Consider the following 57,671-nt stretch of genomic DNA (forward strand, 5'->3'; position numbering starts at 1 on the left):
ACGTCGCGAGGCCGCTCGGGTCGCGCTCGCTCCACTTGTAGGCGTCGATCAGGTTGCTCGCGCGGCTTTGCAGCGCACGCGGGGTATCCGCCGGCAGCAGGTTCAGTACACCATCGACCAGTTCCAGATCTACGGCCTGCCCAAGCGATGACAGGTCGGATTCGCGCACGATGCCGAACGCCCCGGCGCTGGTCCAGGTGTAGCTGAAGCGCAGGCCCAGGTCGTGGTTGGTCTCGCAGAACATGATGCGCATGCCCAGCTCGTCCTTGAGCAGGCTGCGCTCCAGACGGTAGCGCCCGCGCTGCTCGAGGTTGAATGGCTCCCACTCACGGGCTGCATCGCCTTCACCGACACGAATCCAGGTGCGGCTGCCGGTGTGCAGGCCGCTGCGGTGCAGGACATCGGAGGTGTTGTAGGGGAACAGCGCCTGCTCTGGGGCGCTGCGCCCGGCTGTGAGGCCGCCATGCGACGAGATGAACAGCCACAGGTCGCTCGCCGACACCATGGTCATGAAGAAGGGCGGCATTTCGTCGTAGCCGCGAATTTCGTAGTAACGCCGACCGTTCAGGGTGACAAAACTGCCGCTTGAGGTACTCATGTTTGCTCTGATTGCCAGAAATGAAGTCGCGAGCCACACAAGCGTTGGCCACCAGCAGCCCTCGCGAGGAAAAGCTCGAAAATGAAAGCGCTTCCATCAGACCAGAGATTAAGCTCCTAGCAAATGATCCGTCTTGCTGAAACGGCGGCATCACACGCAAATCCAGTAATCCTTTGCCACAATGCCGTCAAAGAGTGGTCTGCAAGCGTCGGTGAGGCCCGATGATCGTGAGATGACGACCGACCGGAACGATGCCTACAATACGAAAGCGCTTTCATTTCTGTCTGCTCGCCCTCTGAGTGATGTCGGAAACACGCCCGGCATGATCGATCGGCACCCAACCGGCCAGCGATGCAGGCGCTAACCCCTACTCCTTTGAACAAACAAAGATGCCCCTGCCATCTGGTAACGCAAACCCAAGCATCCAGGCCGCCGACGAACCGTGCTGGCTCGTCGCTGATGATCTGGCCCTCGGCGTCGACATCGCAAAGGGCGGCCGGATCGTGTCGTTCTCCCGCAGCGGACAAGAAGTACTGACCCCTGCATCGGTGCATCCGGAGAATTACGGTTCCACCCTGTGGGACTCGCCTCAGACGACATGGAACTGGCCACCACGCGCGGCGCTCGACAACCAGCCGTATGCCGCCCGTACCGAAGGCGAGACCCTGCTGCTGGAGAGTGGCAACGACCCATGTGGTCTGCAGTTCATCAAACGTTTCCGGCCCAACCCGGCCGCCCGGCGGATCGAGATCGAATACCGCATCGTCAACCGGGGCAACACGCCCATGCACGTTGCCCCCTGGGAAGTCACACGCACACCCGGCGGGTTGAGTTTCTTCCCCTTCCAGTCTGCCCGCGGCCTGCCACCCAACGACCTGCATCCGGCGATCAAACAGGACGGCATCTGCTGGTACCCCTTCGCGCCAGCAGTGCTGGAAAAAGGTCGCAAGTTATTCGAGCTGGGCCGCGAAGGCTGGCTGGCCCATGTCGCCAGCCAATCGCGCATGCTGTTCGTCAAGACCTTTCCCGTGACGCCCTTCGCTTCGCTGGCACCCGGGCAGGGAGCCGTCGAGCTTTGGGGTCATGACGAAGCGCTGTACATCGAGCTGGAGAACCACGGGCCGTATGTAGAACTGGACGTCGGACAAAGCCTGTCGTACCCCGTCTGCTGGTACCTCGAGCCGCTCCCGCCCGGCCTGCGACTGGGCGTAGGCGAACCCGGACTGGTGGCGTTGGCGCGCGCAATCGCGTCACGCTGAAGTAGCCGCGGACGGCGCGCATCGCCATCCCGGCTCAACAACGTGTGCGGAATGGCCAGGCGCTCAAACAGCGAAGCCCTGCCTCTTCAGATAACCGATGCTGCGGCGCGCAGACTCGATCGGGTCGGCCGCCATGTCGTGCTCGACGAAGGCATGGAGAGCGCCCGCCGCTCGGCACAACGGAACCAGCGTCGGCCAACTGATGAGGCCGGCGCCAACGTCTGCAACATCAACGTGAAAAGCCTCGCTTGCCTGGTTGGCAGGCATCGGCAGGTCCCACTGGGGCAGGCGGGTCAGATCCTTCAGGTGTACCGAAGAAATCCGGCCCGCATAGCGCCGCAGAAAACCCCCCGGGGCGGCGCCCGCGGCGACACACCAGCCCACATCCAGCTGCATGCTCACCAGAGCAGGATCAGTCATCGACAACAGGATGTCGCAGGGCCGCTGACGTGTTCCCGGGATACGCCCGAACTCCGCAAGATGGTTGTGAAAGGCGAACGACAAACCCGCCGCCCTGCACACTTCGCCCGCGCGATTCAGGCGCTGCGCGACTTCTTCCCAGTAGCGCCGCTCAAGCGCCCTCCGGGTGTCGATACGAGCGACCACCAGTTGCTGCACACCAAGCCTGTGAGCCTCCTCGACGGTGTCGGCCCATCGCCTGTCCAGCGCATCGAAAGGTACGTGCGCCGACACCGCAGAGAGCCCCGTGTCGCGCAACACTGATTGTATTTGCAGCGCGGAATGACCATGGAACCCTGCGAACTCGACGGCGCGATAGCCCATCCCGGCAACCGTTTCGAGCGTTCGCTCGAAATCGCTCGCCAACTGCGCGCGCAGTGTCCACAGTTGCAGACCGATGATCGGCGAGGGCGCGCTCATCGCCGGATCGGGCGAGCGCACCATCGCCTTGGCCCATCCGCAGCGGCGATGGCTCCGGCGGGGCGAATCAGCACGCGGCCCACTGCGCAGATGCTTGCGCGAACTTGCACGCGGCGCCGCAACGGTAATTACCGCACGAGAACGAAACGACCGACCGACTGCTCAAGCGCCCGCGCCAGCTCGGCCAGCCCTCTTGCCTGGTCAGCGGTCGAAACCACCGTCTGCTCGTTCTGCTCGGCAACCGCGGCGATCTGCGCGACATCCGCACCCACCGCGGCAGAGGAGACATGCTGCGCTTCGGTCGCAGCACGAATGCCGGAAACACCGCTCGCGGCCGCCTCTACCGATGCGGTCGCATCGAAAAGCACCTCCCGAACACCATTCACATACGCGTGACTGCTCGACAGGGCAGCGAGCCCCCGTGCAACCGAGGCATCCACGACGTCCGACTGCGCAGAGAGCGTTTCCGTCATCGCGTTGATCTCTGCGGCGGCCCGGCGTGACTTCTCAGCAAGCTTGCGGACTTCATCGGCGACCACGGCAAAACCACGCCCCTGTTCGCCAGCTCGCGCTGCCTCGATCGCGGCATTGAGCGCAAGCAGGTTGGTCTGTTCGGCAAGCTCACGCACGGTCACCGTCGTCTGGCTGATGGCGTGGGTACTCTCGACGAAAGTCCGGACCGAGTCCGCAATGGCATTCATCGCGGCGTCCGCTGCGGTCACCTCACCCACGAGCGCATCAACCTGACCATTGCCTTCGCGTGTCTTGAGCAACGCCTGGTCCGAAATCTCGCTTACCGATTCCGACGACGCCAGCATCCCTTGCAGCGAGAAGAGCATCTGCGAAACGCGCTCACTTGTGGCCGTCGCAATGCAGTTCTGCGCAGACGATGCCCTCGCGACACTCTCGGTGGAAACCGAAAGCGCGCGTGCCGCCACCGCGACCTGCTCAGCACTGTCTCGCACACAGGACACCGTGCCCGAGAGATTGCCGCGCATGCGTTCCAGCGCGGCCAAGAGGTCACCGGTTTCATCGGTGCCTTTCGTTGCGATCGGGGTGTCCAGCTGGCCGCCGGCAATCCGTTCCGCATGCTGTATGGCATTCCGCAGTGGGGTAACAATCCGGCTCGCCAGCAACGCGGCGCATGCCAACCCCGTCGCGGCGGTCAGCAGGCCCACCACGCCCATCAACAGCCCCGCTCGTCGCGAGACACGGTCAGCTTCCAGGGTCGCGGCAGAAGCGCCCTGCTCGCCCAGCGTGGCGAAACGTGCCAGTGCGGCAGCCGCCAGATCGTAGCGTCGCTGTGCCTCGCCCTTCAGAAGATCTCGGGCCGTTTCCGGGTCGTTCTGCTCGACAAGGACCATGGCCTTTTCATGTTCCGCGACAAACGCCACCCAGTGACCCGCAAAATCATCGAGCGCCTTGCGTTGTTCATCGGTGCGCGCAAATGCACGCGCAGCCTCCTGTCGAAGCGCCATACGCCGGGTAGTGTCGCGCAGGCTCGCCGCAAGGCGCTTGCGCTCCGGTGCGTCGTCCGCGAGCACGTACTGCAGTTCGGCCGCGCGGAACTGGGCCGCGTCGCCTCCCAGCGCGCCGAGTTGCTTCACGCCCGGCAACCAGACGTTTGCGAGTTCCGCGGTGGCCGCATTGACCGTCGCGATCTGTCTGCTTGCAAACACGCCGAGCACAACGAAGCCGACAACCATCATGGCAATCGCGGCCATGATCTTTCCTCTCAGCCTGATGTGCTCGAACCTTGCCAAGCCGACCCCTGGTGAACGCCCCGCAAACACGTGTTCTCTCCTCTCGCGCCGAATGTCGGCATGGTTATCGCCTCCCCCATTCGCATGAAAGGGAGCCTTGCCCTGTATACGGCTTCAGGCACCGCGCGGCACATGATCGAGATTGCTGACTTGCGTGCCGATGATCTTGCGCCGTCGGCCTTCAGGGACATGCCAGCGCATACTCTTTTCTGGGGCGGTGCAGCCGCGCGGACGAAGAGACCAAATGCGAGCAGCCGGTGCGGTTACAACCGCACCGTGCGGCGCAGGCCTTCACCTCGAAACGCGTAGTGCCGAACGTCTGAGCGAACCGACAACAGAGCACCCTGGTGACCAGGTGCAAGTTGAAGCACCCTCCACGCCTATACTTCTGCGCGATTCGGTATGCGCCCCAAACCGGTTGCTTGCATCGGACACAATTGCAGAGAAACAAGGTGAATCGCTCACTGCGCAAACCCCGCATCGGGATATTGATCAACGAGATCGACGGTTTCTTCAATGTCCCGGTGATCGCCGGGTTTCGTGCCAAGGCGGAAGAGCACGGCCTCAAGCTCCTGTTCTTGCCCGTGCGAATCATCGATGCGGAATCCGCCTTCGAGCGCCAGTACAACCAGCTTCTGAACTTCGCCGATACCCCGCACATCGACGGTCTGGTGTCGGTCACATCGTCCTTCATGTCGGCAGGCAGCCATGACGCAACCCTCGCGGCGCTGGCGCGGTGTGCGCATATCCCGATGGTCAGCATCGGGTTGCGATTACCTTGGGCGCCGACGATCGTGCCCGATAACGCTACCGGCTTCCGCGCGCTCATCAACCATCTGATAGCAGACCACGGCTACAACCGGATCGCGTTCATGCGGGGGCGAGAGAGCAACCCGGACGCCATCGCGCGATTTGAGGTATTCCAGGAATGCATGCACGCGGCAGGCTTGGCGATTGACGAGAGCCTCGTTGTCGACGGGCAGTTCGATCACTACCACGGACGCATCGCAATGGAGACCCTGCTTGAGCGCCGCATCCCCTTCGATGCCCTGGTGGCGGCCAACGACGAAATGGCGCTTGCCTCCATGTCCGTGGCCGCAGAACGCGGCTTGCGCATCCCAGAAGACTTGGCCGTCGTCGGGTTTGACGACCTGCTCTCACTTCACCACAGCGGCCCGCCCTTGAGCACCGTGCGCCAGCCGATGCAGGAGCAGGCGGAACTGGCGATAGAGGTTCTGCTGGCCCGTCTGCGAGGCGAAACGGTGAGTGAAACCTACACGGTTCCGACGCGCTTGGTTCTTCGCCAGACATGCGGCTGCCTTGGCGAGCGCAGCGCCCCGGCCGGAACATCGACCCTGGCGGTGTCGCGCGATGGCGAGACTGTCCCGATCGCCGACCTGTTGAACGCAGCCGCAGTGCAGGACGAACAACGATCGGCCTATCGCAACCACCTCGCCCGCCTGAACGCGACGCTCTTTGAAGACGACGCCAAAGCCTTCGAAGATTGCGTCAGTGAAGTCGCGGCGAACTGTCTGACGCAGTACGGCGATTTGAGCCCGTTGCAAGCGCTGCTGTTCGTGATGCACCGACGCCTGTTTGAGGAAGGCACGCTGTCGCGGCAGGAACTGCAACGCTTCGGGGAACGCCTGCAACACGGGCAGATACTGATTTCCAATGCCTATGCGCTCGATCAGGTGCGGATCACCTTCGCCTCGAAATTCTCGGACACCCAGTTCATCGGCCAGTTGCGCGCGCGCGTATCCAGCTTTGAACTCGAACAAACGCTGAATCTGATTGAAGGTGCGATTGCGCGTCTGGGATTGCGCAGTTGCCATGTCGGCCTGTATGACTCGCCAGTGTCATTCGGAGATATCCGCCATAGCGAACCGCCCGCGAGTGCCCACCTGATCTTCTCGGTCGTGGATGGTGCCCGCCAGAACTCGGGCAGCGCCCCATCGTTCCCGGCTACACACCTGGTGCCGGGCGAGTTGTTTCACGGCAGCGATTTCGAGGTGATGGGCCTGTTTCCGGTGTGTCAGCTCAATCACCACTTCGGTTATCTAGCCTTGGACATCACTTCGCCTCCGACCACACGGCTGGAGACCATCATTGAAGAGATATCCGCGACCTTGTGCGGTGCCTTGGTCGCAGCTGAGCTGGCGCGCGCGCGGGACCTGCTGCGCAACGATCTGGAAAACGCCTCGTTGAACAACAGGCGGCTCGCCGATCTTGCCGAACGCGACGAACTGACCGGGCTTTACAATCGCCGCGGTTTCTTCAACCAAGCCCGGTCCGTCATGACTTCAGACGAGGGGCGACCACTCATTGTCTTCTTCGCCGACCTCGACCGATTGAAGTACATCAACGACACCTTCGGCCACAAGGAAGGTGATTTCGCGATCCGCATGGCGGCACAGATTCTGGCCAAGGCATTTCGAACGGGCGACATCGTCAGCCGAATGGGCGGCGACGAGTTCGTCATCCTCGGGGTTGAGTGCCCGACGTTTGCAATGGAAAGAATCCGCAACCGCATCTACAAGATGTTCGACACCTTCAACGCATGCAGTGGCAAGCCCTATCCATTGGGATGCAGCATCGGTTTCTACGAAATACCCGAGAACGCGGCGACGCTGCTGGAAACCGTCATCAGCCAGGCCGACGCTTACCTCTACGAGGAAAAGGCTCGCCGCAAGGCGCTACGGGGCGCCGAAGCAGGCGAAACGCGCACGACAGATCGACGACACCCGCCGCACAGGTGAGTCCAGCGCCACACAAGCCTTCACCCCTGCCGGGCGTCAGCTGCACGAGCCGTGTTTGACCGGGAAGCGAATCTCGAATGCGGTGCCACCACCGGGGTTAGGGAGGCACTCGACGATGCCACCCAAACCCTCGGCGACCAGATTGCTGACGATGGATAAGCCCAAGCCTACATTCCCCGTCATCCGCCGCGTCGTAAAGAACGGGTCGAATACCCGTCCGCGCATATCGGCCGAAATCCCGGCGCCATTGTCTGCAACCCGAATCCGTGCCGTCGACGCGCCGTCCAACAGCTCTGCCGAGATGACGATGCGCGGCTCGGTCTGCATGCCCGGCGGAAAGGCGTGATCCAGCGCGTTCTGAACAAGGTCGGTAACGATTTCCTGAACGACGGAAACGTGTGCGCGCATCCACATGGGACGTACCGCTTCGATCCTGGCGTGGATGAATCTGGCATCCAGTTCGACCTTGAAGAACTGCAGTACCGCAGCAAGTTCCCCCACCAGATCGAATTCAACCCTTTGATCACCATACTGGGTAATGGACACCTTCTTGAAGGTCTCCACCAGTTTCGCGACGCGGTTCAGATTGCGATCAAGATGCTCAAGCGCCTCCTTGCTCGTCGAAAGGAAGTCCAGGACAGCTCTCCGCGTCAATTGACTTGTCTGGTATTTGTCTTCCAAGCCGAGCAGTTCCGAACGTAATACCGAAGCAACGGTCACGCTGACACCGAGCGGTGTGTTGATCTCGTGGGCGACCCCGCGGACCAGCGTGGCAATGGTGCGGGATCGCTCCGCCACGGCGGTTGTGCGACCCCACTCGGCGAGATGCTTGCGGACAGCGCGACCAAGCTCACTCTCCCGCTCGCAAACCAAAGCAAGCGCGGCCTGCAATTGCACCAGCATGCCCTCCTGCCCGGGGTGCAACTCGATGGCCAACAGCCCATGCCAGGTAGAGCGGGACGCTACCGGCAAAACGAGCAATGTCGATTCTTCGAGTAAGTCAAACCATGCATCGGGTGCAATCAACGCGGCATCGAAGGGCGTGGGATCGACACCGGACGCCCTTTGTGGGTACATGGCCGCCGGCGCAAACTGCGTATCGGAGTTCACGCCACCCTCGATCCCCAAGGCGGCCTCGCTCACATCAATCTGCGAGAAACCCGCGTGGCCGGCCTGTGCAGCCAGCCCGACAAGGTTCGGGAACACGGACAGGCAATACTTGCCGACTCCCAACGAAGGAAGATGCTTCGCCATGAATCCGGGCAGCGAAGACAGGCTTGACACTCGCAGCGCATCCAGCACTGCGGACCAATCCGATCCGGGGTGCACCGGCGCAGCCCGATGCGGCGACTTCGATTCGCTGACCGTGCGGTAGAACAGTTCACTGCGTACCGCGTGCAGTTGCTCTGGACGCAAACGCGCAAGCGAACCCATCTGGTCCCCAGCGTCGGCTTCCATTGCGGACCAGATGTCAAAAGCACGGTCCGCCGCATCCTCGCCCGAGCCGATGAGTTCGCTCACCGCATTGGCAAACGACTCGGGCTTGTTCGCCGCGTCAATCAAGCTGCTGCGCAAGGCCGGATCGACTGACCAGGATGTCCGACAGCAGCCGCACGAAGCGCGTATCTGCATCGTGCTCGGCAGCGTCGTCACAGGTGCCGGCTTGCCCCCCCGCCACATGTCTGCAAGCAGGTCAATTGCCGTCTCGGCTTGGGCACGAATGGGCTGCAGGACGGAACTCAGCGGCGGATCGGCGTACCGGTTGCCCGGATCACCGTCGAAGCCGACCACGGCCACATCCTCCGGCACGCGAATGCCCGCCGCACCCAGTACAGCCACGATCTGGGTTGCCATCAAGTCGCTGGCGGCGACCACCGCGTCGAACTTACGCCCTGTCCGCCAAGCCTCCACCAGATGATGCGGCTCATGAACCGAAACGAAGTTCCCGGCGAGCACCAGTTCCGGGTCAGGCTCGATGCCGTGAGCACGCAGGGTCTGTAGCCAGGCTGCATATCGGATCGAACCGTCTTCGGAATTGGATGGACCGCAGATGAACGCCTGGCGGCGATGACCGTGATGAAGGATGAGATGCTCGACCAACTCTCGCATTCCGGTCGCATTGTCCACAAGCACCGACGGCACCCCAGGGAGCGTTTCCGCGATCGACACCATGGGGATCCGGCCAAAGTCTCGCGGGTGCTCAGAGAAGGCGTGGCCGCCATTGAAGTACTTGAGGCCCGGGTTGAGCACCAAGCCGTCGATACGGCGCTCGTCGATCAGGCGAAAAAGCGCGGACTGCACCCTTACAGAAACATAATCACTAACGTCTTGCGGGCCGGTGAATACCATCAGATCGAAGCCCCGGCGTCGGCAGTGCGCAACTGCACAGCGCCAGAGGCGGTTCGTATAGTGGCCTTCCCAACCGAGATGATTGATGAGAAAACCAATGCGCTTGCGTCCAGCCATTTCTTGCCCCACTACAAACCACGCTGATTCAAACTGCGCGCGGGTCGTGCCGGCCGATTCCAGCCCACACGCTTGCCTAGCATCAGCGGCGAAACATCCCCAGGGCATCAGCCAGATGGCGATTTGCGCGTACGAGGCGCATCAGCCGCAACGTTCCTTGGTCGCAAACCAACGCACACATGCGCGCGTAGGCCATGCGCTCAAGCAAATGCGCGTAACGCAAAAGCGCCATTCACGGCAAACCGCATGGCACGCCAAAGCGTTCGGGGTAGAGCCGTTCCGTCCGGATTGCCGGCCCGGCCTGCTGCACCCCTCTCATGCCCCGAAGGAAATGAGCCACCCGCCATGCATGCAAAGCGCACATTGACGGGTGGCTACCAACTGCTCAGATCAATTGAACGAAATCGGGCCGATGTTCAGGCCGTTCGGGTAGTTACCGCTTCCGTCACCACCGGCGGTGTACTGCAGGTTGCTGCCGAGCACCTGGATGTGCACCTCGGCAACGCCAGCGGCCAGCGCCTGTGCAGCGGTGGTGTACGTACATGCCGTCTTCAAGGTGAAACCGCTCAACGGCAAGGTGTAGCTCTGCACACCAATCGCAGAAGGCGCAATCGCGCCCTCGAGCTCAGGCGTACATCCGTTGGCTGCGCCGCCTTTGAGAATCACGGTGAAGGTCGGGTGAGCATTGATGAGTTGGTCGTTGCCCCAGACGGCGACCTTCAGATTGGCGTAGCTCGCCACGTTCGCCACGCCGTTACCGGGCGCCTTGACGAAGGCCCCGAACCCCCAGGGTTTGGCCGCTACGTTGACGCCATAGCCGAAGTAGAAGCTGGGTGTCGCGTCACCGGCAGCCAGGCCGCTCCACCAGTCTTGCGTTGTGACCCCGGTATCGATGTAACGCCCCGCATCGCCGCCTTCGACTGATTTCCATGGTGTCGGTTTGTCGGTGTAGTTGCTCGCATAGACGCCGTTGGCCAGCGTGACCAGGCCGCTGCCGGAACCGCCGCCCGAACCGCCGCCACCCGCTGCGGCGGCGGGATAGTTCAGCTCGTCGAAGTAATACGCCTTGTCTGCGCTCACCGACGCCATGAACGCCGGGAAGATGCTGATCGTGTTGTACGTCTTCGTGAAGTCATACGGCACACCATTGGTGGGCGTGGTGTAGTCGAACGTGAGCGTCTCCCAGGCATTGACCTTGGTCGTCTTGGCCTGGGCCTCCATGCCTCCCGCGCCCGGCCCGGTTTCCACCTTGAGCATGATCGTGTCGCCCGCTGCCGGGGAGTAGACCCGCAAGGTAACCGTCTTGTTCGTCGCGCTGAAGCCGATCGGCGCTACCGACTTGGTGGCTGCATCGGTATAGACCGTTGCCCCCGCCCAGGGTTGTCCCGCTGCGACCTTGACCAGCTTTGCCACCTTGTTGGTGGCATCGACCGGGTCATTTTCCACCGTCGCGGAACCGAGCCCCTCGAATGCGTTGAGACCGACGTTGGCGCCCTCGAAACCAACACAGGGCGCAGCGGTGCACTTGCCGGTGTTGCCGCTTTCCACGGCAACCGGAATGCTGAAATCCTGCGAGACCGCGGCAGCTGCGGTGTTCGCGTTGCTGGCCAGGTCGACGAACTTGCCGGCGGCTACGCCGACGTTGATCGTGCCGGCAGAAGCACTCGCCGGCGTAACGACCAGGGTGGCGGACGTGCCGCTCACGCGGGTGAAGGCGCCGACAGATCCACCGGTGACCACGATATCGTCAGCGGTGAAGCTCGTCCCCACATCTTCGCTGAAGGTGAATGTGAAGGTAACGTCCCCCTTCGCCACCTGTCCCGATGCGCTGCTGCTGATCGTCACCGAAGGTGGGGTCGTATCCTTTGCCGCTGTCGTCACGGCGGGACTATCGCTGCCGCCGCATCCGGTGAGTATCGCTGACAGGGCAAGGCTCAGCGCAGAAAGCGCAAATCGCTTGTGATTCAGGTTCATCGCTTGTCTCCAAACACGCAGTGATGTGGTCTAGTTGTTTTCCGGGTGGTGGTGTCCGGCGACCGCAGGTTTCGCTGCGATCTGTCGGCACCTGAGCGTTTGATTGCCCGGCGGCCATACTAGGTTGGCGACAACATGCGGCTCCATGACCCGGATTGCGCATTTCCGGCAGCGAGTCCGTCGATGCGAGGCGCCCTGCCAGGCAGCCTGCCGTCACCCATACCGCCGCTCGACACCGCGACGCCGCGATGTTGCGAACCACCGGCCGTTCCGCCTGCCCGCGGGACCGCCACAACAGGCCCGCCGATTAGCAATCCGGGTCATGGCTTGCGCCCACCGGCGCCCCTAACCTCAAGCTCAAGTCGCAAATCAATGTGCGGCCACGGCGCAATTGCGCGAGATTGAAGCGAGAAGGAGACAAAGGTGTTTGCGTTCGACCACAAAAGAAGAAGTTTGATTGGCATGCTCGCCGTGACGGCCAGCATGCTGCTGACGGCATGCGGCGGAAACGGCTGGACCGAGACCCCGAGACCACCCGCGCCATGCTGCGCATCGCAACTGCGTCCGCTGAGTGCTGAATTCAGCACGCGCAAGGCGGTGTCGTACTCGGGCTATCGCGGCGCCGACCGTTCGACCGTGCCGAGTTCGGCCGACATCCTGCAAGACCTGCAACTGCTGGTGCAGGGCAATTTCCGCCTGATCCGGCTGTTCGACAGTTCGGACGAGCACGCACTCAAGACCTTGCAGGTCATCAAGGACAACAACCTCGACATCAAGGTGCAGCTGGGCATCTGGATCAGTGGCCCGAAGGCGACGCAGGACGCCGCCAACCAGGCCGAAATCGAGCGCGGCGTTGCGCTTGCCAACACGTACAAGGACATCGTGCTGGGCGTGAGCGTCGGCAACGAGACGATGGTCGACTGGTCAGGCCTGCAGGTGCCGCCCGCCGACATGGCCGCCTACATCTCGGCGGTGCGTGCGCGCATCACACAGCCGGTGACGACCGACGACAACTGGGCTTTCTTCGCCAATGACCAGAAGAAGTACGACACCGACAAGGTGCTGAGCGTCGTCGACTATGTCTCGATGCACACCTATCCGCTCGCCGACACGCCGTGGGGCCTGTGGGACTGGCAACAGGCCAGCGTGCCCGCAGATCAGCGCGCAGCAGCGATGATGGATGCGGCGCTGGCGAAGGCAAAGAAGGACTATGACGCCGTCGCGACCTATGTGGCGAGCAAACAGCCCAGCATGCCGATCGTGATCGGCGAAACCGGCTGGAAGAGTGCAACGACCGGAAACGAAACGCAGCGCGCCCATCCGGTAAACCAGAAGATGTACTTCGACCGCATGGCGACCTGGACAAATGGCCCGAAGGCGATCTTCACCTTCGAGGCGTTCGATGAACCCTGGAAGGGCGGCGACGACGGCTGGGGCTTGTTCGACGTGAATCGCCTCGCCAAGTATGTGATCTACGACCTGTATCCGGCGAACCAGCGCGAGACCGCCAGCTACACCCTGGCAGATGCGGTGCACTTCATCGCGGCCGCTTCCAACCCGCGCATCACGGCAAACACCTACACGCTGTTTGCCGACACGGTGCCCAACGGTGCAGCCGTCCCGGCCGGCCCCAATACACCGCTCACCGTCTGGCAGGCCTGGGACAACCCGGCCACCGCAGTGGGCGCGCTGGTCTCCGCCGGTGCAGCAGAGGGCAGCACCGCGCTTGAGATCACGCCGGTACCGAAGAGCTGGGGCTGGGGCTTCTTCCTGCAACTCTCCAACCCGGACGATCTGACCAACTTCAACTCGGCGACCGGCACGCTCAACTTCAGCATCAAGACGACCTACGCCGGCAAGCTGGAAGTCGGTTTCTTCACTGGCAGCACCACCGCCAACACCGGCGTCGACGTCTATCTCGCGATCGCACCGGGTCAGTACGGCTACGTGAATGATGGCGCCTGGCACACGGTATCGGTGCCGGTCAGCGCTATCGCGGCGAAGGCTGCACCGGCATTTGGCCAGCCGACCAGCGCAACGCTCGACATGACCAAGGTGTCCAATGGCTTCGTGATTGCGGACCGTTACGCGGTGACCGGCAACGCCGGCGGGTCGACCACCAAGGTGCAGGTCGACAACATCTACTGGTCGAAGTAAGCCAACGCAATGTCGCGCAGCGCCTATGCGCGCCGCAGAGTCCCCCGCACCGCACCAGCGGGCGGGGGATTTTCAATCGCTCAGGGGCATGCAAAGCTCGACCGCGACCGAGTCCGCATTCGGCACAACGTGTGGAGCATAGACCTCGACGAAGGGCTCTTCACTCAAACAGTGACCACTGTTCGGCAACCACTCGCCAAGCATCGACAACCAGGCAGCGCCAATACCCGAGGGCGCACCAGAATAGGCAAGGCACGCGTACAGCCCGCCTTCGATACGCTTGCGCGAGACGCGCTCGCCGCGCGGCTCCCAGCCTTCCGGCAGCAGTACGCAGGCATCGTAGCGGCAGCGCGAGGGCGGCGTGATCTGCGGATCATCCAGCGCCATGCCGAAGCGCGCCTGCGTCTCGAGCTTGTGCTCGGTCACCCACGCCAGACATTGCTTCCACGCCGCTTCTGCCGTCTCGCGGTAGTCGCCGACTACACGGAAGTAGGCCACCGTGCGGGCCGGTTCGCAGCGCATGCGCACGTCCAGTCCGGCGCACGGTCGATCTCCGCGCGCACGCCCCTGCACCGGATCCCAATGGCGATAGCCGCCCGCCCGCCAGGCACTCGGGTTCATGCCGAAGTGCTGGGAAAAGGCGCGGGAGAATGCCTCGGCCGACGTAAATCCGCAGTGCTGCGCCACCGTTTGAATCGTCGTGGTGGGGTTGTGAACCAGTTGCCCCCCCGCCTTTTCAAGCCGGCGATGGCGAATGAAGTCCTGCAAGGTCTCGCCCGTCCATGCGCGAAAGATGCGGTGAAAATGGAAAGGCGAAAACGCCGCCACCGACGCCAGCGCTTCGAGGCGCAAGGGCTCGGTTTCGGGCAGGTGGGTGTCGATGAAATCGAGCACGCGGTTCATGCGCTGCGCGAAAGCAGCGGCCTTGTCGCTGCGTTTGTCCTCAATCCTGACCATCGCTGCTCACCCGCATGCCGTCGGGCCACCGGCCCGGTCAGCACCCTTGCGCGAGAAGGCACACTGTGGCCCGCGCGGGCGACTCCCGCTAGACATGTCCATACCATCCTCCTGTAGCGGGGCCGTCGTGCGACCCCTTATTTTTTGGGCGTCTGTGCGCCGATACCTGCTTCTATCTTAGACGACGCGTACTGTCCCGAATGACCAGCTCGAGCGGCCGCACAGCGACCCCCTCGCGCGCAGTTTCCCCGACGAGTTCGATCATGTCGACCGCCGCCGCGCGCCCCAATTCGTAGACCGGCTGGCGAATCGTCGTCAGCCGCGGCTCTTTCGCCACGACATCAACGGCGTCATCAAACCCGACCAGCGAAATGTCGTCAGGCACACGAATGCCGTAACGCTGAAGGGCGATACGCGCGCCCCAGGCGGAAAGATCGTTGCCCGCGAACACGGCGGTGAACGCGGCTGCGCGTTCGAGCAGGGCGTGCATCGCCGCAAGCCCCCCGCCTTTGAGGAAGCCGCCCTGCACCACCAGGTTCGGATCGAAACGCAGACCGGCCTCTTCGAGCGCCACCCGGTAGCCGGCGAGCCGCTCCCGCGCGTCCCACTGATCGGGCGGCCCGGCGATGTGCGCGATGCGCCGGTGCCCCAGCGACAACAGATGATTCACAGCGAGTCGTGCACCGCCAAGGTTGTCCACGCATCGCGACCGCACCCGCTCGCCGCACAGCATGCGCCCGGTCAGCACGATGGGCAGGTGCGCGGAGAGGCGCAGCAGCTGTGCGTCATCCATCATCGAACCGAGCAGTATCACGCCGTCGGCGCGCCTCGCCGCGAGCTGAAGAACCTGTTCCGCTTCCTGACGCGCCGACCACTCGCCGCTGATGCGCAGCGCCGTGTAGCCATGCGCCGCAAGCGCGTCGGCAATACCTGCGGTGAGCGTGCTGCAATAGCTGCTCTCACTCAACTCGGTCAGCACGCCGATGGTCTTCGCTGCGCAAATGCCGGGCGCGCCTTCGCTGGCGGTCGACTCGGCCGAGAGCAACTCACCCGCCTCGCGCACCGCGCGCCTGCGTTCAGCATCATTGCTGCCCGACGCACTGAGCACGCGGGCAACCGTGCCGACCGGCACCCCGGTGCGCGCTGCGATCTCCGCAACGCTTGCGCCGCGAGGTGCCTTGCCCGCGCTGCTCATGGGGCTGGCTGATAGACCCGCACGTATTCGACTTCCATCTGGACCGGGAAGATCTTGTCGTCGACCGGCCCACCTAGCATGCCGCCGATCGCGAGGTTCAGCAGCAGGTACTGGGGCTTGTCGAAGGGCCAGCCGCCATAGCCGCTGCCCGGGTTGGAGAACTGGAAATAGTTCACGTTATCGACGCCGATCACGATGCGATCTTTTGTCCAGTTGAGCTGGTAATTGTGAAACGCCGTGCACGCGTCTGGCACCTGCGTGTTATCGCCACGCTGGGTGCCGTTCATGTGGTTGAACAACTTGGTGTGAATCGTGCCAAGCACCGTCGACGGCGCGCTGCCGACCTGCTCCATGATGTCGATCTCGCCATCGTCGGGCCAGACGCCCCCCGTGCCCAGCATCCAGATCGCCGGCCAGGTACCCAGCCCACAGGGCAGCTTCGCGCGGATCTCGAAGAAGCCGTAGGTCCAGCTCGCCTTGCCGCGTGTAACCAGTCGCGCCGAGGTGTAGTTCTGGCCACCCCAGTCCGAGGCGCTCTTGAGTTGCTCTTTGCGCGCCGCAATGACGAGCTTGCCGTTGCGAACCACTGCGTTCTCGGCGCGGTCGCGGGCGTAATACTGGAGTTCGTTGTTGTACCAGCCGGCCTGGTTGCGATCGGTGTCGTAGTCCCAGCGCGATGCATCCGGGAGTCCGTCGGTATCGAACTCGTCCGCCCATACCAGTTTCCAGCCTTCCGGCACACCGCCGGCAGGCATCGCGGTGTTGCCACGATCGGCGCGCGGCGCCGCCGCGTCACTGCCGCCGCACGCCGCCAGGCCGTAGGCCATTGCCACAATGCAGGCGTAGGTACGCGTGGTGTGATTCATCGTCATGGTTTCTTTCCTGATGTAACGGCCGCCGAACGTGGCGGCACGACAAGTCGCGTGCCATCGCCGAAATTCACCGTACGTGCGCGCGGGCCAGTGTTGTAAGCGAGATAGGTGCGGGTGCCGTCTGCGCGGCGAAACACCGAGTAAAGCGGCGCGTCGGCACCGACACCCAGATCCGGGCGACCATAGGCAGCCAGGCTGCTCATCCAGTGCCAGGTGTGGCTGCGGGTCTCGCCGTCTTCGACTGCGCCGGACGGGTTCCACCGGGCGATCGCGGCATCGGCGTCGCGCAACGCGTGGTAGCCGAGCAGGATGTCCTGCCAGATGTCGCGCGGCGCCTTGCCTCCGCGGGCAAGGAAGCGCGCGAATTCGGCATCCATCGCCTCCAGATTGCGCTGGATGTAGTCCGGATCGGTGCCGAGGTAGAGCGAAGCAGTCGTGAGCGGCAGCAGGTTGATGCCGTGCACCTCGCGCGGATCTTCCGTCCACCAGGTCGTGTGGATGTACTTGTCACCCCACACCATCGCTGCATCGAGATTGCTGTATTCGGGTGCGAACACCTTGTGATGCAGGTCGAACCAGTAATGCTTGAGGGCCTCGACTTCGGTGGTGTAGAGGTAGATGCCGGTGTCGCGGATACGCTTGTTTCCGGTCGCCTCGCCCCACAGGATCATGCCCGCCCAGGCATTGATCGCCTCTGAGGATGACTCCTGATTGTTGCCATCGTAGAACGGCGCACCGCCCGACGCCCAGGAGTGGCCTTCGTAGGGGTCGAAATGGCGCAGCCGCGGGAACATGCGGTTGGCCGGGTCGGTATTGGCGATGTCGGCGATCATCAGCTCGACCATGCCGCCCCACTTTTCTCGCTTGGCCCAATCCGGGTCGCGCAGCGCGATCTGCGCGGCCGCGAAGATCCAGTAGCCGTAGTGGAAGTGGTGGTCGTTGAGCTGGTCGGCTGAACCGTATTCGTCCGGGTAGCCGATCAGTGAGCCAACGCGGGCGTTGTAATGGAAGTAGCGATCGACCTCCTCGCCCGGCGCGAACCAGCGCTGCATGCGCGCCTTGGTCGCGGCCAGGATCGCATCGCGATCGCGGGTACGCCCCATCGCCTCGACAATGCCCATCACCTGCACCGCACGATTGAGACCCTTGCCTTCCCAGTAGGTGCCGCGGCTGCCAAGAAGCTGATCGGGCCCGAACTGCAGATCCTCCGCGAGGAAGGCGTCGAGCTTCGTGCGCGAGGGGCCGTCGGGCAACGCTGGCCAGGCTGGCACGAAGCCGCGATAGCGGTAGCGCGTCTTGAAACTGTTGCCGCTGACGACCTTGAGTTCACCGCGGATCGACGGATAGCTCAAGGGCAACACGGCGGGCAGCAGCGGATTGTCGTGCCACTGGTGCGGGTAGAGCGCGAATACGCTGCCCTTCTCGGTGCCCTCACGCAGAAGTGTGGTGGCTGTGTAGGTGGTCGTCAGCTCACTGCGCTTTTCGTCGTACTGCCAACTCACCTGGGTATCGGTGATGAAGGCAAAGGCATACCGCCGCAGCAGGTTCACCTGCGCCGCGTCGGCCGCCTGCAGCGCCGCAACGCTGAAATAGCCCTTGCCCGGGGGCAGCACCAGTTCGAGCGTTTGCGCATCCACTTCCTGCCACTGCCCGCCGGCCGGCGCATAGAGTGCGAAGGCCCGGTCACCCACTGCCAGGCCAAGCGCGCGACCGTCTTCGGATCGGGAGAACACGCGGTAAGGTTCGCTCGACTTGAAGCGCGCATTGCCCTGTGTGAGTTCGTAGAAGCTATAGGGCGAACCGTGTGCGATGGTGGCGGTGAATCGATCCTTGCCGCTGGCCATCACCACATCGACGGCCCAGTCCGAGAAGCGACCGATACGGGCGTCTGCCGGAACGAATGCAGTGGGCGCGATGCTCAGCGTCGCCTTGTGCGCCGCGACGATATCGTTCTCTTCACGCGATCCGTTGAAGACCGCCGCAGGTCTGGGCACGTCGACCTGGAAACCCGCCGCTACCGGCCGATAGGAAGCCGGCTGCGCGTACAAGGGCTGCGCCCATTTGTCGAACAGCAGCGACGAATACCACTTGTTGGTCGGTGCCGGCCCACCTTCGTAACGCACGGCAGGGAGTTCCCGTTCGCCGCCCGGTGCGAGCGTCGTGCTGTACTGCCCGAGCCCGACCCTGACGGGCTCCGCCGACGCCGCGATGGCCCACACCGCGAGGGCGGTGACGGCGGCCAGTTTGATGCAATTCATTGTTTTGGTCCGCAAAGAGACAGGGCCTGATGGCGCCTTCAGGCGAGCATCAGGCCCCTTGCTTCATGCAATCTAAAGCGTCAGCCGCCGCACTTCATCATGACGTCCGCATCTTTGCCCGCGCCCGGCACGTAACGCACGTTGGCGAAGGACATCGAGAGCGCCTTGTTGGTAAAGACCACCCACGGCGTGTTGACCACCGCGAACTTGGTGCCGGCCTTCTCGAAGCAGGCAAGCGGGATCTTGACCGTGGTCGGCTTCTCGAGCGGCATCTTCTTGAGGTAATCGGTCACGTCCACCACACCCATGCACGGGTAGCGGCAGTCGACGCGCATCGTGACCTGGTCTTCCGGCGCCTGGTGCAGGACGGTGTCGAACACCAGCGCGGCATTCGCGTCGATGTAGTCGTACTGGTCGTGCGAGATCTTCGACTGCGAATAGATCTGCCCGGTACCACCGGTCCAGGTCACCTTCACACCGTTGATGCCACCGATTTTTGTCGGCTCCGCCTTCACCGAGCCCGCATCCATCGCGCCAAGGCCGTTCTTCGGCACAACGAAGGCCCAGTTCGCCGGCGTCCCGAGGTACAGGATGTTCGGGTCGACATTGCCCTCATTGCCATAGACCACCAGTGGCGGGAGTTTGCCCGCATCGGCAGGCGCCGCTGGCGCCGCGGCGGCCGGCGCAGCGCCGGGCGTCGACGCGCAACCGGTCACGAGCGACAGTGAAAGCGCAGTCATTGCAAGCATGGCGCTGGCAGACAGCTTAGAGATCTCCTTGATCACGACATCCTCCTTGATGGACTTGGGTTCGCAGCACATTGATCGGGGCCCGGCTTTTTGGATTGGATTCGGGCCAGTCGAAAGCGTATTGAAAGCGCTTTCATTTTGCAAGACAGCGGTCGCAAACAGCAGGATGAGTCAGGAACCCTACAGGAGCCGCCGCAGTCTCGAAGACTGCTCGGCCGGCACCTGCATGCGCAGGCTGCCGGCGGAGCGATGAATTACAGGTTTTTGAGTGCCTCGGCGCGCTTGGCCTGGTACTCGGCCTCGGTGATCAGACCTTGATCAAGCATGCGCTTGAGCAACACCAGGCGGCTTTCCTGCTGGCTGAAGTGGCGCTGGACCGCGGGGTCCACCGTCGTCGCGGGGGCGGCAGACGCCGGTGCCGCGACGGCGGGTGCGACAACCGCCGCGGGTGCCGGTTGCGGTGCGGCCAGAGGTGCTGCGGCAGGCGCCGCCTGTGCCGCCAACGACATCGCGATCCAGTCTTTGCGCACCAGGCGCGCGTCGGACCGCGCAGGTGCTGCGATTTGCACGCCCTCTGCGGCCTTGCCCCGCTTGCCGGGGTCCAGCGCACGCGTCGGCCTCGCGCCCGGGCGCAAGCCCAGCAGCGCATCGGATAACTGCACGCCAACGATCAGTTGCAGGGCACCTTCGGCGTAGAACACCCGCCCCGTGCTGGTGAGCTTCGCCCCGTAGGCGCCCAGTTCCTTGTGACGACCGGTCGTGACGAAGGTCAGATCCTGCTCCGGCGTCGCCTTGGCCAGGCTTCCTGCAATCGCGCGGGACAACCTGGACAGCTCCCCCGCCTCGAACAGTGCAACCGTGTCCTTGCCCAATACGACCTGGACTGACGCCAGCGCCGCCGCAACCGAATCTGCGTTGAGCTGCACCGGGTGCTGGTTCGGCGCCCCCTGCTCGGCCGCCGGGCGCTGTTGCAACTCGATGTAGTCCCATGGACTCAGGTTCAGCCGATCCGCCGGATTCGCAATCCACACCGTCAGCCGGCTCTCGCTGTCGCTGAAAAGATCGGTCAAGCCATCCAGCGGCCCGGCATGGGCCGGCACGCCGGCGAAGGCCGCCGCCATGGTGAGCGCCAGACAAATGCGGCGCACTGTATGGGAAGACTTGCTCATGCTTTTCTCCTGATTCGGCCCGGGCAACGCGCCGTCGCGCCCCCCCAAGCCGGGTTATTGTTCAGAACGCGGTGCGGCCGCTCCAGGGTCTTGTCCAAGCATCACCGTCAGCCGTTCGATTGCGCCGTCGCGCAGGGCCTGCGCATGGGGCGCCGGGAGTTCGCACCCCGGCACCACGTGCCGGGTGCCATCGTTGTAGTGGAGCCGATAGCCCAGCACCCGTGCGCCCGCCTCGCCCCAGGTATCCAGTCGCTGCGGGTTTTCCAGCACGAGCAGGCAATCACCCAGAATGCTGAAGGCAACCGAACCCGCCGGCAGCGTCGCCTCGCGCGCCACCTCGTGGCCGCGCTGCCCGGTTGCAAGGATGCCACTTGCGCTGGTGCGCCGCACATGCTGCGCACCCACGGTGAACAAACTTCCGGGCAAGGCGGGGCGTGCAACGAAGCTGAGCGTGCCGTCGGCGCCTTGCCGGAATGGCCGCTCGCCGAGCATAGCCAGCAGCAGGATGTTGTAGAACTCGCTGGTGCTGCCCGACAGGCGCGCCGAAAAACCATTGCCATGCAGGCGCGCATCGGGGTTCGCGCTGGTGACGAGGAAGGACACGTTCTCGAAGATCGAGCGTCCGTACTGCGCCGGGTCGCGCCATGCCACCAGCCCCGTCCACGCGGCTTGCCAGAACGCGTCATAAAGGCCGGCGCGCAGCAACTCGAGCAGGTACTTGTAGGCCATGTGCAGGAAGATCGACTCGTTCTCCAGCCAACCCGGCGTAAAGGCCTGCAGGCGGCCGATTTCCAGCGGCATGCGTCGCGTCGCCCCGCTGACCTTGTACATCCCCAGCGGCACGTCGTAGAGCTCGGAGGCACGTACACCGGCGGCGATGCGCGCCGCCTGGGCCGGATCGGTCGCCAGTCGCAAGGCATGCACGCTGCCTTCGATGAACGGCGCCACCGGGATCGCCTCGAAGCGGAACGCACGGCAGGTCTGCAGCTGCCTGCCATGCAGCTCGCGTGTCGCGGCCAGCGGCAGGTACTCCGCCAGCTCGAACATCCAGTACGTCGTGCAGATGCCGCGTCGGTGATCGAAGGCGCGTTCAATACCGGCGCTCAGCAGCGCGTCCGCCTCGGCGAGCCAGCCTGACAGTTCTGCCAGGGGCCAACCGCGTTCGTGGCCCGACAGATCCTGCAGCAGCTTCGCCCGGTAGGCTTCGCGGGCGTCGGACGCCTGCGACCAATAGTCGAAGGCTTCGATGGCGCCGGAAACCCGCTGCGCCACCAGCCCGCGGATCTGGTCGAACAGGCTCGCAGCCTCCTCCGGCAGCGTCACGATGGCGCCTTGCAGGGCGTAATCCTCGGCCCAGCGACGGATCAGCCGCACCAGGCGCAGCAATTCCTGGCTCTCGTTGATGGACGAACCGAAAAGGCCCGGCAGTCCGTTGATCGAATCGTTCCAGTTCGGCTTGTCGGCCTCCATCTCGATGCCCATGCCGGCGGGGTCGAGCGTGGACAACTTGACGGTCGCGAGCAGCACCAGCTTCGAGAGCAGGCTGGAACGGTATATGGCGCCGTCTTGCGTGCGGGCCTTGTCGGCCTCGCGTTCGCGCAGCGCGATCCGCGCCGCCTTGGCTTCGTCGAGGGCTACCGCTTCGTACTGACGCGGCCCGTTATCGGTGAGCACGTATTTCTGCGCACGCGGCAACACCCCCACCGCATTGTCGAAGTAGCTGAAACGCCGCGCATCGGTCAGCAGCGCCGCCATGCGATCCGGGAACAGCCCTTCATAGCTCTCGATCAGGTCGAGGTTGTAGAACCAGTGGTCGGTCCAGAAGCCTTCGCCGTGTTCGGCATCTTCGAGCTTGCGGCTCGCCAGCACCAAGGCGGAGACGAGATCGAAGAGCGACCCGCACAACGCGGACTCATGCGCTTGCGCCCAGCGGATGACCGTATCCGGGATCCACGGCTCGGCGAGCGCAGCAAGCAAGCTCTCGTGCAGGCGATGCGGGACCAGGCGCGCGAGCACCGGCATCGCAGCGGACGCGTCGAGCTGGTAGCGCACGCCTTTCACCACCTGTGGGTTGTAGCCGTCGAGCTGGATCAGGTTGATGAAGTATTCGATGTTGGCACTGCCGACATCCGGGTTGAACCACACGTCGTTACGACGATTCTGGTTAACGTCGCGGTAGGCGCCATTCCCCTGCGAGAAGTAGGTCGGCGAGAGGCGGAACTGGTTGTAGTCACGCTCGGTGTCGCCATGACGACGCGAAAACAGGTACATCACATCGCGTCGCTCGCCATCGCTGATCGACAACGGGAAGCCGCCGCGCAACAGGTTGTCGAGGAAGTTCTGGCCCGCGTACGCGTTGAGGCGCGCATCCTCGGTGACGAGAAAGCAGCGATCCATCAACGCCCGCACCAGTTGCTCGTTCTCGTCCGCCTTGGCGGCGAAGAAGGCCGGCGTGGCGTACTGCGGCAGGCGCGCGTTCCACTCGGCCAAGCTATCGACCTTGCCGTACAAGGCTTGTACGGTCACCGATTCGCCCGCTGCCAGCGTGACGCTGGCGTGCGTGAGCGCACTCGGCGTGCGGTTGCCGGATTGCTGTTCGGCGCACCATTCGAAATAGCCGTCAACGAAGAGCTCGGGGAAATCGAAGTCGGTGATGCGCCCGAACACCTCTTGCGGATCGATGACCGGGTCGAGCAGGCGGCTGGCGCCACCCTGCGTCAGGATCGCGAAGAACGCATGCCCCTTCTCGATAGGCTTCACTTCTGCCGTATCGGCAAAGGTGACCTTCAAGCGCGAATAGGGCGCACGGTTTTCAAGGTTGTCGACGGTGTACCAGGCCTCGATCGTGCGCGACATGTTCTTCATCGCCCAGTCGTTGAGGCCGTAGGGCATGAATTGCGGCAGACCGTCGATGAGTTGCAGCGTGACCGGCTCGGCCGCGGTGTTGGTGATCAACACTTCACGTGCCAGCGCTGCAATCGGTTCGTTCGGGATCGTGAAATAGCGAACCTGGAAACGCAGCCCCAGCGCGGAATCATGCTCTTCCAGGTGCAGGTCCCAGGGGCTGATGCTCAGATGGCGCGCCGGCTCGGCGGAACGCGACGAAAGCGAATCGCGGAACGCTTCTGCATAGCCGCTGCGCGCCCCGCGCGTCCAGTGAATGAAGGTGCGAAAGCCGGTACTTGCGGTGAGGCGATAGGCCTTGTTCGCAGGCTGGAACTCGACAATCGCGCCGTCCTTGTCCTGCAAGCCGAAGCTGCTGACTGCCTGTCCGCGATTCACATAGAACGCCCACAGCGGTACGCCCATCACCCCGGCGATGCCAGGAAAGAAGCTGGCAAAGGGCTTTGCACGGTGATAGCCATCAATGCGGAAACGCAACGGGTCCGCGGGATCTACCCGATAGACCGGTTCAAAACTGGATTTCATCAAGGCACCAGTAAGAGTGAGATGCACCGCTTCGGCCGCGTCGCGAACCGATACGGATTGGGGGGAGTCGGCCCGCGCCGCCTGCGAGCAGCGAGGGATTCCGATTTGAAATGCTTGCTTTGGATTGTTTGGAGGGAACAAAATGCTGAAAGCGCTTTCCTGGCAGCACCTGCGCGCTTAGCGGCCGCTTGGCCGGCTTTTCGACGGCGGGTGTCACGCCCTTTGTGGCGGAACTGTCACGCCAGGAGCGCGGCATTGCGAGCAGGCGATGGCCCTGCAATGCGCAACCCTGACGGTCCGGAACCACGAATCGAACACAGCACTTCCCCCCTTCGACATGACGTCCGAACACACCAAGAAAACTGATCTGCCCGAGAACATCACGCTCGAAATGGTGGCGCGCACAGCAGGCGTATCGCCGGCAACCGTGTCGCGCATCCTCAACGGTTCGGCACGTGTCAGCGACAAGAAGCGCGCCGCGGTCGCCGCCGTGATCAAGCAGCTCAACTACCGCCCGAACGCCCTGGCGCGCGGGCTGGCACAAGGTCGCACCAACAGCATTGGCGTGCTCACGCAGGACATCGCTTCGCCCTTCTACGGTGAAGCGCTGCGGGGTATTGAAGATGCGCTCAAGGACACCGGCGCCATTCCGCTGATCGTCAGCGGCCACTGGATCCTGCGCGACGAGGTCGAGCGCCTTGAGCATCTGCTCTCGCGCCGGGTCGATGGCCTGATCGTGCTGACTGGCAGTCTGCCCGACGACGAACTCATCCGTTACGCGGGCGAGGTGCCGCTGGTGGTGACCGGCCGCGATCTCGAAGCGGACAACCTCACCAGCCTGCGCTTTGATGACTACGCCGGCGCCCGCATCGCAACCGAGCATCTGATCGACCTGGGGCACCGACGCATCGCGCATGTCGCAGGCCCGCTGGATCATTTCGACTCGCTCGAGCGCCTGCGCGGCTATCGCGAAGCGCTCATCGACGCGGGTATCGCGTTCGACGATGATCTGGTCGTACACGCCGACTTCCATGAACCCGGCGGCCTGCTCGCAATCAACCAACTGATCGCGGCGCGCACCCCCTTCACGGCGGTGTTCGCCGCCAACGATCAATCGGCGTTCGGCGCACGACTCGCGCTGCACACGCACGGCATCCGGGTGCCGGAGGACATCTCGATCGTCGGCTTCGACGACTTGCCCGTCTCCAACTATGTCGTGCCCCCGCTGACAACCGTGAAGCAACCGGCCTACGAGATGGGCGAGATCGCCGCGCGCGCGCTGGTCAGCATGATCCACGGCGAACCCAAACTCGGGCAGCTGCCGCGACCCGAACTTGTCGTCCGGGCCTCCTCCCGCCCGCTTCGCCGTTAGGGTGGCTGGTCGCAACACGATCAGGGGCGCTGCGGCGTGCCCGCGGCGATGCGTTTGCCAACAATGATGGCGCTCACTTCGTCCTTGTGGGCGTACGCGATCCGCTCGCCCTGGATCTCGCCGATGCCGACCATGTCGGCCGAGATGGCCTCATGGTTCTCGCGCGAGAACGGCGCCTGATAGGTGGTGATGACACCGAACACACCACCCTTGAGCGCTTCCAGCGCGGCACGCACCGCATTGCGCTCGGCACTCTGCGCTTGGCGGCTCGCCGCCGCCAGCAACAGCATCGCGTCGTAACCCTGGGCCGCGGCAGGCAACACCGCGAGCGCCTCGGCGCCCCCCTGTCGTTTCAGTGCGAGCAGGAATTCCTGCCGGCGCGAATTGATCGGGTCTGCCACCATCGTGGTCGGCATGCGCACCGCTTGCCCCGCTTTGCCGGCGCCCTTCACGAACGCGGCGCTGGCAAGATCACTGCCCCCGACGATCGGCACCGACCAGCCCATGCGGGCACGGGTGCGGGCGATTGCCGCGGTTTCGGCGGTCTGGCCCCACACCACCAGCGCGTCCACCTGCGCGGCGCGGGCCTGGTTGAGCAAGCCGGCCATGTCGGTCTGCCCGCTCTGGAACTGGGCGACGAAGGGGGCCTGCATCGCGCCTTCGGCATCGCGCACCCAGCCGCGCACATCGTCGGCCTTGCCGTTGAAGGGCGGCGCGTAGAGGCGGCGGCGCAGGCGTTCGCGCACCATGTCGCGCCCTGCATTGCCGTAGGGCGAGGACTCGACGAGGATGCCGAGCCGCTTGTAGTGCTGGCGGTCGATGGTCTCGCGCACGATCAGGTCGGCCTGGGCAAGGTCGTTCGCCGCGACGCGGAAGACGTAGTTGAGCTTGTGCATCGGCGGCTCGAACAGCCGCGTCAGGGATGAGTCCGAAGCACCCGCGATCAGCACCGGCACGCCGGCTTCCTGCAGGGGTTGCAGCGCGCGCATGGCAACTGCGCTGTTGCTCAGACCGACGACGTAATCGACCCCGCCGCGGGCGGCCAGCCGCTTGGCTTCCTCTTCGCCACGGTCCGGGTCATTCTGGTCGTCGACTTCGACCAGCACGATCTTCCGGTCGGCGAGCCCGCCCTTCCAGTTGAGTTCCTCGACAGCCAGGCGCACACCCTGGCGCATGGACTGCCCGGCCTCCGCCGTCGGGCCGCTGAAAGTCCCGAGTACGCCGATGCGCACTGGCGCCGAATCCTGCGCGAGCGCATGCGGTGCGAGGCATGCGAGCCCCACCGCCAGCGCGAGCGCGAAAAGCCTGCTCATGGCCTTCTCCTCCAAACGTGTCTTCATATGCGCCCGCCTTTATTGACGGCGGGTCGTCGGCCACGCGGCTTGCGACGGCATGTCACCGTCGCAAGCCGGGCAGCGCCCGCCTACCCGGCACAAGGCCGGTTGGCGGGACCTGCTTGCAGCGATCAGAAGTGCATCAGCCAGCCAGCCTCGAACTTCGTCGCGCGGGTGTCCGCCTCGAAAGTCGCGATATCCGGCGTGGTGTACTTCTTGCTGATCGTGTTGATGCGGAAGTACGGCTGCGCGCCGATGCCGAGGTTGTAGAGCGCCCAGAAATCGAGGTTCACGCGCTCGGTCTTCAGCCGGTTGAAGGTCTGGCCGGCGCCGACGCCTTCAACGATCGTGTACTTCGCGCCCCACGAGGCCGGGGTGTTCCACTTCATCGTTTCGAAACTGGCGTAACCCTGCAGGCTCCATCCGGCGATGTCGTAGGTTGCCTTGAAGGTCAGGTCACCCTCGTCGATGAAGTTCTTGCTGCCGTACTGCTGCTCGAAGTCCTTCGGACGGTTGTAGCCGTAGTGGTAGGTCGCCGCGAGGTTGACCGGACCGAGGCGGGTCTTGCCGGTGAGGCCGTACGACATGTGGTTGACCTTGGCGGCACTGGCGGTGACGTACTTGTCGCCGAAATCGCCATCCGAATACAGCAGGCCAGCACCGAGCAGGCTGCCGTTGCCGAAGTCATAGGTCACCACGCCGGTGTAGGCGTAGCCATTGCTCTTGTTGTCACCCGACGCGTTGGCGTTGCTTTCGGTCTGGAACTGCAGCTCGACGCCGACCGGGCCGAAGCTGTTGCCGTAGCGCAGTGCGTTGCCGCGGATGTCGGACATCGCGTAGTAGCCGCGCTGGTCGCCCCACACCGGATCAACGGTGGTCAGGTCGTACAGCAGGCGCATCGGGTTCATGATGTTGCCGACCTGCAGACGGCCATAAGGCGTGACCAGCGTGCCGTAGACCTCGTCGTTACACATCGGGCCCTTGCTGTCGCCGTTCACGTCGCCATACGACGAGAAACCGCCGTGGCCGTTCTGCGCGTAGTTGTCCTGGCCGGCGAAGAAGGCGTCCCAGTTGTGTTGAACCGGCAATGCGTTCTTCTGCCACGCCGCATTGGCACCGCTCACCGTGGTCGCCACGGTGTTGCAGTTGAAGCCGATGTTGTAGCCGTTCTTCAGATCCTTGGTGCCGGACAGGAAGAGGGCAAAGAGGCCGTCAACCGAGGTCTTCGTGGTGTCATAGCCGGCGGCGAAATCGCCGCTGCGGGTCAGCGTGCCGACGCGCGCCTGCACGTCGCCGCTGACCGAGATGTCGGCATGGGCGGTGGTGGCAGCCAAACCGGCCAGCGCCATGGCAACCGCACAAACAATCTGACGGCGGCCGGTCGTTAGAGTGGTCCTCATTATTGCTCTCCTCACTTTTTGTAAATGCCCCGCTGGGGCGTTCAGGTGCCAAGCGCGCAAGGCTTGTGCGAACTACACGGCGAATGCGCTTTCACTACTGCAATCGCACGAAAACTCCCAAGACTCTGTTTCTTTGACGTTTTCAACTTCACGCCCACATCCAAAACCCAGATCAAATGACAGCGCTTTCATTTGATCCGCAAAAAACCCGAACGCTGTTGGCGCACGCCCCCACTCCTCAAAAAAGGCAGGCAGACCTCCGGTGACGGGAGGCCTGCCGCGAACTGGCCACAGGAGTAGCCGGAGGTGGTCGGTTCATCGGCTAGCGCCCTCGCAGAGCGCGATGCCGGATCGATGCGGTGTGCGGGCGCAAACATCGCTTACTGCCGCGTAAGGCTGCGGCCATCGGCCGCAAACAGGTGAAAAGCGCCGGCGCGGGGCGACAAGCCGATGCGCGCACCGACGCGAACCTCGTCGGGAAAATCGGTCGCCTTGAGCGTGAGCGGCGCGCCCGAGACGGCATCGGTCGCGTAGACGATCGTCGCGTCGCCCAGGTGTTCGACCAGTTCGACCCGCGCCGGCAGGCCAATGCTCGCGCCAACCACCTGCAGGTCTTCCGGGCGCACGCCAAGGTGCAAGGTGTCACCCTTGGCTGCGGCAATCGGGCCCGCCACCTGGACGCGCCGCACGACGTCGCCGAAGTGCAGTTCCATCATGTCGCCAAGCTGGTCGCCGGAGCGGCATTCGATGAAATTCATCTGCGGGCTGCCGAGGAAGGCGCCGACGAACTGATTGACCGGTTGCTTGTAGAGGTCGAGCGGCCGGCCGACCTGTTCGACCTTGCCACCGTTGAACACCGCGATGCGGTCGCCGAGCGTCATCGCTTCGACCTGGTCATGGGTGACGTAGATCATCGTGGTCTTGAGCTCGTCATGCAGCTTTGCCAGCTCGATCCGCATCTGCACACGCAGCGCCGCGTCGAGGTTGGAGAGCGGCTCATCGAACAGGAAGACCTTGGGCTTGCGAACGATGGAACGCCCGATCGCCACGCGCTGACGCTGTCCGCCGGACAAGGCCTTGGGTCTGCGATCCAGGAGGTGAGAGATCTGCAGGATCTCGGCCGCGCGGCCCACCGCAGCCTTCACCTCTTCCTTCGGTTTACCGTCGAGCTTGAGCGCGAAGCCCATGTTCTCGCCCACCGTCATGTGCGGATACAGGGCGTAGCTCTGGAACACCATGGCGATGCCGCGCTTGGAGGGCTGCACGTCATTGGCACGCTGGCCATCGATCAGCAGTTCGCCCTCGGTAATGTCTTCCAGCCCGGCAATCATGCGGAGCATGGTCGATTTGCCGCAGCCGGACGGGCCGACGAACACCATGAATTCGCCGTCGGCGACGTCCAGATTGAGGCCCTTGATGACTTCCGTACCGCCGTCATAGGACTTGCGGATGTTGCGAAGATGCAGTGTTGCCATTTACGACTCCCTAACCGATGCAGCACGACGCTGCCCCACGATCCAGTCGTGGTACCAAAGTGCACTGTCCTTGAGCGTGCGCTGCTGCGTCGGGTAGTCGACGAACACCAGCCCGAAACGCTTTGCATAGCCGGAGTCCCACTCGAAGTTGTCGAGCAGGCTCCAGGCGAAATAGCCCCGCACGTCCGCCCCCTGCGCCATCGCTGAACGAAGGGCCGCGATGTGCGACGCGAGAAACCGGATACGCTGCGGGTCGTGCACCGCCCCCGCTTCGGGCACATCGACACACGCTGCGCCGTTTTCGGTGATGTAGATCGGCGGCGGGTTGTAGTCGCGCGCGATCCGCACCAGGTGCTCGGTGAGGCCCTGCGGATAGATTTCCCAGCCCATGTCGGTGACACCCAGCGCGCACGGCGCCGGCTGTCCGGCGGGCGCCCCCGCCCAGATGCGGCTGTAGTAATTGATGCCGAGGAAGTCGAGCGGCGCGCCAATGAGGGCCATGTCACCCGGCAGCACCACCGGCGCGTCGGCGCCCAGATGCGCAAGCAAGTCCGCTGGATAGGCACCGCGGAACAGCGGATCCATGAAGAGCCGATTGCACATCGCATCGGCAAGACGGGCCGCAATGCGGGCGTCTTCGGTGGGCGCGGCGGGATACGCGGGCGACTGGTTCAGCACGATGCCCAGAGCGGCGCGCGCCCCGGCCGCACGCATCGCCTGCATCGCGAGGCCATGCGACAGCAGCAGATGATGCGCAACCTGGTAAGCCGCCTTGCGGTCTTTCAGCCCCGGCGCGAAGCGCCCTTCCTCATGGCCGATCATCGCGGTGCACAGCGGCTCGTTGTGGGTGGCGATCGTCTTTACCCGCTCACCGAAGCGGCGCACGAATTCGGCGGCATAGTCGGCGAAACGTGCCGCGGTATCGCGGTTACGCCAGCCGCCCTTGTCCTCAAGCGCCTGCGGCAGATCCCAGTGATACAGCGTGGCATGCGCGGCGATGCCCGCGTCGTCGAGCGCATCGAGCAGGCGACCATAGAAGGCCCAGCCCTCCTCGTTCCAGGCGCCTGCGCCATCGGGTTGCACACGCGGCCAGGCAATCGAGAAGCGATAGGCGTCGACGCCGAGCGACTGCATCAGCGCTACGTCTTCGCGATAGCGATGGTAGTGGTCGCAAGCATGCTCGCCGGTGTCGCCGCCGGCAACCTTGCCCGGCGTGGCGGCGAACACATCCCAGATCGACGGACCACGCCCCCCTTCATGGGCTGCACCTTCGATCTGGTAGGCGCTGGTGGCAACACCCCAGATGAAGTCAGCCGGAAAGGGCGCGCTCGCAGCGGCGTCGGGAAGTGCGGAGGCAAGGGTTTTCATTACGCGCAAACCGTCATTTTTGTTTTGGTACTCAGCCCTTGATCGCGCCCGAGGTCAGCCCGGCGATCAGGCGTCGCGACGAGATGACGAAGAGCACCAGCAATGGCAGCACTGCAATCGCAGAACCGGCAGAGATCGCCCCCCACGGCACCATGCCGGTCCCTTGCAATGCGCGCAGGGCGAGCGGCACGGTGAACATCTCCATATCGCGGATCACGATCAGCGGACCGGCGAAATTGTTCCAGGTGCCGATGAAGGTGACGAGGCCGAGCGTGCCGAGCGCGGGTGAAATCAGCGGCAGCACGATGCGCCAGTAGATGCCGAACTCGCTGCAGCCATCGATGCGGGCCGCTTCGGCCAGTTCGCGCGGAATCGCGGTGGTGATGTACTGCCGCATCATGAAGATGCCGAAGGCGCTGCAGGCAGACGGCACGATCAGCGCCTTGGGTTGGTTCATCCAGCCCAGCCAGCTCATCACCAGCGCAGTCGGGATCATGCCGACAAAGGCCGGCAGCATCACCGTGGCCATGATCACCGCGAACAGCCGTTCCTTGAAGCGGAAGTGGTACATCGCGAAGGCATAACCCGCGAGCGAGCAGAAGAACAGGTTGAGCGCCGTGACCGCAATCGCGATGTAGAAGCTCCAGCCCAGGTTGTGCCAGAAGTAGGGCAGCTTCTGCAGCAGCAGTGCGACGTTGTCGAGGAACGCGCTGCCGAACCACAGCGGGGGCGGCACCGACAGGATCTCGGTGTTGGTGTGCGTGGCGAACACGAACATGAACCAGAACGGCGCCAGCATGATCACCGAACCCGCTACGACGACGAAGTACGCAAACCAGCGGGATGGGCTGACGCGCTTTTGAACGATGGCCATGGCGTCAGTCCTTATGCGCAAAGAGCTTGTTGTTCACCGTGGTCAGCACGGCAATGAGCACGAACAGGATCCAGGCGACCGCGCTGGCGGTGCCGAAATCGCTATCGACGAAGGCGGTGTTGTACATGTGCATGGCCGCGGTCTTGCCCGCCTGGTCCAGCCCACCGGTACCGCCGGTGATGATGAAGGGCTCCTCGAACAGCTGCAGGTTGCCGATGATCGTCAGCGTGACCGCGAAGAACATCATCGGCTTGAGCAAGGGCAGCGTGATGTACCAGAACTGCTGCCGGCGCGACGCACCGTCGATCGTCGCAGCCTCATAGAGGTCATGCGGGATCGTCTGCAGGGCCGAGAGGTACAGCACCGTGTTCCAGCCGACGTAACGCCAGAACACCAGGAAAGCGATCATCGATTTCGTGTACTGCGGCTGACCCCAGTCGATGTTCGTGGTCGGGAAAAGCCAGGCAAACGGATGAACACCTGCCACGTCGAAATTGCCGATCGTGGTCAGGGCCAGATTGACGACGCCGAAATCACGCGAGAACAGCGAATTGAAGACCAGCGCGATCGCGACGCTCGACGTGATGAAGGGCAGAAAGTAGATGCCGACGACCGTATTGCGCCACTTGGCAAGATAGGTATGCGCAAAGAACGCGAGCGGAATCGCCACGAGGTGTTGCGGCAATCCGGACGCCAGTGCCAGCCAGAAGGTGTTGTAGAGCGACTTCTGGAACCACTCGTCGCCCAGCACGAAGGTGTAGTTCTCGATGCCAACCCAGTGCATCCCCCCCAGACCGGTTGCCGCGTCCCAGGTGTGAAACGACAGCCAGACAGAGAACAGCAGCGGGAAGAGCCCGAAACACAGGAACAGGATGAAGAACGGGCTGATGAACACATAGGGTGCCCATTCCCATGGCTGTAGCCTGCGACGGCTTTTCGCGGGTGCAGCAGCACCCGACCGAGTGATAGACATCGGCGCTTCCATTACTGACTCCGGTTGAAAGGGTGGCCGGGGCAAATCCCGGGGGGGTGTGGGAGAAGACATCCGCCCCGGCCGGGGGAACTTAACGACGGCGTGCGCGCCGCTCGATCAAGGCCTTTGCGTCAGCCAGTGCCTTCGGAATGTCCTTGTTCTGCTCCAGGACCTTCTCGAGCTCGGCATTGACGATTTCCTGCGCGATCGAGTCGTACTTGTCGACATCGATCGCCGGGATCTTCTCGGCAGCGACCTTCCACAGCTGGCGTGCCTTCTGGCCGCCGAGGAAATCGATCGGCTGATCGATGAAGGGATCGTTCTGCGCTTCGATCAGCGCCGGGAAGGCGTCAAGCTTGCGGAACGCCTCGATCTGCATGTTCTTGTCGAGCGTCAGGAACTTGATGAACTCCCAAGCCTCGGGCTTGTGGGCCGCCTTGCTCGGAATCGCGTAGAACGAACCACCCCAGGACGCAAAGGCGCCGTTCGGCAGTTGCGCCGCACGCCACGCGCCCTTGGTGTTCGGCGCCAGCCAGGTCGACAGGTGGCCAGCCAGCCAGGCGCCCATCATCTGCGTGCCGATCTGGCCGCGCTTGAAGCCTTCCGACCATTCATTGGTCCAGGCGCCGATCTTGCCGTCGACGCCAGCCACATGGGCCGCCTTGGCCAGTTCGAAGGCCTTCACGAAGCGTGGCGAATCGACCACGCTCTTGCCTGCCTTGTCGAAGTAGATTCCTTCGCCATCCTTCAGGCCCGAGCGGATGTAGATGTCCTTGATGTCGGCCGCGCTGGCCACCAGATAGGCGCCGGTCGCGGCCTTGAGCTTCTTGCCGGACTCGATGTATGACTCCCAGCTCTTGGTCAGATCCGCCTCGGTGATGCCGGCCTTGTCCATCAGATCCTTGCGGTACAGCAGCGTGCCCGGGCCGATATCGGTCGGAATCGCGGCGAGCCCACCGCTGGCGCTCGTCGCCTGCGGCTCGGTGAAGCGCGCGAACTTGTCCTTGTACTGACCCGCGTTGTACGGCGGCTTGTTCAGATCTTCGAGGCCGCCCGACTCCGAGAACTTGCCGATGAAGCCGACTTCAATCGCCATCACGTCGGGCAAGTTCGCACCGGTGGCCAGCGAAGTCGTCATCGCCACATGGTGGTCACCGTAAGCGAGGCTCACCAGCTTGATCTCGACGTCGGGATGCGTCTTCTTGTAGAGCGGGATCGCCGCCTTCACCGCCGCGTCAAGCGCCGGAAAAGCTGCCACCGTAATGGTTGTGGCGGCACTGGCCGACGCCCCGAACAAACCCGCCACGACAGCCACCGCGATCGCGCGGCGCTGGATCATTACACGCATGCCTATCTCCTCTGGATTTGGACAACCTGAAAGGCTGTTGTAGGTTTTGAAAGCGCTTTCAGTACAGCGCCAGTGTACCGCTCCCCGGGCTAGGCCCGTCAAGCCTCCAAGGCGCAATGGCACAAGCGGCGTTACCCGCCCCCCCGCATCTTGCTTTCTGTTGCGACGCAACCGTTGCACATCGCCCCGGTGTTGAGGTGCACCAGGTTGTTTCCTCTGACGCAGGAGGTTGAAGGCTTGTGCGCTTAAGCCCAAAGAGGTCTACAGACGTTGAAACTAGCTTGAAAACCGGACAAGGAGGCGGTTCGCGCATCGCTACGCATGCCGCTTCAGGCCGCGCGGTAATCACCGCAAGAGCACTTTCTTGCATGACTGCTTCGTAGAAGCAGAATTTGAAACTTCGCGCTGTAGCCATGCAACCGCCTTAGCGCGAACCCGACGGAGGCTTTGGACCGCCCCCCTCCCCCCCGCCGTTCGCACTTCGCTGAAGAACATCCGCAAGCAACCTCAGCCGCCTTTGCCCCTCATGCGCATTGCGCCCGCAGGTGCGCAGGGTGCAAGAATTCAGCAGGTCTGGTCGCATACGGCGCGCCGGGCGCAGCCAGACTCGTTTGCGCCTTTATTAAGACGCACCAGCAACTGGTTTGTCCTAATAAAGGCGCAAACAGTCCCCGAGCAACCGTGCGGGCTTCCGCGCCCTGGCTCCCTCTCCACCGTCGGTTGAAGGTGCAAACGAACGACGATCTCGCAGCATTCTTGCGACTTGCGTGCAATATAGGTGCAAACGTCGAATACGGCGCCATGCGGGCGCCAGCGGATAACGCAGCACTCTTGCTTCAGGATGTGCTTGCCACGCCTCTCGCCAGAGGCAACAGAATCAAGACTGACATCGCGCGTCGGGACACGATCGCAGTTTGGCGGTCCCGTACGCCAGTGCGGATCACCGACATACCGCTGAATCGCAAACTCCATCTGCCGCGTACAGATATTTGGCCAAGTCCGACCGCTCTCGGCCTTAGCCGACACCCAGGCAATCGTGTTCCGTCAGCACGCGAACGTCAGCTTTGAAATCCCATGGTCGCAAGAACCACCCTAAAGCTGACGTTCAAACCTGTCACGGTAATCGCGGCTCTGCAGCGGCAGCGGCTTTTCGATCTCGACCACAGTTTGCGCGATCTCGGCCAACGAGCAGAAATTCGACTTTTGCAGATGGCACCGGGGTCAATAGTCGATCACGCCCGCGATGCCGACGTTCGACCCCGATGGATTGAGTGCTTCCACAGAGCTCTCGCAACCATGACCTTGGTGCGTGCTGCCCCAACCAAGAACAAGCGTTACTCCCTGCCCAAAGCGCGGGCAGCCGCTGAAGCTGCCGCCGTTCGGGTCTCCACCCCTAGCTTTTCGAAGATGTGTTCAAGATGCTTGTTCACGGTGCGGGGGCTCATCCCAAGAATTTCGCCGATATCGCGATTGGTCTTGCCGCGCGCTACCCACAGCAGCACTTCGCTCTCCCGCGCAGTCAGCTCGGCAGCGGCACGCTTGCTCGAGCCCGTGCCCGCGGCGGTGAGCGTGAAGACCGTGATGGCCTGTGCCGACTCGCTCACGCGCCGCGCTTGCAGGGCGCCATTTAAAAGCGAAAGCGACGTGCTGGTCTGCTCGCCCAGCCCAGTCAGGAGCCCCGCCAGATGAGGCGGCATTCTGAGCCCTTCGTTGAGGTTCAAGCCCGGCTCCAGCGCGCTGAGCAGCTGCCGCGCAGCGTCGTTGCACCACAGAAGTTGCGAGGTTTCGTCCACCGCCAGCATGGCATTGCTGCTGGCGTTCACCGCCTCGCGCGTGGCGCGCACCAGGCGCGCGGTGCGGGTGTGGGCCTGCAGCCGCGCGATCACTTCGGGCGGCGACACCGGCTTGGTGACGTAATCATTACCGCCCACCGCAAAGCCCCGCACGATGTGTTCGGTCTCGCCCAGGCCAGTCATGAAGATCACCGGAACGTCTTCGCTCTGATCGCGAATCCGCTCGCAGGTTTCAAAGCCATCCATGCCGGGCATCTGCACGTCGAGCAGAATCGCTCCCGGAAGGTGTTTGGCCAGGTATGCAAGCGCTAGCTCCCCGCTGGCGGCAGTGTGCACCTGAAGGCCAACGGCCCCCAGTTCAAGAGACAGCAGTGCCAACGCATCAGCGCTGTCATCGACAAGCAGTACGTCACAGGCTTCTTCAACTGAATGCATGGTCTTGCAAGGTCTGGCTGAGGGTTGCGGTAAGCGCGGCATCATCAGTGCCGATCAGCGCCAGGGAGCGCGCGGCCCAGGGTGCGAGGTCAGGGCTGTCGTCGCCCAATTCTTCAAGCCGCGCCCGCAACGCTCGCGGGTATCCGCCAGCGGCCAGCGCCAGCAGTTCTCGCAGCACGTCGGGGCCGGGCGGGACGATGCGTGGCGCTGCCGCCGGCGCGGCGTGCAACCACTCGATGCCCAGCGCACTGCGTACCTGTTCAAGCAGATCCGCCTCGGCCACCGGTTTGGTGACAAAGCCATTGCAACCGCTCTGCGCCCGCGCCTGCTCGGTGTTGTCATGCGCGTTGGCGGACACCATCACGATCGCGAGTGTGCTGTGCCCGGCTTCGCGCAGTTGGCGGCAGATCACCCATCCGGTCGTGTCGCGCAGGCTGATGTCGAGCAGCAGAAGATCCGGCGTGCGCTCGGCCAGCACCGCCAGGCAGGCGGCACCGCTATCGACTTCTTCGATGAGGAAGCCGAGCGGCTGCAGCATCGCGCGCAGCACGCCACGATGCGCGGCTTCGTCGTCCACGATCAGCACCTGCTGACGCCGCCCGAGGTAACCGCTGACCGGCGCCGCCAGCGCGCTGACTTCGACGCTCGGCAAGGTCGGCAGGTAGAGCCGCACGACGAAACGGCTCCCTTCGCCCCGCCTGCTGTAGAGCTGAATGTCACCGCCCATCAATTCAACGAGCAGACGCGTGATGGTGAGCCCGAGCCCGGTGCCCTCCGCCCCCACCCGGCCGGCGCCACGTTCGAAGGGCTGGAAGATGCGCTCATGCTCGGCCGCATCGATGCCGACCCCGGTGTCGATCACCTCGATGTGCGCAATCTCGCGGCGGTAGCGCACACGCAGGCAAACCTGGCCGTGCTCGGTGAATTTGACCGCGTTGCCTAGCAGGTTGATGAGGATCTGGCGCAAGCGCTTGGGGTCGGCATGCACGCGCTGCGGCAAGTGGCCGCGCGCCTCGTAGTGAAAGCTGAGGCCGGAGCTTTCTGCCAGCGGGCGGAACATCTTGACGATTTCGGTAAAGAATTCCTCCAGGTACAGCCCTTCCTGCTCCAACCGCAGCTTGCCCGCCTCGATGCGCGACAGATCGAGCAAGCCATCGACCAGGCTGGCGAGGTGTTCGCCGCTGCGGTGGATGGTGCTGACCGCATCACGCAAGCCGCCCGCCAGCGCCTGCTGGCGCAAGAGCACCTGCGAATAGCCGAGGATGCTGTTGAGCGGCGCGCGCATCTCGTGGCTCATACCGGTAACGAAGCGGCTCTTGGCAAGGTTGCCGCTTTCGGCGACCTCTTTCGCCTTCTGCAGCGCGGCGTCGGTCTGGCGGTGGGCATCGATCTCGCGCTGCAAGAGCTGGTTCTGCCGATCCGATTCCTCCTGCGCGACCACCCTGCTCTCGTTCGCCAGCACCAGCCACCAAGCCGCCACCGCGGTAAGCAGGAAGATCCCGGCGAACACCTTCCAGAACAGCGGCGCGAGGTCGGCCGACACCGGGCCGCCGGGATGCAGCAACTCCTGTGCATACAAGAGCCAGAGCATGGCGCCGAACACGCAGACCATGCCGCCAAGCACGAGCGCGAACTGCCCGACGCGACGCGCCATCGGCAGCGACACGCGATGCGGTAGCCAACCGGCCAACAGATCGGCGAGTTGTTCGTGCACCCGCGCGCCGGTCTTGCAGCGGTCGCCGCAACGCGCGTCCAGCGTGCAGCATAGCGAACAGATCGAGCCACCGTAGGCCGGACAGTGCGCCATGTCGTCCGATTCGAACTTGTTGCGGCATATCGCGCAGCGCATCACGCGGTGCCGCGGCCCGAAGTCCACCGGCGTGCGCGCAATCGTGTAACGCTGCCGCGTGAGCAGCGAAATCAGCGGCGCGGCGAGCAGCGACACCAGCAAGGCGATACCTGTGGAGGCCGGGCGCAGGCCCTCGCCGAACAGCCCCACGTAGACCGCCACAGACAGCACCGACGCAATCACCATAGCGCCGAAACCGGAGGGGTTGATGTCGTACAGGTAGGCGCGGCGGAATTCGATGGTTCTGGGCGAGAGGCCCAGCGGTTTGCTGATCACCAGATCGGCCACCACCGCGCCGACCCAGGCCACTGCAAGGTGTGCGTAGAGGCCCAGCACCTGCTCGATCGCTTCGAACACGCCCATCACCATCAGCAGCACAGCGATCAGCACGTTGAAGGCCAGCCACACCACACGCCCCGGATGGCTGTGCGTCAGCCGCGCGAAGAAGTTGGACCAGGCGAGCGACCCGGCGTAGGCGTTGGTGATGTTGATCTTCAGCTGCGACACGATGACGAACACGCCGGCAAGGAAGATTGCCCCCCCGTGATCGCCGACCACCTCCCGGAAGCCGATCAGGTACATCTGCATCGGTTCGAGCGCACGCGACAGTGGCATTTCGTGCTGCAAGACAAGGAAGGCCAGGAAGGCGCCACCGACCATCTTGGCCGCGCCCATCAGGATCCAGCCCGGCCCGGCCACGATCACCGCCAGCCACCAGCGCAGCTTGCGGCCGGGCGTGGGCTCTGGCATGAAACGCAGGAAGTCCACCTGCTCGCCAATCTGCGCGATCAGCGATGCCGCCACCGTGGCTGCCGCACCGAACGCAGCCCATGAGAATTCATCGCTGCCGGCGCTGCTGCCGTTGAGCGAACTGAAGGCGACGAAGGCCTCCGGATTCTTGATTGCCACCGCGATGAAAGGCAGGACCAGCAGCAGCAGCCACACCGGCTGGGTCCATATCTGCAGACGGCTGATCAGGGTGACGCCGTGGGTCACCAGCGGCACCACGATCAGTGCACTGAGCAGGTAGCCCACGCCGCGTGGCATGCCGAACCAGAGCTCGAAGGCCTGCGCCATGATCGCCGCTTCGATGGCAAAGAAGATGAAGGTGAAGCTGGCGTAGATCAGCGAGGTGATCGTGGAGCCGAGATAGCCAAAGCCCGCACCACGCGCCAGCAGATCCATGTCGAGCCCGTGGCGCGCAGCGCGATACGCAATCGGCAGACCGGTGAGGAAGATCACCAGGCTGACCACGGCGATCGCCCACATTGCGTTGGTGAAGCCGTAGCTCAGGGTGATGGCTGCACCAATCGCCTCCAGTGCAAGGAAGGACACTGCACCAAAAGCGGTATTCGCGACCCGGAACTCGCTCCATTTTCGGAAACTGCGCGGCGTGAATCGCAGCGCGTAGTCCTCCAGCGTTTCGTCCGACACCCAGCGGTTGTAGTCCCGCCGCACCTTCATGATGCGCTGTACCGGCTGCGCTTTGGCGACTTCCTGGTCCACCCGTAATCCCTCTGAAACGCGCGCGTCGACGCCAATGTTCACGCCGGACGCACGCAAGCGGCGTGCCCGATTGCGTGCAGTGTGTGGCGCCGATTCTGGTGTGCGCAGTGCGTATGCGCAGTACGTCAAATGACTTATTTCGCGTCTCCGCCCCTGATCCCAAAGTGCGTTCCAACAACGCAGCACATCACGACCGCCGCGGCGGCCAGTGCGGAACAAGAAACCCGGCTGCGTTGCTTTGAAGCCCGCGTTCATCAGGAGAGACCATCATGCGTGACCACGCTTCGCCCAAGCCCCGATCCACCCTTCGTCGCCATCTCATGCAGGGCATCGTCGCCCTGCCGCTGATTGGTCTGTCTGCCGTAGGCCAAGCCGCGCCGCCGGCCACCGCAGTGGTGAACACGACCAAGCTGGCCGTAACCGATACCGAAGTCACCGTCGGCCAGCTTCACTCGGCCACCGGCACCATGGCGATCTCGGAGACCGGCTCTATCCAGGCCGAACAACTGGCGATCGACCAGATCAACGCGATGGGCGGCGTGCTCGGCCGCAAGATCAAAGTGATCAAGGAAGACGGCGCCTCTGACTGGCCGACCTTCGCCGAAAAGTCAAAGAAGCTGCTGATCAACGACCGCGTCGCAGCAGTGTTCGGCTGCTGGACATCGGCCTCGCGCAAGGCGGTGCTGCCGATCTTCGAGAAGGAAAACGGGATGCTCTACTACCCCACCTTCTACGAGGGCCTCGAGCAATCCAAGAACGTGATCTACACCGGCCAGGAAGCGACCCAGCAGATTCTCTGGGGCCTCGACTGGGTGTCGAAGGAGAAGAAGGCCAAGACCTACTTCCTCGTCGGCTCTGATTACATCTGGCCGCGCACCTCGATGAAGATCGCGCGCAAGCACATCGAGGGCCACCTCGCCGGCAGCAAGGTCGTGGGTGAGGAGTACTACCCGCTCGGTCACACCCAGTTCAACTCGCTGATCAACAAGATCAAGGCGGCCAAGCCGGATGTCATCTTCATCGCGGTGGTGGGTGGCTCGAACGTGTCCTTCTACAAGCAGCTCAAGGCTGCCGGTGTGACGGCCGCGAAGCAGACGCTGCTGACGATCTCGGTCACCGAAGACGAAGTGCTGGGTATCGGTGGCGAGAACATGGCCGGCTTCTACGCCTCGATGAAGTACTTCCAGTCGCTCGACAACGCCAACAACAAGGCCTTCGTGCAGGCCTTCAAGGCCAAGTACGGCGCCAAGGCGGTGATTGGCGATGTGACGCAGGCGGCCTACCTGGGCCCGTGGTTGTGGAAGGCAACCGTCGAGAAAGCGGGCAGCTTCGATGTCGACAAGGTCGCGGCAGCGTCGAAGGACATCGAGTTCAAGGGCGCGCCTGAAGGCTACGTGAAGATCCACGCCAACCATCACCTGTGGAGCAAGACACGTATCGGCCAGGCCCAGGCTGACGGCCAGTTCAAGGTGGTCGCCGAGTCGCCGGACCTGATCGAGCCGAATCCTTTCCCCAAGGGTTACCAGTAACAGCCTGACCCGTCACCCCGGCCCACGCGGCTCGGGGTGACGGCCGCCTCGCGGTAACGCAAACGCACTTCACTCTGTACTTGGGAGGTAAGCACCATGGCATTCGCCGACATGCTCAACATCGGAATGATGCAAGGCTTCGCAGGGCTTAGCCTGTTCGCGGTGCTACTGCTGATGGGCCTTGGCCTGGCGATCATCTTCGGCCAGATGGGGGTGATCAACATGGCGCATGGCGAGTTCATGACGCTGGGCGCCTACACCATCTTCCTGTTCTCCTCGCTCTCCGAGAGCTTCTTCCCCCAATTCACACAAACGTATTTTCTGGTCGCCATCGTCGCGGCCTTCTTTGTCACTTTCCTGGCGGGCTGGTTCGTCGAATGGGCCTTGATCCGTCACCTTTACAAGCGCCCGCTCGATACGCTGCTGGCCACCTGGGGCGTCTCGCTCGGCATGCAGCAGTGCTTCCGCAGCTTCATCGGCCCCAAGGAAGTGAGTCCTACCCTGCCCGACTGGCTGATGGGTTCCTGGTCGCCGCATGAAGGGCTCGACATCCCGATCAACGGCCTCTTCGTGATGGCCCTGACGCTTGTCGTCACCAGCGGCATATTGCTGGCCCTCTACAAATCCCGCTGGGGCCTGCGCGTACGGGCCACGGTTGCCAACCGCGCGATGGCCAACGCGATCGGCATCAATACCAAGAAGACCGACCGCCTGACCTATGCCATCGGCTGCGGCATCGCAGGCGTTGCGGGTGCAGCCTTCACCACGATCGGTTCGACCGGCCCCACCAGTGGATCGCTCTACATCGTCGATGCCTTCCTCGTGGTCACCTTCGGGGGTGCTGCCAGTCTGCTTGGCACGGTGGCCTCGGCCTTCGGCATCGCGCAGATGCAATCGATCAGCGAATTCTTCATGACCGGCTCGATGGCCAAGGTGCTCACGCTGATGACCATCGTGGTGATCCTGATGATGCGGCCGCAGGGGCTGTTCGCCTCAAAGATCCGCCGCTAGTCATCGCCCCATGTACCCGCCCGGCGCCCGACCTGCAAAGCACTATCGGAGAAGCACATCATGAACAAGATCAAGGCATTCATCGATCAACGTGGCCTCGGCAGTTTCCTCATACTCGCCGCACTGATTCTGGTGGTGTTCCCGCTTGCGATGGACATCTTCCGGCTCAATCTCGTCGGCAAATACCTCACCTACGGCTTCGTCGCCATCGGCCTTGTGATGTGCTGGGGGTACGGCGGCGTGCTGAGCCTCGGGCAGGGGGTGTTCTTTGGCCTCGGGGGCTACGCGATGGCGATGTTCCTCAAGCTCGAAGCCTCTGACCCGATCAGCACGAAGATCCAGTCCACACCGGGCATCCCCGACTTCATGGACTGGAACCAGCTGACAGCGCTGCCGCTGTGGTGGGCACCGTTCAAGTACCTGCCGTTTGCGCTGATCGCGGTGCTGCTGGTGCCCACGCTACTCGCCTTCGTGATCAGCTTTGCGATGTTCAAGCGCCGCGTCGGCGGCGTGTACTTCGCCATCATCACGCAGGCGGTGGCATTGATCCTCTCGGTGCTGATCATCGGCCAGCAGGGTTACACCGGCGGGGTAAACGGCATCACCGATCTGAAGACCCTGCTCGGCTGGGACATCCGCACCAACAGCGCCAAGTACATCCTCTACTTCGCCAACGCCGCGTTGCTGCTCGGCTGCATCTACCTTTGCCTGTGGGTGCAGAAAAGCAAACTCGGCACGCTGTTGCTCGCGATGCGCGACAAAGAAGACCGGGTTCGTTTCTCCGGTTACGACGTGTCGATGTTCAAGGTGTTCGCCTTCTGCCTCGCCGCGATGCTCTCGGCGATTGGCGGCGCGATGTTCACGCTGCAGGTCGGCTTCATGTCACCGAGCTTCGTCGGCATCGTCCCGAGCATCGAGATGGTGATCTTCGCCGCAGTGGGTGGGCGCATGTCACTGATCGGCGCGGTGTACGGCGCCTTGCTGGTGAACTTCGGCAAGACGTATTTCTCCGAGAGCTTCCCCGACCTCTGGCTCTTCCTCATGGCAAGCCTCTTCATCGGCGTCGTGATGGCCTTCCCGAACGGACTGGCCGGTGTCTACACCAGCCACGTCAAGCCCTGGCTCGCGCGCCGCAAGGCCACTCAAATCAGATCACAGGCCCTTGCGGTGCCGCCGGCAGACAGCGCGCCGCAAACCGAAGAGGCCGAAATCCCCGGCCTGATCCGCGCCACCTGATCGCATACCTGCTCGTTGAAGGGAGCCTCACATGAGCAATACCGACTTCGTACTCGCGGTGGAAGATCTGACCGTGTCCTTCGATGGTTTCAAGGCGATCGACGCGCTGAACCTGTATGTCGACAAGGGTGAGCTGCGCGTGATCATCGGCCCCAACGGCGCCGGCAAGACCACGCTGCTCGACCTGATCTGCGGCCGCACCGCGGCCAGCGCCGGCAGCATCAAGTTCAAGAACGTGGAGATGACGCGGCTGGCCGAATACAAGCGGGTGCGTTCAGGCATCGGCCGCAAGTTCCAGACGCCTTCGATCTACGAAAACCTCAGCGTGTTCCAGAACCTTGAGGTGTCCTTCCCGCGTGGCCGCGGGGTGTTTGGCGCACTCGCCTTCAAGTGCGATCAGGAAGTGCGCGACCAGGTGCAGAGCGTGGCCAACGAGATCGGCCTGGGCGACCTGCTCGACATGGAGGCCGGCCTGCTCTCGCACGGCCAGAAGCAGTGGCTGGAGATCGGCATGTTGCTGATGCAGGACCCGGAGCTGCTGATGCTCGACGAGCCGATCGCCGGCATGAGCGCGCGCGAGCGCGAACTGACCGCGGACCTGCTCAAACGTATCTGCAAGAACCGCTCGATGATCGTGATCGAGCACGACATGGCCTTCGTTGCGCAGATCGCCCACAAGGTCACCGTGATGCACCAGGGAAAGATCCTCGCCGAGGGCTCGATGGAGAAAGTCCAGCAAGACCCCAAGGTCATCGACGTCTATCTGGGCCACTGAGAAAGGAACCCCAGCATGCTCAACGTATCCGATCTCGTCGTGTGTTACGGCCAGAGCGAAGCCCTGCACGGCATCTCGTTCGAGGCGAACAAGAACGAAACCGTGGCGATCATGGGCCGCAACGGCATGGGCAAGACCACGCTGTTCAAATCGCTGATGGGCGTGCTGCCCACCCGCAGCGGCTCGATCCAGGTGGCGGGGAAGGAAGTCTCGAAAGACGAGAGCTTCCGCCGCGTCGCCAAGGGCATCGCCTATGTGCCGCAAGGCCGGATGATCTTCCCCACCCTGTCGGTCGAAGAAAACATCCAGACCGGGCTGGAGAACGCCGCCGTGAAGAAGGTGCCGGACGAGATCTATGCGCTCTTCCCGGTGTTGTGGGAGATGCGCCGTCGCAAGGGCGGCAACCTTTCCGGCGGCCAGCAGCAACAGCTGGCGATCGCACGCGCGCTGGTCACCGATCCGAAGGTGCTGCTGCTCGATGAACCGACCGAGGGGATCCAGCCTTCGATCATCAAGGACATCGCCAAGGCGCTCAACGAGATCCGCAAGATGCGCGAAATCACGATCGTCGTCTCGGAGCAGGTACTGAGCTTTGCGATGGACGTGGCCGACCGCCTCTTCGTCATCGAAGGCGGGCGCCTGGTTCACGAGAGCCCGCGTGCCAGCACCGACGTCGGCCACATCAAGCAGTTCCTGTCCGTCTAGCCAGCAGGGCTGCGCAGTCAATCAAGCGTTTTCATCGGGAGTTCCCGGGGGCGGCCCGAGTGCCGCGCCCGCTTATCAAGGAGGTGTGCCATGCCTGAAACACTCATCAAAGTCGACCTGAAGCAGTCGCCCTACGAGAACGAGAACATCCACAACCGCTGGCATCCGGATATCCCGATGGCCTGCTGGGTCAAGCCCGGAGACGACTTCGTGCTGGAAACCTACGACTGGACCGGCGGCTACATCCAGAACAACGACAGCGCAGACGACGTGCGCGACGTGGATCTTTCCACGGTGCACTTCCTCTCCGGCCCGGTCGGGGTGCACGGCGCCGAGCCGGGCGATCTGCTGGTGGTCGAGCTGCTCGACATCGGCGCCAAGCAGGACAGCCTGTGGGGCTTCAACGGCTTCTTCTCGAAGAACAACGGCGGCGGCTTCCTTGTCGATCACTTTCCGCAGGCGCAGAAATCGATCTGGGACATCGAGGGCATGTTCACCAAGAGCCGCCATGTGCCCGGCGTGCGCTACGCGGGCCTGATCCACCCCGGCCTGATCGGCTGCCTGCCCGACCCGAAGATGCTGGAAACCTGGAACACGCGCGAAGTGGACTTCATCGCCACCCAGCCCGATCGCGTGCCGCCGCTCGCCAACCCGCCGTTCGCCAAGACCGCGCACGCGGGCAAGGCCAAGGGCGAGGTGGCCGCGAAGATTGCCGCCGAAGGCGCGCGCACCGTGCCGCCACGCGAACACGGCGGCAACTGCGACATCAAGGATCTGTCGCGTGGCTCGAAGATCTTCTTCCCGGTCTACGTCGAAGGCGCGGGCCTCTCGGTCGGCGACCTGCACTTCTCGCAGGGCGATGGCGAGATCAGTTTCTGCGGCGCGATCGAAATGGCCGGTTGGGTGCACATGAAGGTCTCGCTGATCAAGGGTGGCATGGCCAAGTACGGCATCAAGAACCCGATCTTCAAGCCCAGCCCGATCACGCCCAAGTACGACGATTACCTGATCTTCGAAGGCATCTCGGTCGACGAGCAAGGCAAGCAGCACTACCTCGATGTGCATGTTGCCTACCGCCAGGCCTGCCTCAACGCGATCGAGTACCTGAAGAAGTTCGGCTACTCCGGCGCGCAGGCGTACTCGATCCTCGGCACCGCGCCCTGCCAGGGCCACATCAGCGGCGTCGTCGATATCCCCAATGCCTGCGCCACGCTGTGGCTGCCGACCGACATCTTCGAGTTCGACATCAACCCGAGCGCTGCCGGGCCGGTGAAGTACCTCGACGGTTCGATCGACATGCCGATCTCGCCCGACCTTTAAGCGCATGAGGCCCTCTCCGCGCCGCGGAGAGGGCAAGTCCCACGGATCAGGAGTTGTGCCATGCCTCTCTACGACTACGAGTGCCCGGACTGCGGCGGCTTCGAGACCCTGCGCAGCATCGCCAGCCGCGACGCGCCCACCTTCTGCCCGCGCTGCGGTACACGCGCCTCACGGGTGCAGACCCTGTCGGCGCTATCGCTGATGGACGGCAACACCCGCAGCGCCCACGCCACCAACGAGCGCGCGCGCCACGAACCCAAGCGATCCAGTACGCACGTTCACGGGCCCGGCTGCGGCTGTGGTAGCGGCATAAGCAAGAGCACAGCAAGAGCCCCCGACGGCAGCAAGTCATTCCCTGGAAAACGGCCTTGGATGATCAGCCACTAGACGTATCCGCGAAGCAATTCCAAACGGTCGCGTGATTTGGTCACAACTGAATCATCACAATGTCCGGACCACTGGGAGCTACACCGACGATCAAGGAGGCTTCGGCACCGTCCGGCGACGCGCGCGGCCTCACCCGTCGCGGGCATTTCATTCTCGATGCATGTGAAGCAAGGTAACGTCCCAAGGTGGGCTCGCGGCGAATCCTGAACTGATGCTGTGTGACGATTGCTGGCGCGACGGGTTCTGTTGCGCCCGCTCCACATAGCGCCATCTGCCGAAGCCCCAGAAGCCGACCCACCGGATGCTCCACTTGGATGGTCGGCAAAACAGTGAGCTATCGCCGCCTCACGGAATCCCTGCTTTCCTGACCGCCCTCTGGTGCTGAAATCCAAGTGAATGTCGTGCCAGTCCTGCCAGCAACGTCCGCAGGGGAACGGTTGTGCAGTTTCCCGGGACGCGGGGGCGGTCAATCAGCGCCCTTCATCGAGCAAAAGCGATTGAACGACTGATTTGGGTCGTACCCCTGACTGTGACGGACGATGGACCGCTGTCCGCTTACAGCCTTTAGCCGCAATCGCCCCCCAACACAGATTGCGCCCACTGCGGTTCGCTGGGCGCATCCGTTCCGCGAGTCTCGTCGCTCGCTCAACGAGCCAGACGCCGACGGGTTCGTGGCACCTCTAATTCCGTTGGATATCCGTAACGCTATTCGTTGGCATTCATGGATTTGTCATTTCCATAGACGCCCCAAGAATCGCCGCGAACCGCACCAATACTGGGGCGCTGTTTGCAACTATTTTGCCCGCAGGGTTTTCGCCGTTTGTACCTTTATTGGCACGTTTGCACCTTTAATAGGACGTACCAGCAACGAATCTATTTGACGGGCGCATCAGCGACGTCTAAATTACTGACCAGTTAGTCAGTTTTGCTGTCCGCAAGCGGAACGAGGGTGGGGCCCTATCCATGAAGGCGTTATCAAAAGCGGCGGAGCCGTTGAGGCAGCGGCGGAAGCAGGCGCGCCCGAGCGAACTCTCGGCGGCGGCGCTTGAGCTGTTTGTCGAGAAAGGTTTCGCGGCTACCCGGCTCGACGAAATCGCGGGACGGGCGGGGGTGTCGAAGGGCACGCTGTATCTTTACTTCGATAGCAAGGAAGCGCTGTTCACCGCGGTGATCCGTGACGGGATTCTGCCGCTGATCGAGGCCGCCGAAGCGCAGTTGTCCGGCATGCTCGATGATCCAGAGGGCATGCTGCGTGCCATCCTGTTTGCGTGGTGGGACAACGTCGGCGCAACCGCACTGGGTGGCATCCCCAAGGTGATGATTGCCGAAGCGATGAACTTCCCGGATGTGGCGCGCTTCTACCACGAGAATGTGATCCAGCGCGGCCGGCGACTGGTCGAAACGGCGCTGAAGACAGGTATCGATCAGGGGCGATTCCGGCCGATCAACATCGAACAAACCGCCTCGCTTTTCTTTGTTCCGGCCATGCATGTCGCCGTCTGGCGCAATTCGCTGGCGTTCTGCGAGGTCTGCCAACAGGACCCGCGGGAGTTTCTAGAGAACTTCCTCGAAATTTTCTTGCGCGGCCTTCGCGCCACCGAGAAAGGAATCCCCGAATGAAATCGCGCACGATACTGGCGCTGTGCGGCGTCGCCTGCCTGTCGCTGGCCGGCTGCTCCCGCGAAACGCCGCCACAGGATAACGTCCGCCCCGCAGTGGTCAGGACGGTGAGCCTTGCCGACACCTCGCAGCTCTCGGTTTACGCCGGCGAAGTCCGCGCCCGGCACGAAGCGGACCTTGCCTTCCGGGTTGGGGGCAAAGTGGTCGAACGGGTGGTCACGCTTGGCGCTCGGGTCAAGAAGGGCGACCTGATCGCGCGTATCGATCCGCAAGATGTCGAACTGAATGCGGAGGCGGCCAAACAGCAAGTGATCGCGGCTTCTGCTGATCTTGCGCTCGCAAAAGCAGAATTCGATCGCACCAAGTCGCTTGCCGACCAGCACTTCGTCAGCGGTTCGGTACTCGACCAGCGTCGTGCCAGCCTGCTCGCGGCGCAGGCACGCTTGCAACAAGCGCGCGCCCAGGCCGACGTGGCGAGCAACCAGTCTGGCTACTCGCGGCTGCTCGCCGATCGCGATGGTGCGATCACCGCGACGCCGGTCGACGCCGGCCAGGTGGTATCGGCCGGGCAAGCGGTAGTGCGCATCGCAGCTTCGAACGAACGCGAAATCCTGATCTACGTGCCCGAACAGCGCATCAACACCGTGGTTGCCGGCACGGCGGTTGCGGTGCGGCCCTGGGCCGCGCAAGACCAGGTCTTCAACGGGGTAGTCCGGGAAGTGGCTGCGTCAGCGGATACCGCCACCCGCACCTATTCGGTACGCATCTCGGTACCCAAGGCTGACGACAAGCTGGCGCTTGGCGCCACCGCCGCGGTGGTGTTCCCGACGACGCAGAAGTCCCGCGTGATCCTCCCGCATGGCGCGCTCGTCCAACAAGGCGGTGCGTCGAGCGTATGGGTTGTGGGCAGTGACAACGTGGCAAGGGCGCGGCCGGTCGCGGTGGGCGCCTGGCGGGAAGACGGCGCGTTGATCGAAGGCGGCCTCGCGAACGGCGATCGCGTGATCGTCGTCGGTGCGCACCGCATTACGGCTGGCGACAAGGTCAAACCGGTACCGGAAGCGACTCCGGTCGCGCTGGACGGCAAGCGATGAAGCGCTTCAACCTTTCCGATTGGGGCCTGCGCCATCAGGCGCTGGTGCTCTACCTGATGGTCGTGCTGACCGTCGTGGGCCTGGCGTCCTACACCCACCTCGGCCAGTCCGAAGACCCGCCCTTCACCTTCAAGGTCATGGTGATCCGCACCAACTGGCCGGGCGCCAGCGCGACCGAGGTGGAAGAGCAGGTCACCGACAAGATCGAGAAGAAGGTTCAGGAACTCGGCGCGACCGACTTCATCCGCAGCTACTCCAAGCCCGGTGAGTCGCAGGTCTTCCTGATCTTCAAGGACTCGACCAACTCCAGCAAGATGCCGGAGCTGTTCTATCAGGTCCGCAAACGCATCGGCGACATCCGCTACATGCTGCCAAGCGGCGTGCAGGGGCCCTACTTCAATGACGAGTTCGGCGACACCTTCGGCAATATCTTCGCGCTCGTCGGTGACGGCCTGCCCTATGCCGAACTCAAGCGCTACGCCGAAACGATTCGCGGCGAACTGCTCAAGGTCCCCGACGTTGCCAAGGTCGATTTCTTCGGCGAGCAGGAACAGCGCGTCTATATCGAGTTCTCGAACCCGAAACTGGCCACGCTGGGGCTCGACATCCGCACGGTGATCGACGCGATCGTCGGCCAGAACGCCAAGACCCCCGCGGGCTATTACGAGCTGGTCGATGAGCGCATTTTCCTGCGCCCCACAGGCCAGTTCGAAAACCTCGACACGATCCGCGAACTGCCGATCCGCGCCGGCGGCCGCAGCTTCCGCCTCGGCGACGTCGCCGAGATCAAGCGCGGCTACATCGACCCGCCCAGCAACAAGATGCGCTTCATGGGGCACGAAGCCTTCGGGATCGGCATCGTCATGCGCGCCGGCGGCGACATCATCTCGCTTGGCCATCACCTCGATCAGGCGGTCGAACGCATCGACAAACAGCTCCCGGTCGGCGTAAGGCTGGAGCGGGTCGCGGACCAGCCGCATGCGGTCTCGCGCGGGGTGGCTGAATTCGTCCGCTCGCTCGCCGAAGCGGTCATCATCGTGCTCGCCGTGAGCCTGCTGTCGCTTGGCCTGCGCACCGGGATAGTCGTTGCGATTTCGATTCCGGTGGTGCTCGCAATCACCTTCCTGTTCATGTTCCAGTTCGAGATCGGCCTGCACAAGATTTCGCTCGGCGCACTGATACTGGCGCTGGGCCTGCTGGTCGACGACGCGATCATTGCGGTCGAAATGATGGCAACGAAGATGGAACAAGGCTGGGATCGCGCCAAGGCGGCGAGTTTCGCCTACACCTCGACCGCAATGCCGATGCTGTCCGGCACGCTGGTCACCGCCGCCGGCTTCCTGCCGATCGCGACCGCACAATCAAGCACGGGCGAATACACGCGCTCGATCTTCCAGGTGACGGTGATCGCTCTGCTGATTTCCTGGGTCGCGGCAGTGCTTTTCGTGCCCTACATCGGCTACCACCTGCTCCCGGATTTTGCCGCGGCCAATGGCAAGCCCAGTGTGTTCAACCGTCTGCTCGCGCGCTTTGCACCCGACCTGGCCGCGCGCCTGCATGCTCGCGCCTTGCAACACCAGGGCATCCATGGCGAAGAGGCGATTTACCACTCCGGCTTCTACCGGCGTTTCAGGGTGGCGGTGGAATGGTGTGTGCGTTTCCGCTGGGTGACGATTGCCGCAACGCTGGGCGCGTTCGTGCTCGCGATCTGGGCTTTCAAGTTCGTGCCGCAGCAGTTCTTCCCCGACTCGACCCGGCCGGAGCTTCTGATCGACCTGCGTCTCGCTCAGGGGGCGTCGTATCAGGCGGCGGAACGTGCAGTGAAGCGGGTCGAGTCCATCCTCGCCAAGGAACCCGGCATCGAGAACTACGTCGCCTACGTCGGCACCGGCAGCCCACGCTTCTACCTGCCACTCGATCAACAGTTACCGCAGGCCAACTTCGCCCAGTTCGTCGTGCTGACCAAAGGCATCGCCGAACGCGAAGCACTGCGCGGCAAGATGATCAAACTGTTCGAGAACGACTTCGGCGAATTGCGCGCCTCGCTCAATCGCCTGGAGAACGGCCCGCCGGTAGGGTTCCCGGTGCAGTTCCGCGTCAGCGGTCCGGACCATGCGACGGCTCACAAGATCGCCGACCAGGTCGCACAGATCATGCGCAAGAACCCTGACCTCGCCAACGTCCAGAAAGACTGGGACGAAGCCTCGAAAGTGGTGAAAGTGCATGTGGATGCCGAGAAGGCGCGGCTACTCGGCCTTTCGGCGCAGGACGTGGCGAACTTCCTGAACACCTCGGTCAACGGGCAGAACATCAGCGAACTGCGCGAAGGCACCGAGACTATCCAGATCACGGTGCGCGGTGCGCCGATCGAACGTGAGCACCTCTCGCTGCTGTCCGAGTTGATGCTGCCGACCGGCAGCGGACGTGGTGTGCCGCTGACCCAGGTTGCAACGATGGAGTACAGCTTCGAGCCGGGCATCGTATGGCGCCGCGACCGCGTCCCGACAGTATCGGTGCGCGGCAATCTCTACGGCACCGTGCAGCCGGCCACTGTCACCGCGCAACTCGAACCGGAAATCAACAAGCTGCGCGCCAGTCTGCCGCTGGGTTATCACATCGACATTGGCGGTTCGGTCGAAGAAAGCGCCAAGGGCGGCAAGTCGGTTGCCGCTGGCATGCCGCTCTTCCTGCTGGTGGTGCTGACGGTGCTGATGGTGCAGTTGCAGAGCTTCTCGCGCGTGGCAATGGTGGTGCTGACCGCACCGCTGGGCATGATCGGGGTCACCGTTTCGCTGCTGGCATTCAACAAGCCCTTCGGCTTCGTGGCGATGCTCGGCACGATCGCGCTGTCGGGCATGATCATGCGTAACTCGGTGATCCTCGTCGATCAGATCAGGCAGGATCTGCAAGGTGGCCGCACGGCGTGGGAGGCGATCATCGAATCCACCGTAAGGCGCTTCCGCCCGATCATGCTGACGGCAGCCGCTGCGATCCTCGCGATGATCCCGCTCACCCGCAGCGCGTTCTTCGGGCCGATGGCGGTGGCGATCATGGGCGGCCTGGCAGTCGCGACAGTGCTCACGTTGCTCTTCCTGCCAGCGCTCTACGCCGCGTGGTATCGCATCCCCGCGCCGGCGCGCAAGGGATGAACGCCGTGTGTATCAAAGCGCTCCGATCGCTACCAAACGTTACATTGGCCGGGTTTGCCCGCCATGGCTGGGCTAGAATTGGCCACCGCACGCATTGAATTCAAGGCATTGTCGAGGAGCAAGAAATGGATTTCGAGCAGGCACGCTTCAACATGGTCGAACAGCAGATCCGGCCTTGGGACGTACTGGACATGGAGGTGCTCGACACCCTGATGGCCGTCAAACGCGAGTACTTTGTGCCTGAGGCCTACCGCAAACTCGCCTTCTCCGACGTCGCGATCCCCTTGCCCGGCGGCGCCTCGATGCTGGAACCGAAGATCGAAGCCAAGGTGCTGCAGGCTGTCGCCCTCAAGAAGACCGACAAGGTGCTTGAGATCGGCACCGGCTCTGGACACATGGCAGCACTGCTGGCGGCACGTGCCGACTGGGTCCGCTCGATCGAGATCGACCCCGCACTTGCCAGCCTGGCTGCTGCAAACCTCGCACGCGCCGGCATCGAGAACGTCATCGTCGAAGAAGGTGACGGCGCTTCGGGCTGGGCGGAACGCGGCCCGTACGACGTGATCGTCCTCTCCGGCGGCGTGAAGGAAGTGCCGCAGTCCATCCTGGCGCAACTCAAGCCCAACGGTCGCCTGCTGGCATTCGTCGGCGAAGCACCTGTCATGTCGGCCGTGCTGACGGTCGCAACCGCAGATGGGCAGTACCGGAGCGAAAAGCTCTTCGAGACCCTGGTACCGCCGCTGCGCGTACCGGCCAAATCGACTTTTGCGTTCTGATGAACCAGATTTCACCGCGCGAGCTGGCGGCGTGGCTGGCCGACGAGTCACGCCCGGCGCCGTTTCTGCTCGATGTGCGCGAGCCATGGGAATTCGAGCGCTGTCACATCGAGAACGCACACTTGATGCCGATGGCCAGCGTGCCGATGCGGGCGGAGGAGCTCGATCCGGACGCCCCCACAGTTGTCATCTGTCACCACGGCGGTCGCAGCATGCAGGTCGCCCTTTTTCTTGAACGGCACGGGCTCAGCCACGTGTTCAACCTTGCCGGCGGCGTCGCCGGCTGGGCTGACCAGGTCGACCCGGCCATGCCCCGATATTGACGGAGTGATCCATTCATGAAGCGAGTGCTCAGCATTGCGATCGCGAGCCTTTTTGCCGGCGCGGCCCATTCGGCCGATCTGATGCAGGTGTATCGCGATGCGCTCGAAAACGACGCTCAGTTCGCTTCGGCCCGTGCCAGCGCGGAAGCCGGGCGCGAGCGCAAGGCACAAGGCCTCTCGGGACTGCTGCCGCAGGTAGGTGCCTCTGCGGGGACCCAGTACAACGATACCAATCGCGACCTGCCCGCGCCGCCCATCTCCGGTCGCTACAACAGCAACAACTGGGGCGTGAAACTCACCCAGCCGGTCTTCCGCCTGCAAAACTGGTACCAGTACCGTGAAGGCGAGCTTGCCGCAGCCGTGTCGGAATTGCAGGCGAAAAGCGCCCAGCAGGATCTGATCGTGCGCGTTGCCAGTGCGTATTTCGATCTGCTCAATTCCCAGGAAACCCTGGCCAGCATCGAAGCGCAGAAGGCCGCCAACCTGCAGCAGCTGGAACTGGCGCGCAAGAGCTTCGAGGTCGGTACCACGACGATCACCGATGTGCACGAGGCCCAGTCACGCTTCGACCTCACCGTCGCGCGCGAAGCGGCCGCCCGCGCAGACGTGATCGTCAAGACCCAATCGCTGCGCCAGATCACCGGCAAGGATCAGGGTGCGCTCGCCCCGCTGCGCGAAGGCGTGCGCTTCGAGCAGCCGCAACCCAACGACATGAGCCAGTGGGCGAACAATGCCGCTGACGGCAACCTCGCCGCCCAGCAGGCGCAACTCGCGTCCGAGATCGCCGACCGAGAAGTGTCCAGCGCCCGCTCGGGCCACCTGCCCACTGCGGACGTCGTCGCCCAGTATGGTCACACCTACACCGGCGCCATCGGCAACATCATTGCATCCGAGGCGAAGGTGAATTCGGGCTCGATCGGCGTGCAGATCAGCGTGCCGATTTTCGCCGGCGGCTACACCCAGTCAAAAGTACGCGAGGCGGTATCGCTGCGCGAAAAGGCGCGCGCCGACCTCGAGAACGCACGGCGCAGCGCGACACTCGGCGCGCAGCAGGCTTACCTTGGCGTCACCAGCGGCATCGCACAGGTCGCCGGTTACGAAGCCGCGCTGGTGTCGTCGAAGAGCGCCGTCGAGTCCAACAAGCTCGGCTACCAGGTCGGCGTGCGGATCAACATCGACGTCCTCAACGCCGAGACCCAGTACTACGAAACCTTCCGCCAGCTCGCCCGCGCGCGTTACGACACTGCGCTGGCCCAGCTCAAGCTCAAGAGCGCCGCAGGCACGCTGAGCGAAGAAGACGTCAAGACCATCAACGCTTTGCTCGACCCGGCCGCCGCGGGGCGCCCGATCGTCGTTCCGGATACGACGCCGCAGCCGATCGGCAAGGACGCCGCTGCGAGCGAGACGAAGAAGGAAACCACGACTGAGCCGGTCGCGAAAAAGCGCGGCACACCCGCGCCGACGAAGAAGGCGACCGAGAAACCTGCAAAGGCAAACTGATCGGTTCGACGTCCGTCGATACTCAAGGGGCCCTGTCTGACAGGGCCCCTTTCATTTGGGCGGCAAGGATTCGATCAACGCGAGGGTGGCTTCGAGCGCACCGCGGTGATGGGCACTGAAAGCGCGCCCGGCCGCGCCGATCTGCGCGCGACGGGGCGCGTCGTCGAGAAGGCTCATGGCCGTGCGCATCGCCTCGTCGAGGTCACCGCAACGGATCGCGGCGCCCGCGGCAATCGCATCCACCGTCGCTTGCGCGAAGTTGAACGTGTGCGGCCCGACCAGGGCAGGCACCCCGACCGCACAGGCCTCGATCAGGTTGTGGCCACCCAGCGGCGCCCAGCTGCCACCGACAATCGCCACGTCACTGGCTGCGTAGTAGGCGAACATTTCTCCCATGCTGTCGCCGAGCCAGACGCGGGTATCGGCGGACACGACGGTCGTCACGCTGCGTCGCTCGCAAGTGAGACCGCGCTGCGCGATCAATTGGGCCACTTCGTCAAAGCGTTGCGGGTGTCGCGGTACCAGCACCAGCAGAACGCCGGGCCGCGCATGACGCAGAAAAGCATCCAGCAAGGGCGCCTCTTCGCCAGCCCGGGTGTTGCTGGCCACCAGGACCGGGCGCCGGCCGAAACTGCCGCGAAAGGCCGCTGCAAGCGCGAGCTGCGCCTGCGGTGGATCGATCTCGAACTTCAGGTTGCCGGTGATCGCCACACGACTCGCGCCCATCGCAAACAGCCGCTGGGCATCCGCATCGGTCTGCGCGCCGCAAGCGGCAAGATCAGAAAAGACGCTGCGCCCAAAACCACCCAAGCGACGATAGCCACGCGCGGAGCGCTCGGACAGCCGGGCGTTGGCGAGCAGCACCGGCACACCCGCACGCCGCGCACCGCGCAACAGATTCGGCCATACCTCGGTTTCCATCAGCACTCCGAATGCCGGACGAAAGTGCGCGAGGAAACGCCGCACGCATCCCGGCGTGTCGTAGGGCAGGTAGGCGATCCGCACCCGCGCTTCGCCGCCGAACAGTTCCACCGCGGTCGCGCGCCCGGTCGGCGTCATTTGCGTCAACAGCAGGTGATGCGTCGGGTAGTGGTCGAGCAAGGCGCGCACCAGCGGCTGGGCCGCGCGTGTTTCGCCGACGGACACCGCATGCACCCACATCAGGGGCGCCACCACCGGGGCAGCGTGATAGCCGAGGCGTTCGCCAAGATTGCGCAGATACTCGGGCTGGCGCCGCGCGCGCCAGAGCAGGCGGACCAGAATCAATGGCGCACCAAGGTACCAGGTGAGCGTGTAGAGCGCGCGCCCGATCATGCGACCCACGGCGCGAGCGATTGAAGGACCTGCGCGACGCCGGGGCATTGCCCCTTGCCGCCGAGGTTGATCGCGTTGCGTCCGCCTGCGACCCCGTTCGCCCCCGGCTCGGTTGCGATGTAGATCGCGACCACCGGCACCTTCAAGGCCGCGGCCAGGTGTGAAAGCCCCGTATCCACGCCGACCACGCACTGGGCGCGTTCGAGCAGCGTCGCCAAGGCATCGAGCGGCATCCGTGGTGCGACCGTGGCATGCGGCAACGCGGCCGCGATGCGCGTCGCGCGTGTGCGCTCGGCGTCGCTGCCCGCCGGTAACACGCAGTGCAGGCCGCGCCGGTTCAGCGCGCGCCCCAGTTCGATCCAGTTCGGTTCAGGCCAGAGCTTTTCGTCGCGACTTGTCGCCGTGAGCAACACCGAGTAGGGCTCTTCCGGCCGCCAGGCGTCTTCCGCCGGATCCGGCGCGCGGATGCCGTAGTCGAGCGGCAGGTCGAGGCGATAGTCGAACACCGCCGCGGTGAGTCGCCGGTTGCGTTCGACGGCATGCATCTGCCAGGAAACACGATACTTGTTGGCATAGAAACGCGTCGCAAACGGCTCGCGCGCGCTATCCGGCATGTAACCGGCGACCGGTGCGCCGGCCATGCGCGCCAATAGCGCGCTCTTGAGCAAGCCCTGTGCGTCGATCACCTTTTCGTAACGCGCAAGCTTGAGCGTATCGCGAA

The 57,671-nt window shown here is 63.6% G+C and carries 40 protein-coding genes (2 of these 40 cut by a window edge); 17 read left to right on the forward strand and 23 right to left on the reverse strand.

Features of this window, described 5'->3' with window-relative positions; all coding sequences use genetic code 11:
• Nucleotides 1–598, reverse strand: partial view of a hypothetical protein gene (locus tag GGR36_RS10860; RefSeq protein ID WP_183634610.1) — the start only. Its footprint begins 2,837 nt before the window's first position; the window shows 598 of its 3,435 coding nt (coding positions 1–598); its start codon is at nt 596–598; its stop codon lies beyond the left edge, outside the window.
• A 389-nt stretch (nt 599–987) separates the two neighbouring features.
• Between GGR36_RS10860 and GGR36_RS10865 the strand changes: the two genes are divergently transcribed.
• On the forward strand, nt 988–1,857 hold the full coding sequence (locus tag GGR36_RS10865) for a hypothetical protein (protein ID WP_183634611.1): 870 nt from the start codon (nt 988–990) through the stop codon (nt 1,855–1,857).
• 63 nt (nt 1,858–1,920) lie between these two features.
• Here GGR36_RS10865 and GGR36_RS10870 read toward each other — a convergent pair whose 3' ends face one another.
• Entirely contained in the window at nt 1,921–2,736 is an 816-nt protein-coding gene (locus GGR36_RS10870) for a sugar phosphate isomerase/epimerase family protein (protein WP_207064244.1), read from the reverse strand.
• A gap of 128 nt (nt 2,737–2,864) precedes the next feature.
• Nucleotides 2,865–4,529 (reverse strand): methyl-accepting chemotaxis protein, encoded by a 1,665-nt coding sequence (locus GGR36_RS10875; RefSeq protein ID WP_338086660.1) that lies wholly within the window; start codon nt 4,527–4,529, stop codon nt 2,865–2,867.
• Between the two features lie 494 nt (nt 4,530–5,023).
• On the opposite strand from GGR36_RS10875, the gene GGR36_RS10880 reads away from it, so the two are divergent.
• The gene (locus GGR36_RS10880; protein WP_338086679.1) at nt 5,024–7,258 is read left to right on the forward strand and encodes a diguanylate cyclase domain-containing protein; all 2,235 of its coding nucleotides are present in this window, start codon (nt 5,024–5,026) and stop codon (nt 7,256–7,258) included.
• A gap of 36 nt (nt 7,259–7,294) precedes the next feature.
• Here the strand turns inward: GGR36_RS10880 and GGR36_RS10885 are convergent, their stop codons facing one another.
• Together GGR36_RS10885 and GGR36_RS10890 are read right to left on the reverse strand one after the other, a co-directional pair.
• On the reverse strand, nt 7,295–9,724 hold the full coding sequence (locus GGR36_RS10885; RefSeq protein ID WP_183634615.1) for a substrate-binding domain-containing protein: 2,430 nt from the start codon (nt 9,722–9,724) through the stop codon (nt 7,295–7,297).
• 390 nt (nt 9,725–10,114) lie between these two features.
• A complete protein-coding gene (locus tag GGR36_RS10890; RefSeq protein ID WP_183634616.1) occupies nt 10,115–11,698 on the reverse strand; it encodes an Ig-like domain-containing protein in 1,584 nt (527 codons plus the stop codon).
• 462 nt (nt 11,699–12,160) lie between these two features.
• Here GGR36_RS10890 and GGR36_RS10895 point away from each other — a divergent pair, with 462 nt between their 5' ends.
• Complete coding sequence (locus tag GGR36_RS10895; protein WP_183634617.1) at nt 12,161–13,855, forward strand: glycosyl hydrolase family 17 protein; 1,695 nt, start codon at nt 12,161–12,163, stop codon at nt 13,853–13,855.
• A gap of 72 nt (nt 13,856–13,927) precedes the next feature.
• Here GGR36_RS10895 and GGR36_RS10900 read toward each other — a convergent pair whose 3' ends face one another.
• From GGR36_RS10900 to GGR36_RS10930, 7 genes are all read right to left on the reverse strand, one after another.
• Nucleotides 13,928–14,812 (reverse strand): AraC family transcriptional regulator, encoded by an 885-nt coding sequence (locus GGR36_RS10900; RefSeq protein ID WP_183634618.1) that lies wholly within the window; start codon nt 14,810–14,812, stop codon nt 13,928–13,930.
• Between the two features lie 172 nt (nt 14,813–14,984).
• Nucleotides 14,985–16,007: a substrate-binding domain-containing protein gene (locus tag GGR36_RS10905; protein WP_183634619.1), complete on the reverse strand. Its 1,023-nt coding sequence runs from the start codon at nt 16,005–16,007 to the stop codon at nt 14,985–14,987.
• Nucleotides 16,004–16,879, reverse strand: a complete 876-nt coding sequence (locus GGR36_RS10910; RefSeq protein ID WP_207064243.1) for a glycoside hydrolase family 16 protein — start codon at nt 16,877–16,879, stop codon at nt 16,004–16,006. The genes GGR36_RS10905 and GGR36_RS10910 overlap by 4 nt, the downstream gene beginning before the upstream one ends.
• On the reverse strand, nt 16,876–19,137 hold the full coding sequence (locus GGR36_RS10915; protein ID WP_183634620.1) for a glycosyl hydrolase: 2,262 nt from the start codon (nt 19,135–19,137) through the stop codon (nt 16,876–16,878). The genes GGR36_RS10910 and GGR36_RS10915 overlap by 4 nt, the downstream gene beginning before the upstream one ends.
• Nucleotides 19,138–19,217: 80 nt before the next feature.
• A complete protein-coding gene (locus tag GGR36_RS10920) occupies nt 19,218–19,958 on the reverse strand; it encodes a putative glycoside hydrolase (RefSeq protein ID WP_183634621.1) in 741 nt (246 codons plus the stop codon).
• Nucleotides 19,959–20,140: 182 nt separating this feature from the next.
• Nucleotides 20,141–21,055: an SHOCT domain-containing protein gene (locus GGR36_RS10925; RefSeq protein WP_183634622.1), complete on the reverse strand. Its 915-nt coding sequence runs from the start codon at nt 21,053–21,055 to the stop codon at nt 20,141–20,143.
• Nucleotides 21,056–21,109: 54 nt separating this feature from the next.
• Nucleotides 21,110–24,484, reverse strand: a complete 3,375-nt coding sequence (locus GGR36_RS10930; RefSeq protein WP_183634623.1) for a hypothetical protein — start codon at nt 24,482–24,484, stop codon at nt 21,110–21,112.
• Nucleotides 24,485–24,821: 337 nt separating this feature from the next.
• Between GGR36_RS10930 and GGR36_RS10935 the strand changes: the two genes are divergently transcribed.
• Nucleotides 24,822–25,856 (forward strand): LacI family DNA-binding transcriptional regulator, encoded by a 1,035-nt coding sequence (locus GGR36_RS10935; RefSeq protein ID WP_183634624.1) that lies wholly within the window; start codon nt 24,822–24,824, stop codon nt 25,854–25,856.
• Between the two features lie 20 nt (nt 25,857–25,876).
• On the opposite strand, the gene GGR36_RS10940 is transcribed toward GGR36_RS10935, so the two are convergent.
• From GGR36_RS10940 to GGR36_RS22270, 9 genes are all read right to left on the reverse strand, one after another.
• Nucleotides 25,877–27,169, reverse strand: coding sequence for an ABC transporter substrate-binding protein (locus tag GGR36_RS10940; RefSeq protein ID WP_183634625.1), 1,293 nt, complete (start codon nt 27,167–27,169; stop codon nt 25,877–25,879).
• A 152-nt stretch (nt 27,170–27,321) separates the two neighbouring features.
• Nucleotides 27,322–28,590 (reverse strand): porin, encoded by a 1,269-nt coding sequence (locus GGR36_RS10945; protein WP_183634626.1) that lies wholly within the window; start codon nt 28,588–28,590, stop codon nt 27,322–27,324.
• A 380-nt stretch (nt 28,591–28,970) separates the two neighbouring features.
• Nucleotides 28,971–30,065, reverse strand: coding sequence for an ABC transporter ATP-binding protein (locus tag GGR36_RS10950; protein ID WP_183634627.1), 1,095 nt, complete (start codon nt 30,063–30,065; stop codon nt 28,971–28,973).
• Nucleotides 30,066–31,433, reverse strand: a complete 1,368-nt coding sequence (locus tag GGR36_RS10955) for a GH1 family beta-glucosidase (protein ID WP_183634628.1) — start codon at nt 31,431–31,433, stop codon at nt 30,066–30,068.
• 31 nt (nt 31,434–31,464) lie between these two features.
• The gene (locus GGR36_RS10960) at nt 31,465–32,307 is read right to left on the reverse strand and encodes a carbohydrate ABC transporter permease (protein ID WP_183634629.1); all 843 of its coding nucleotides are present in this window, start codon (nt 32,305–32,307) and stop codon (nt 31,465–31,467) included.
• Between the two features lie 4 nt (nt 32,308–32,311).
• Nucleotides 32,312–33,280, reverse strand: a complete 969-nt coding sequence (locus GGR36_RS10965; RefSeq protein WP_183634630.1) for a carbohydrate ABC transporter permease — start codon at nt 33,278–33,280, stop codon at nt 32,312–32,314.
• A 91-nt stretch (nt 33,281–33,371) separates the two neighbouring features.
• Nucleotides 33,372–34,628, reverse strand: coding sequence for an ABC transporter substrate-binding protein (locus GGR36_RS10970; RefSeq protein WP_183634631.1), 1,257 nt, complete (start codon nt 34,626–34,628; stop codon nt 33,372–33,374).
• A gap of 1,334 nt (nt 34,629–35,962) precedes the next feature.
• Nucleotides 35,963–36,856, reverse strand: a complete 894-nt coding sequence (locus tag GGR36_RS10975) for a response regulator transcription factor (RefSeq protein WP_183634632.1) — start codon at nt 36,854–36,856, stop codon at nt 35,963–35,965.
• A complete protein-coding gene (locus GGR36_RS22270) occupies nt 36,843–40,253 on the reverse strand; it encodes a hybrid sensor histidine kinase/response regulator (RefSeq protein WP_221229523.1) in 3,411 nt (1,136 codons plus the stop codon). Before GGR36_RS22270 ends, GGR36_RS10975 begins: the two co-directional genes overlap by 14 nt.
• A 227-nt stretch (nt 40,254–40,480) precedes the next feature.
• Between GGR36_RS22270 and urtA the strand changes: the two genes are divergently transcribed.
• From urtA to GGR36_RS11045, 13 genes are all read left to right on the forward strand, one after another.
• Nucleotides 40,481–41,740, forward strand: coding sequence for an urea ABC transporter substrate-binding protein (gene urtA, locus GGR36_RS10985; RefSeq protein ID WP_183634633.1), 1,260 nt, complete (start codon nt 40,481–40,483; stop codon nt 41,738–41,740).
• 96 nt (nt 41,741–41,836) lie between these two features.
• On the forward strand, nt 41,837–42,751 hold the full coding sequence (gene urtB, locus GGR36_RS10990; protein ID WP_183634634.1) for an urea ABC transporter permease subunit UrtB: 915 nt from the start codon (nt 41,837–41,839) through the stop codon (nt 42,749–42,751).
• 60 nt (nt 42,752–42,811) lie between these two features.
• A complete protein-coding gene (urtC, locus tag GGR36_RS10995; protein ID WP_183634635.1) occupies nt 42,812–43,987 on the forward strand; it encodes an urea ABC transporter permease subunit UrtC in 1,176 nt (391 codons plus the stop codon).
• Nucleotides 43,988–44,018: 31 nt separating this feature from the next.
• Nucleotides 44,019–44,762, forward strand: a complete 744-nt coding sequence (gene urtD / locus GGR36_RS11000; RefSeq protein WP_183634636.1) for an urea ABC transporter ATP-binding protein UrtD — start codon at nt 44,019–44,021, stop codon at nt 44,760–44,762.
• Between the two features lie 15 nt (nt 44,763–44,777).
• Entirely contained in the window at nt 44,778–45,467 is a 690-nt protein-coding gene (urtE, locus tag GGR36_RS11005) for an urea ABC transporter ATP-binding subunit UrtE (RefSeq protein WP_183634637.1), read from the forward strand.
• 90 nt (nt 45,468–45,557) lie between these two features.
• Nucleotides 45,558–46,787 carry a formamidase gene (gene fmdA, locus GGR36_RS11010; RefSeq protein ID WP_172200029.1) on the forward strand — a complete coding sequence of 410 codons (1,230 nt, stop codon included), beginning with the start codon at nt 45,558–45,560 and terminating at the stop codon, nt 46,785–46,787.
• A 60-nt stretch (nt 46,788–46,847) separates the two neighbouring features.
• Entirely contained in the window at nt 46,848–47,174 is a 327-nt protein-coding gene (locus tag GGR36_RS11015) for a zinc ribbon domain-containing protein (protein ID WP_183634638.1), read from the forward strand.
• Nucleotides 47,175–48,137: 963 nt separating this feature from the next.
• Complete coding sequence (locus GGR36_RS11020) at nt 48,138–48,794, forward strand: TetR/AcrR family transcriptional regulator (RefSeq protein WP_183634639.1); 657 nt, start codon at nt 48,138–48,140, stop codon at nt 48,792–48,794.
• Nucleotides 48,791–49,888 (forward strand): efflux RND transporter periplasmic adaptor subunit, encoded by a 1,098-nt coding sequence (locus tag GGR36_RS11025; RefSeq protein ID WP_183634640.1) that lies wholly within the window; start codon nt 48,791–48,793, stop codon nt 49,886–49,888. The genes GGR36_RS11020 and GGR36_RS11025 overlap by 4 nt, the downstream gene beginning before the upstream one ends.
• Nucleotides 49,885–53,037: an efflux RND transporter permease subunit gene (locus tag GGR36_RS11030; RefSeq protein WP_183634641.1), complete on the forward strand. Its 3,153-nt coding sequence runs from the start codon at nt 49,885–49,887 to the stop codon at nt 53,035–53,037. Before GGR36_RS11025 ends, GGR36_RS11030 begins: the two co-directional genes overlap by 4 nt.
• Before the next feature lie 125 nt (nt 53,038–53,162).
• The gene (locus GGR36_RS11035) at nt 53,163–53,813 is read left to right on the forward strand and encodes a protein-L-isoaspartate O-methyltransferase family protein (protein ID WP_183634642.1); all 651 of its coding nucleotides are present in this window, start codon (nt 53,163–53,165) and stop codon (nt 53,811–53,813) included.
• Nucleotides 53,813–54,136, forward strand: coding sequence for a rhodanese-like domain-containing protein (locus tag GGR36_RS11040; protein WP_183634643.1), 324 nt, complete (start codon nt 53,813–53,815; stop codon nt 54,134–54,136). Before GGR36_RS11035 ends, GGR36_RS11040 begins: the two co-directional genes overlap by 1 nt.
• A gap of 15 nt (nt 54,137–54,151) precedes the next feature.
• Nucleotides 54,152–55,636, forward strand: coding sequence for a TolC family outer membrane protein (locus tag GGR36_RS11045; RefSeq protein WP_183634644.1), 1,485 nt, complete (start codon nt 54,152–54,154; stop codon nt 55,634–55,636).
• A gap of 51 nt (nt 55,637–55,687) precedes the next feature.
• On the opposite strand, the gene waaA is transcribed toward GGR36_RS11045, so the two are convergent.
• Both waaA and waaC read right to left on the reverse strand, forming a co-directional pair.
• On the reverse strand, nt 55,688–56,950 hold the full coding sequence (waaA, locus tag GGR36_RS11050) for a lipid IV(A) 3-deoxy-D-manno-octulosonic acid transferase (protein WP_183634983.1): 1,263 nt from the start codon (nt 56,948–56,950) through the stop codon (nt 55,688–55,690).
• Nucleotides 56,947–57,671: the 3' portion of a lipopolysaccharide heptosyltransferase I gene (waaC, locus tag GGR36_RS11055; protein ID WP_183634645.1), read on the reverse strand. Its footprint extends 235 nt past the window's final position; 725 of the gene's 960 nt are visible here — the last part of the coding sequence; the start codon falls outside the window, past its right edge — the gene reads right to left on this strand; the stop codon is at nt 56,947–56,949. Before waaC ends, waaA begins: the two co-directional genes overlap by 4 nt.

It is taken from the genome of Niveibacterium umoris (genome assembly GCF_014197015.1).
GTDB classification, from domain to species: domain Bacteria; phylum Pseudomonadota; class Gammaproteobacteria; order Burkholderiales; family Rhodocyclaceae; genus Niveibacterium; species Niveibacterium umoris.

What these genes read in the sequence shown, in the direction of transcription:
- GGR36_RS10865 (WP_183634611.1), top strand. Translation starts at nt 988, where the DNA reads ATGCCCCTGCCATCTGGTAACGCAAACCCAAGCATCCAGGCCGCCGAC.
- GGR36_RS10870 (WP_207064244.1), bottom strand. Translation starts at nt 2,736, where the DNA reads ATGAGCGCGCCCTCGCCGATCATCGGTCTGCAACTGTGGACACTGCGC.
- GGR36_RS10885 (WP_183634615.1), bottom strand. Translation starts at nt 9,724, where the DNA reads ATGGCTGGACGCAAGCGCATTGGTTTTCTCATCAATCATCTCGGTTGG.
- GGR36_RS10890 (WP_183634616.1), bottom strand. Translation starts at nt 11,698, where the DNA reads ATGAACCTGAATCACAAGCGATTTGCGCTTTCTGCGCTGAGCCTTGCC.
- GGR36_RS10895 (WP_183634617.1), top strand. Translation starts at nt 12,161, where the DNA reads ATGCTCGCCGTGACGGCCAGCATGCTGCTGACGGCATGCGGCGGAAAC.
- GGR36_RS10900 (WP_183634618.1), bottom strand. Translation starts at nt 14,812, where the DNA reads ATGGTCAGGATTGAGGACAAACGCAGCGACAAGGCCGCTGCTTTCGCG.
- GGR36_RS10905 (WP_183634619.1), bottom strand. Translation starts at nt 16,007, where the DNA reads ATGAGCAGCGCGGGCAAGGCACCTCGCGGCGCAAGCGTTGCGGAGATC.
- GGR36_RS10910 (WP_207064243.1), bottom strand. Translation starts at nt 16,879, where the DNA reads ATGACGATGAATCACACCACGCGTACCTACGCCTGCATTGTGGCAATG.
- GGR36_RS10915 (WP_183634620.1), bottom strand. Translation starts at nt 19,137, where the DNA reads ATGAATTGCATCAAACTGGCCGCCGTCACCGCCCTCGCGGTGTGGGCC.
- GGR36_RS10920 (WP_183634621.1), bottom strand. Translation starts at nt 19,958, where the DNA reads ATGTGCTGCGAACCCAAGTCCATCAAGGAGGATGTCGTGATCAAGGAG.
- GGR36_RS10925 (WP_183634622.1), bottom strand. Translation starts at nt 21,055, where the DNA reads ATGAGCAAGTCTTCCCATACAGTGCGCCGCATTTGTCTGGCGCTCACC.
- GGR36_RS10930 (WP_183634623.1), bottom strand. Translation starts at nt 24,484, where the DNA reads ATGAAATCCAGTTTTGAACCGGTCTATCGGGTAGATCCCGCGGACCCG.
- GGR36_RS10935 (WP_183634624.1), top strand. Translation starts at nt 24,822, where the DNA reads ATGACGTCCGAACACACCAAGAAAACTGATCTGCCCGAGAACATCACG.
- GGR36_RS10940 (WP_183634625.1), bottom strand. Translation starts at nt 27,169, where the DNA reads ATGAGCAGGCTTTTCGCGCTCGCGCTGGCGGTGGGGCTCGCATGCCTC.
- GGR36_RS10945 (WP_183634626.1), bottom strand. Translation starts at nt 28,590, where the DNA reads ATGAGGACCACTCTAACGACCGGCCGCCGTCAGATTGTTTGTGCGGTT.
- GGR36_RS10950 (WP_183634627.1), bottom strand. Translation starts at nt 30,065, where the DNA reads ATGGCAACACTGCATCTTCGCAACATCCGCAAGTCCTATGACGGCGGT.
- GGR36_RS10955 (WP_183634628.1), bottom strand. Translation starts at nt 31,433, where the DNA reads ATGAAAACCCTTGCCTCCGCACTTCCCGACGCCGCTGCGAGCGCGCCC.
- GGR36_RS10960 (WP_183634629.1), bottom strand. Translation starts at nt 32,307, where the DNA reads ATGGCCATCGTTCAAAAGCGCGTCAGCCCATCCCGCTGGTTTGCGTAC.
- GGR36_RS10965 (WP_183634630.1), bottom strand. Translation starts at nt 33,280, where the DNA reads ATGTCTATCACTCGGTCGGGTGCTGCTGCACCCGCGAAAAGCCGTCGC.
- GGR36_RS10970 (WP_183634631.1), bottom strand. Translation starts at nt 34,628, where the DNA reads ATGCGTGTAATGATCCAGCGCCGCGCGATCGCGGTGGCTGTCGTGGCG.
- GGR36_RS10975 (WP_183634632.1), bottom strand. Translation starts at nt 36,856, where the DNA reads ATGCATTCAGTTGAAGAAGCCTGTGACGTACTGCTTGTCGATGACAGC.
- urtA (WP_183634633.1), top strand. Translation starts at nt 40,481, where the DNA reads ATGCGTGACCACGCTTCGCCCAAGCCCCGATCCACCCTTCGTCGCCAT.
- urtB (WP_183634634.1), top strand. Translation starts at nt 41,837, where the DNA reads ATGGCATTCGCCGACATGCTCAACATCGGAATGATGCAAGGCTTCGCA.
- urtC (WP_183634635.1), top strand. Translation starts at nt 42,812, where the DNA reads ATGAACAAGATCAAGGCATTCATCGATCAACGTGGCCTCGGCAGTTTC.
- urtD (WP_183634636.1), top strand. Translation starts at nt 44,019, where the DNA reads ATGAGCAATACCGACTTCGTACTCGCGGTGGAAGATCTGACCGTGTCC.
- urtE (WP_183634637.1), top strand. Translation starts at nt 44,778, where the DNA reads ATGCTCAACGTATCCGATCTCGTCGTGTGTTACGGCCAGAGCGAAGCC.
- fmdA (WP_172200029.1), top strand. Translation starts at nt 45,558, where the DNA reads ATGCCTGAAACACTCATCAAAGTCGACCTGAAGCAGTCGCCCTACGAG.
- GGR36_RS11015 (WP_183634638.1), top strand. Translation starts at nt 46,848, where the DNA reads ATGCCTCTCTACGACTACGAGTGCCCGGACTGCGGCGGCTTCGAGACC.
- GGR36_RS11020 (WP_183634639.1), top strand. Translation starts at nt 48,138, where the DNA reads ATGAAGGCGTTATCAAAAGCGGCGGAGCCGTTGAGGCAGCGGCGGAAG.
- GGR36_RS11025 (WP_183634640.1), top strand. Translation starts at nt 48,791, where the DNA reads ATGAAATCGCGCACGATACTGGCGCTGTGCGGCGTCGCCTGCCTGTCG.
- GGR36_RS11030 (WP_183634641.1), top strand. Translation starts at nt 49,885, where the DNA reads ATGAAGCGCTTCAACCTTTCCGATTGGGGCCTGCGCCATCAGGCGCTG.
- GGR36_RS11035 (WP_183634642.1), top strand. Translation starts at nt 53,163, where the DNA reads ATGGATTTCGAGCAGGCACGCTTCAACATGGTCGAACAGCAGATCCGG.
- GGR36_RS11040 (WP_183634643.1), top strand. Translation starts at nt 53,813, where the DNA reads ATGAACCAGATTTCACCGCGCGAGCTGGCGGCGTGGCTGGCCGACGAG.
- GGR36_RS11045 (WP_183634644.1), top strand. Translation starts at nt 54,152, where the DNA reads ATGAAGCGAGTGCTCAGCATTGCGATCGCGAGCCTTTTTGCCGGCGCG.
- waaA (WP_183634983.1), bottom strand. Translation starts at nt 56,950, where the DNA reads ATGATCGGGCGCGCGCTCTACACGCTCACCTGGTACCTTGGTGCGCCA.